The following is a 55,015-nucleotide window of genomic DNA, read 5'->3' as shown; positions in this document are numbered from 1 at the left end:
ACCCGACCTTCCAGGTGGAGCTGGACGAGGAGACCGGCCAGACCGTCATCAAGGGCATGGGCGAGCTGCACCTCGACATCCTCGTCGACCGTATGCGCCGCGAGTTCAAGGTCGAGGCGAACATCGGCAAGCCGCAGGTGGCGTACCGCGAGACCATCCGCCGCACGGTGGAGAAGTTCGACTACACGCACAAGAAGCAGACCGGTGGCTCCGGCCAGTTCGGCAAGGTGCAGATCACCTACGCCCCGCTGGAGGACGCCGAGGAGGGCGTGTTCTACGAGTTCGAGAACGCCGTCACCGGTGGTCGCATCCCGCGTGAGTACATCCCGAGCGTGGACGCCGGCATCCAGGACGCCCTGCAGTCCGGCGTGCTGGCCGGTTACCCGGTCGTGAACGTGAAGGCCACCCTGATCGACGGCGCCTACCACGACGTCGACTCCTCCGAGATGGCGTTCAAGATCGCCGGCTCCATGGCCACCAAGGAGGCCCTGAAGAAGGCGCAGCCGGTGCTCCTCGAGCCCGTCATGGACGTCGAGGTGCGCACGCCGGAGGAGTACATGGGAGATGTCATCGGCGACCTGAACTCGCGTCGCGGGCAGGTCCAGTCGATGGAGGACGTGAGCGGGGCAAAGGTCGTCCGTGCTCTCGTCCCGCTGTCGGAGATGTTCGGGTACGTCGGCGACCTGCGGTCCAAGACACAGGGTCGTGCGATGTACACGATGCAGTTCCACAGCTACGCGGAGGTCCCGAAGAACATCTCGGACGAGATCGTCGCGAAGACCCGGGGCGAGTGAGTCACGGGGAGGGCGGTACGATCAACCGTCGGCCGCCCTCCCGGTCACTGTCGGAGCGCGGCGGATCGTTCTGATCCGCGGCGGGCCGACCCCGAACCTGCAGTACCCGAAAGAGAAGAAGTCCTAGGAGGACACACAAAATGGCCAAGGCCAAGTTCGAGCGGACCAAGCCGCACGTCAACATCGGCACCATCGGTCACGTCGACCACGGCAAGACCACGCTGACCGCCGCCATCTCCAAGGTCCTGTACGACAAGTACCCGGACCTGAACGAGAAGCGGGACTTCGATCAGATCGATAACGCGCCGGAGGAGAAGCAGCGCGGTATCACGATCAACATCTCGCACATCGAGTACCAGACCGAGAAGCGTCACTACGCCCACGTGGACGCTCCGGGTCACGCCGACTACATCAAGAACATGATCACCGGCGCGGCGCAGATGGACGGCGCCATCCTCGTGGTGGCCGCCACCGACGGTCCGATGGCCCAGACCCGTGAGCACGTGCTGCTCGCCCGCCAGGTGGGCGTGCCCTACCTGCTGGTGGCCCTCAACAAGTCCGACATGGTCGACGACGAGGAGATCCTCGAGCTCGTCGAGATGGAGGTCCGTGAGCTGCTGGGCTCCCAGGAGTTCGACGAGGACGCCCCCGTCATCCGCGTGTCCGCGCTGAAGGCCCTCGAGGGCGACGCCCAGTGGGTCAAGTCCGTCGAGGACCTCATGGACGCCGTCGACGAGTCCATCCCGGACCCGGTCCGTGACATGGACAAGCCGTTCCTCATGCCGATCGAGGACGTCTTCACCATCACCGGCCGCGGCACCGTGGTGACCGGCAAGGTGGAGCGCGGCAAGCTCGCCATCAACTCCGAGGTCGAGATCGTGGGTATCCGCGAGGCTCAGAAGACCACCGTCACCGGTATCGAGATGTTCCACAAGCAGATGGACGAGGCGTGGGCCGGTGAGAACTGCGGTCTGCTGCTGCGTGGCACCAAGCGTGAGGACGTCGAGCGCGGTCAGGTCGTCGTGAAGCCGGGTTCGATCACCCCGCACACCAACTTCGAGGCGCAGGTCTACATCCTGTCCAAGGACGAGGGCGGCCGTCACAACCCGTTCTACTCGAACTACCGCCCGCAGTTCTACTTCCGCACCACGGACGTCACCGGCGTCATCACCCTGCCCGAGGGCACCGAGATGGTCATGCCGGGCGACTCCACCGAGATGTCGGTCGAGCTCATCCAGCCGATCGCCATGGAGGAGGGCCTCGGCTTCGCCATCCGTGAGGGTGGCCGCACCGTGGGCTCCGGCCGCGTCACCAAGATCACCAAGTGATCGCCGCGGGCCACGGCCCGCAGTGACGACGCCGGGGGAGAACCCCTGACGTGAGAAGGCCCCGGACCGCGAGGTCCGGGGCCTTCCGCATGCTCGTCCTCGGCGGGGGATGCCCCGCGCCCGGGGCGAGCCCCACCGGGGTGGCGCGCTCAGGGCAGGCGCGGGGGAGTGGTGTCGTCGCTGTATCCGTAGCCGTCCTCGCGGCGCCCAGGCTCCGCGGGACGCGGGGCCTCCTGCGCCGGCAGACCGTAGGACGGGCGGACGCGGCCGGAGCCGTCGGCGGTGTCCTCCGTGCCCGATGCGACGGGGTGGGGCGACGCGACCGGGGTGGCCGGCGTCGCCGGGGTGGGGATACCGCCCGCACCGCGCAGGATCTCCCGCGCCTGCTCGGCGTGGTTGTGCTCCACCATCAACTCGTACTGCAGCGGGATCGTGGCGGTCAGGGACGTGAAGTCACGGTGGCCGCGGGTGGCGGCATGGCCGAGCGCCCCGAAGATGCCGAAGAAGATCGCGCCCATCAGGGCCGTCCACAGCAGAGTCAGGATCGGGGCTGAGGACAGCAGCATGAACATCGCGCCCAGGAAGAGGCCCAGCAGGAGGCCCTGCACGAGCCCGTTGGTGAAGGCGCGGCCCACCGTCATCCGGCCGGTGACGCGCTCGACCAGCTTCAGGTCGGTGCCCACGATCATCGTGCTCTGCACGGGGAAGTCGTGGTCGGCCAGGGTGTCGACGACGGTCTGCACCTCCTCGTAGGTGGCGTACACGCCGAGGGAGCGGGGGTGGGCGAGGTCGAAGACCCGCGTGGTCAGCGGGGATGTCTGGTGTGGTGCACTCATGCGCACACCATAGACGGCGCCCGTGGACGCTCCCCGGATGCCGGCGTGCATGACGGTCACGGCGGATGACAGGACAGGTCGCTCTCGTGACGGCATGTCCCGGGACGGGAGGGCCGTCAGGGCCTACAGCTGTTCCCATCACGGACCGGGTCGGATGTCGTCTGTCGATGTCCACGTAGACCGGCCGTGCCTTTCACTGGAGAAAGAGGAACCGAGTCCACCACTCCCTCGCCGCTCGAACTCCTCGGGGCGTCCCGTCGTCGATTCCTGGCCCTCGCCAGTGGCAGTGCCGGAGTTTTGGCCCGGTCCGCCTGCGCGGGAGGTGGCGGTGGCGATGATGCCCAGCAGGGCGGCGGCTCCGTCGCGGGCGAGCAGAAGTCCGCCGACAACCCGCTGGGTGTCGACGGCACCAAGCCGGTCGATGCGGTGATCTTCAACGGCGGCTATGGCGACCAGTACGCCCAGGACGCCGGCACCAAGTACAAGGAGCTCTACCCGGACGCCGACGTCAAGGTGAGCTCCACCGTGAACATCCAGCCGGACCTGCAGCCGCGCTTCGCGGGTGGCAACCCGCCGGATGTGTTCGACAACTCCGGTGCCCAGAAGCTCGCCATCGACGGTCTGGTGCCGCAGCTCGCCGCCCTGGACGATCTGCTCGCCGCCCCGATGCTCGACGCCGAGGGCACGGTCGAGGAGAATCTGCTGCCGGGGGTCAAGACCCCGGGCATGTTCGGCGACAAGTTCCTCGGGATGAACTACGTCTACACCGTGTTCGCCCTGTGGCACTCCGCCAAGGAGTTCGAGGAGAAGGGCTGGCAGGTCCCGCAGACCTGGGAGGAGCTCATGGCCCTCGGCGAGACGGTCAAGGACGAGGGTCGGTGGCTGTTCTCCTCCGGCGGACAGAACGCGTCGAACTACTACCAGGAGATGACCCTCTCCACGGCCGCCCAGCTGGGAGGCAAGGAGGTCCTGCAGAAGATCGACCGCCTGGAGGAGGGCGCCTTCGATCAGGACGCCATCGTCAAGGCGTACGACGCCATGGGGCAGGCCGTGAAGGCCGGGTACTTCCAGCCCGGCGGGGAGGGCATCAAGCACACCGATGCCCAGACCGCCTGGGTGCAGGGCAAGTCGGTGTTCTACCCGTCCGGCTCCCGGATCGAGAACGAGCAGGCCGACGTGACCCCCGAGGGGTACCGGATGACAGCCGCGCCGTACCCGGCGGTCGAGGGCGACGGCGCGCTGCCCTACGGGGCACTCCACGGCACCGCTGCCGAGCAGTACTTCGTGCCGGCGAAGGGCCAGAACCCCGCCGGTGGCGCCGAGTTCCTGCGCGTCATGCTCTCCAAGGAGCAGGCCGCGAACTTCTCGAAGCTCACCAAGGCCCCGTCGGTCATCAAGGACACCGTGCCCGAGGACGGCTTCGGTTCCAGCGCCCTGGCCTCGGTGACCAAGCTGATCTCGGCGGCCGGTGAGAACACCTTCACCTACAACTTCGTCGACTGGTACGGCCTCGGCCCCGAGACCATCACCAACTGGACCAGCTTCCTCAAGGGCGACATCGATGCCGCGACGCTGCGGCAGCGCGAGCAGGCCATGATCGACAAGGTCCGTGACGACGACTCCATCACCAAGTTCGAGGTCTCTGCATGAGCCTTCCCCCACGCCGGTCACGCCGGCGGAGACGACGCCCCAGGCCGCCCCGGTCGCGGGGCGTCGTCGCCGTCGGCGCCCGACTCCTGAGCGTGCTCTGTTCTTCCTGGTCTTCCTGGGGATCCCGCTGGGCGTCTACCTGATGTTCGTGGTCTCCCCGTTCGTCCAGTCGTTCTACTACTCTTTCACGGACTGGTCGGGTCTGAGCCCGTCGATGCGGTTCATCGGGTTGGAGAACTACCAGCGGATCGCGGGCGACCCCGTGTTCTGGAAGGCGCTGCGCAACAACCTGGTGCTGTTGGCCGTGCTGCCGATCGTCACCATCGGACTGGCCTTCGCCCTGGCGGTGATGCTGACCTTCGGCGGCAGCACCCAGGGTGGTGTGCGGGGCGTGCGCGGCTCGCCGTTCTACCGGGTCGTGAGCTTCTTCCCGTACGCCGTGCCGGCGGTGATCACCGGCATCCTGTTCAACTTCGTGTACCACCCCAGTGCGGGCCTGCTGAACGGTCTGCTGAACCTGGTGCTGCGGCCCTTCGGGGCGGGCCCCGTGTCGATCGCCTGGCTGGGTGACCAGCGGGTGGCGCTCGGGGCGGTGGCCTTCGCGATCATCTGGACCTTCGTGGGCTTCTACATGGTGATGTTCGTGGCGGCCATCAAGTCGGTGGGCCAGGAGGTGCTGGAGGCGGCGCGGCTGGACGGTGCCGGGCGCTTCCGCACGGCCGTGCAGATCGTGGCGCCGATGATGCGCGACAGCGTCTCCACCGCCCTGGTGTACATGGGGATCTTCGCGCTGGACGCCTTCACCTTCATCGCGGTGATGACGCCCAACGGCGGCACCGACAACAGCACCAGGGTCGTCTCCCAGTACCTGTACCAGACGGCCTTCAGTCAGGGCCGTGTCGGTGAGGCCAGCGCGATGGGTGTGGTGATGGCGCTCGTGACGATGCTCGTCGCCCTGATCGTCATGGGTCTGGGCCGCAGCCGGAAGGAGGGCTCCCGATGAGCACCACCGTGACCCCGGCCCCCGCGCCGGCCACCCACCGACGAACCCCGCGGCGTCCCGCCTCGGACCGCGGCGTCAGCGCCGTCTCGCACCTGGTGCTCGCCCTGTGGGCGGTGCTGGTGCTGTTCCCGCTGCTGTGGACGGTGTACACCTCGTTCAAGACCTCCAACGAGATCCTCACCGACCCGTTCGGTCTGCCCGCCTCCCCGCAGTGGAACAACTACTCCCGGGCGTGGAATGCGGCGAACATCGGGAGTACTTCCTCAACACCGTGATCGTGGTGGGCTCCGCGCTGGCCATGGTGATGCTGCTGGGCGCCATGTGCGCCTACGTGCTGGCGCGGTTCTCCTTCCGCGGCAACCGCATCATCTACTACGGGATGATCGCGGGCCTCACCTTCCCGATCTTCCTGGCGGTCGTCCCGCTGTTCTTCATCCTGCAGAACATGGGGCTGATCGGCGGGCGCATCGGACTGCTGGGCGTGATCCTGTCGTACGTGGCGTTCGCCCTGCCGTTCACGGTGTTCTTCCTGCATTCGTTCTTCGTGGGCCTGCCGCAGGAGAGCTCCGAGGCCGCGGCGCTGGACGGGGCGGGCGACTTCCGCACCTTCTTCCAGATCATGCTGCCGATGGCGAAGCCGGGTCTGGTGTCGGTCGCGATCTTCAACTTCCTGGGCCTGTGGAACCAGTACCTGCTGCCGTTGGTGCTGAACACGGATCCGCGCAATGCGGTGCTGGCGCAGGGGCTGGTGAACCTGCAGGCACAGCAGGGCTACCGCACCGTCTGGGCAGGCATGTTCGCCTCCGTGGTGATCACTGTGCTGCCGGTGCTGGTGGTGTACGTGATCTTCCAGCGTCAGCTGCAGGGCGGGGTCGGGACCAGCACCGACAAGTGATTCCCTGATCGGGTGAGTCTGTGATCGGTGCGCGGGCAGCGCACCATCGGCGGGCGGTGGGCTGTGACACGGTCCACCGCCCGCGGCCTTGAGGGACCACCACCGGGGATGGCAGACTGGCGGGGTTGTCTGTGCGGGCCGACATCCCCGGTTCCGTTCTCCCCGTGGGCGCACTGCATCGCGCGGGGCGAATGATCACCGGACGTGGCCCGTCCCGGGGATGCGAACGGTGGGCACCCGCCCCCGAATGCGCATCGTCGAAGGGATCAGCACGGACACCGCAGCCGGACACGGCAGCCCCCACACGGGTCGATGCACCCCGAGGAGTCCGACACGCCCGTCCTCGGGGGCCGGAGCCGACTGCGGAAATGTCATCTGACGTTGAAGAGAGAGACGAAGGACGCCATGGCGGGACAGAAGATCCGCATCCGGCTCAAGTCGTACGACCACGAGGTCATCGACAGCTCGGCGCGCAAGATCGTCGACACGGTGACCCGTGCCGGTGCGACGGTCGTGGGCCCGGTGCCGCTGCCGACTGAAAAGAACGTGTTCGTGGTCATCCGGTCGCCCCACAAGTACAAGGACTCCCGTGAGCATTTCGAGATGCGCACGCACAAGCGACTGATCGACATCGTCGATCCCACGCCGAAGGCCGTGGATTCGCTCATGCGCCTCGACCTGCCGGCGGACGTCAACATCGAGATCAAGCTCTGAGGCAGGTCGACATGAGCAACAACCTCACCGGACAGGCCGCCCGCCCGGTCTCGGGCGTGCTCGGCACCAAGATCGGCATGACCCAGGTGTGGGACGAGAACGGCAAGCTCGTTCCCGTCACCGTCGTGCAGGCCGGACCGAACGTCGTCACCCAGGTCCGCTCCGTCGAGACCGACGGCTACGACGCCGTGCAGATCGCCTACGGGCAGATCGACCCGCGCAAGGTCTCCAAGCCGCTGAAGGGCCACTTCGAGAAGGCCGGCGTGACCCCGCGCCGTCACCTCGCCGAGCTGCGCACCTCCAACGCCTCGGAGTACACCGTCGGCCAGGAGATCGACGCGTCGATCTTCGAGGCCGGCCAGAAGGTCGACGTCGTCGGCACCACCAAGGGCAAGGGCACCGCCGGCGTCATGAAGCGCCACGGCTTCGCGGGTGTGGGCGCCTCCCACGGTGCGCACCGCAACCACCGCAAGCCGGGTTCCATCGGCGGCGCCTCGACCCCCGGGCGCGTGTTCAAGGGCCTGCGCATGGCGGGCCGCATGGGCAACGTCCGCACCAGTGTTCAGAACCTGACCGTTCACGCGGTCGACGTGGAGAAGGGCCTCGTGCTCGTCAAGGGCGCCGTCCCCGGCCCCAAGGGCGGCCTCGTGCTGGTCCGCTCCGCCGTCAAGAGCTCCGCGAAGGAGGCCTGAGACCGATGGCCAATCTGACCGTCGACGTGCTCGATCCGGCCGGCAAGAAGTCCGGGACCGCCGAGCTCCCCGCGTCGATCTTCGACGCGCAGACGAATGTTCCGCTGATCCACCAGGTGGTCGTCGCCCAGCTGGCGGCCGCTCGTCAGGGCACCCACAAGGCGAAGAACCGCGGTGAGGTGTCCGGTGGCGGCAAGAAGCCGTACAAGCAGAAGGGCACCGGCCGCGCCCGCCAGGGGTCGACCCGCGCTCCGCAGTTCGCCGGCGGTGGCGTCGTGCACGGGCCGGTCCCGCGCGACTACAGCCAGCGGACCCCGAAGAAGATGAAGGCCGCCGCCCTGCGCGGTGCCCTCTCCGATCGCGCCCGTCACGGCCGCGTGCACGTGGTCTCCGCTCTGCTGGAGGGCACCGCACCGTCCACCAAGGCCGCCGTGCGCACGCTGTCCGCCGTCTCCGATCGTCGCCACCTACTGGTGGTCGTCGACCGCGCCGACGAGCTGGGTGCGATGTCCGCGCGCAACCTGCGCAACGCGCATGTGCTGTTCGCCGATCAGCTGAACACCTACGACGTCATGCTGTCCGACGACGTCGTGTTCACCACCGGGGCGCTCGAGGCGTTCGTGGCCACGGCCACGCTCACCCTGCCCGCCTCCGCCGCGGGGGCCCGCCGGGTCACCGCGGACGAGTCCGCCACGCCGGTCTCCGCCGCGGCCGCCGCGCCGTACGGTGAGGGTTCGGCCGCCGCCCTGGCCGACGGCACCGCGCCGTCCGGCTACACCATCAAGGGCAATGCGGGCTCGATGAAGTACCACACCGAGGACTCCCCGTGGTACGGCCGCACCAAGGCCGAGGTCTGGTTCGCGACGGAGGAGGCCGCACAGGCCGCCGGCTTCGTGAACGCCGTCCGGGCGTCCGCTGAGGAGGAGTCGAAGTGACCTCGCTGAACAAGGACCCGCGCGACGTGCTGCTCGCGCCCGTCGTCTCCGAGAAGAGCTACGGCCTGATGAACGAGGGCAAGTACACCTTCGTGGTGGACTCCCGCGCCAACAAGACCGAGATCAAGAACGCCGTGGAGTCCGTCTTCGGCGTGAAGGTCCTCTCGGTGAACACCATCAACCGCCAGGGCAAGACCCGCCGCACCCGCTTCGGGATGGGCAAGCGCAAGGACACCAAGCGCGCGATCGTGACCCTGGTCGACGGAACCATCGACATCTTCGGAGGGTCGGTCGCCTGAGGCGGCCGCACCGAGAAGAGACGAAGAGACTGAGGGAAACCCACCATGGGAATTCGCAAGCACAAGCCGACCACGCCGGGCCGTCGCGGCTCCAGCGTCGCCGACTTCGTCGAGATCACCCGTTCCACGCCGGAGAAGTCGCTGGTCCGCCCGCTGACCAAGTCCGGCGGCCGCAACAACAACGGTCGTGTGACCTCCCGCCACCGCGGCGGCGGCCACAAGCGTGCGTACCGCGTCATCGACTTCCGTCGTCATGACAAGGACGGCGTGAACGCCAAGGTCGCGCACATCGAGTACGACCCCAACCGCACCGCCCGCATCGCGCTGCTCCACTACACGGACGGCGAGAAGCGCTACATCCTGGCCCCGGCCAAGCTGCGTCAGGGTGACTGGGTGGAGAACGGCCCGAACGCCGACATCAAGCCCGGCAACAACCTGCCCCTGCGGAACATCCCGCTGGGCACCGTGATCCACGCGATCGAGCTCCGTCCCGGCGGCGGCGCCAAGATCGCCCGCTCCGCGGGCGCCTCGGTGCAGCTGGTCGCGAAGGAGGGCCCCTACGCCCAGCTGCGCATGCCCTCCGGCGAGATCCGCAACGTGGACCTCCGCTGCCGCGCCACCATCGGCGAGGTCGGCAACGCCGAGCAGTCGAACATCAACTGGGGCAAGGCCGGCCGCATGCGCTGGAAGGGCAAGCGCCCGCACGTCCGCGGTGTCGTGATGAACCCGGTGGACCACCCGCACGGTGGTGGTGAGGGCCGCACCTCGGGTGGTCGTCACCCGGTGTCGCCCTGGGGCAAGCCCGAGGGCCGCACCCGCCGCCCGAACAAGGCGAGCGACAAGCTCATCGTCCGCCGTCGTCGCACCGGCAAGAAACGCTGATAGGGAGATCCGCACACCATGCCTCGCAGCATTTCCAAGGGCCCGTTCGTCGACGACCACCTGCAGAAGAAGGTGGATGCCGCGAACGAGAAGGGCTCCAAGAACGTCATCAAGACCTGGTCGCGTCGTTCGGTCATCACGCCGGACTTCCTCGGCCACACCTTCGCAGTGCACGACGGCCGCAAGCACGTCACGGTGTTCGTCACCGAGTCGATGGTCGGCCACAAGCTCGGCGAGTTCGCTCCGACGCGGACTTTCAAGGGCCACGAGAAGGACGACAAGAAGGGCCGCCGTCGCTGACCCCGGTCGGTGACGTGCAGCTCTGAGTCGAGAACTCGAAGAGAAGAAAGCAGGGAACGATGGAAGCCAAGGCGCAGGTGCGGTACCTCCGCATGTCGCCCACCAAGGCCCGTCGCGTTGTGGACCTGATCCGTGGCAAGAGCACGACGGAGGCCGAGAACGTGCTGCGGTTCGCCCCGCAGGCCGCCTCCGAGCCCGTCCTGAAGCTCGTGCAGTCCGCGATCGCCAACGCCCGGGTGAAGGCCGACCAGGCGGGGGAGCGCTTCGATGAGCGCGACCTCGTCGTGTCCGCCGCGTACGTCGACGAGGGCCCGACCATGAAGCGGTTCCAGCCGCGCGCTCAGGGTCGTGCCTTCCAGATCAAGAAGCGCACCAGCCACGTCACCGTGGTGGTCGCTCCCGCGAAGAAGTAAGGAGACCCGCCAAGTGGGCCAGAAGGTCAATCCGAACGGGTTCCGTCTCGGGATCACCACGGAGCACACCAGCCGCTGGTTCGCCGACTCCTCCAAGGAGGGTCAGCGCTACCGCGACTACGTGAAGGAAGACGTCGCGATCCGCAAGCTCATGTCCGACGGACTCGAGCGCGCCGGTATCGCGAAGGTCGAGATCGAGCGCACCCGCGACCGGGTGCGTGTGGATCTGCACACCGCTCGTCCGGGCATCGTCATCGGGCGCCGCGGCGCCGAGGCGGAGCGCCTGCGCGGTGAGCTGGAGAAGCTCACCGGCAAGCAGATCCAGCTGAACATCCTCGAGGTCAAGAACCCCGAGGCCGACGCTCAGCTGGTCGCGCAGGGCATCGCCGAGCAGCTCGCGGCCCGTGTGTCCTTCCGCCGTGCCATGCGCAAGGGCATCCAGTCCGCGCAGCGCGCCGGCGCCAAGGGCATCCGCGTGGCGGTCTCCGGCCGCCTCGGCGGCGCCGAGATGAGCCGCAGCGAGTTCTACCGCGAGGGCCGCGTGCCGCTGCACACCCTCCGCGCGAACATCGACTACGGCTTCCATGAGGCGCGCACGCCCTTCGGCCGGATCGGCGTGAAGGTCTGGATCTACAACGGCGACATCACCGCCAAGGAGCTGGCGGCCCAGACCGCGGCGCAGGCCCCCCGGGGCGGCCGCGATCGTCGGGCCGAACGCCCCCGCGGTCGTCGCAACGAGCGCAACGCCGCCGCCCGCCAGGGCGCCGAGCAGCAGGCCCCGGCCGCTGCCGAGGCGGCCACCGCGCCCGCCGAGAACGGAACGGAGGCCTGAGGGACATGCTGATCCCCCGCAGGACCAAGCACCGCAAGCAGCACCACCCGACCCGCAGCGGCATGGCCAAGGGCGGCACCGATCTCGCCTTCGGCGACTACGGCATCCAGGCGCTCGCGCCGGCGTACGTCACCAACCGGCAGATCGAGTCGGCCCGTATCGCCATGACCCGCTACATGAAGCGTGGCGGCAAGGTGTACATCAACATCTACCCCGACCGTCCGCTCACCAAGAAGCCCGCCGAGGTCCGCATGGGTTCCGGTAAGGGCTCCGTGGAGTGGTGGGTCGCCAACGTCAAGCCGGGCCGCGTCATGTTCGAGGTGGCCGGCGTCCCCGAGGACGTGGCGCGTGAGGCCCTCCGCCTCGCGATCCACAAGCTCCCCATGAAGTGCCGCATCCTGAGCCGAGAGGGTGGTGACATCTGATGGCAGCGACCAAGCTCACCGCCGCCGAGATCGACAAGCTGGACGACGCCCAGCTGGTCGAGGAGCTGGCCAAGGCGAAGGACGAGCTGTTCAAGCTCCGCTTCCAGTCCGCGACCGGGCAGCTGGAGAGCCACGCCCGCCTGCGCTCCGTGCGCAAGGACATCGCGCGGATCTACACGATCCTGCGCGAGCGCGAGCTCGGTATCCGTCAGGCCCCCGGCTCGGCCGAGTGATCGAATCGAGGAACTGAGAGATGAACGAGAACAGCACCGCTCCCGACAGCATCACCGACGCCACCGAGGCCGAGGTCGAGGAGCTGGCCAAGGAGGGCGGCCACGCGTCGTCCCACGAGCGCCCGTACCGCAAGACCCTTCGCGGGTACGTCGTCTCCGACAAGATGGACAAGACCATCGTCGTCGAGGTCGAGGACCGCATGAAGCATGCGCTGTACGGCAAGGTCATGAAGAAGACCCACCGCTTCAAGGCCCATGACGAGGAGAACGTCGCCGGCATCGGCGACCGCGTTCTGCTCATGGAGACCCGCCCGCTGAGCGCCTCCAAGCGCTGGCGTCTGGTGGCGATCCTCGAGAAGGCCAAGTGATCCGACGGCGATCCCGCTGATCGCCCCGGCACCAGGACGGGCCGGTCCTCCCACAGGGAGGGCCGGCCCGTTCGTCGCGCCGTGGCCGCGCTGGTAGAGGCCCTCGGCGTATCGCTGCCGGCGCGACGCCTCACGGGCCACTGACATGGGGCAGGTCGGCCGACGACCGCCCGAACCACGAGACCAAACGCACACACCAGGCCTGACGGGCGGGGTTCCGACACCGGTGGGCCCTGGCGTAAGCTGGACGGGTTGCTCCCGGGCCCCGCTGCATCCACCTTTCGGTGGAGGACTGTCAGCCCGGGGGAGCGCCCGGACCCGGTTCCGCCCTCGCGGTGGGGCCAGCCCAGTCGGAGACCTCGCGTCGACCTTGGTCGATGCCTGAGTCCGACTCGGGTTTCTTTTATGCCCGGGAGCAGACGCCCGATCCGCCTCGGCGGAGCGGACGTCACGTCCGATATCCGTTCCGCAAGGCTCGACCCGCCACGACGGGGAGAGAACCGGCGAGACGCAAGGAGAACTGAGTGATTCAGCAGGAGACGCGACTGAAGGTCGCCGACAACACGGGTGCGAAGGAGATTCTCTGCATCCGCGTTCTCGGTGGCTCCGGTCGCCGCTACGCCAGCATCGGCGACACCATCGTGGCGACCGTCAAGGACGCCATCCCCGGTGGTAACGTCAAGAAGGGCGACGTGGTCAAGGCCGTCGTCGTCCGCACCGTCAAGGAGCGTCGCCGCAGCGACGGCTCCTACATCCGCTTCGATGAGAACGCCGCGGTGATCCTCAAGAACGACGGCGAGCCGCGCGGCACCCGCATCTTCGGCCCGGTGGGTCGCGAGCTGCGCGACAAGCGCTTCATGAAGATCATCTCGCTGGCCCCGGAGGTGCTCTGACCATGGCGCGCATGAAGATCAAGAAGGGTGACCTGGTGCAGGTCATCACCGGTCGCACCAGCGACGAGGAGAAGGCCGCCAAGCGCGGTCTCGCCGCGGGCGACAAGGGGAAGCAGGGCCGCGTGCTCGAGGTCTTCCCGGAGACCCAGAAGGTGCTCGTGGAGGGCGTGAACCGTCGCACCCGCCACCTGCGTGCCTCCCAGGCCGGTGCCGGCGGCATCGAGCAGCGTGAGGCCCCGATCCACGTCTCGAACGTGGCGCTGGTGGACCCGGAGGACAACAAGCCCACCAAGGTCGGCTTCCGCGTCGAGACCGTCGAGCTGGAGAACGGCCGCACCAAGCAGGTGCGCGTGCGCTACTCCAAGCGCTCGGGGAAGGACATCTGATGACCGAGACCGCCACCAAGGTCCAGCCGCGCCTGAAGACTCGCTACCGCGAGGAGATCAAGGGCCAGCTCACCGAGCAGTTCGGCTACACCAACGTCATGCTGGTGCCCGGCCTGACCAAGATCGTCGTGAACATGGGTGTCGGCGACGCCGCCCGTGACTCCAAGGTGATCGACGGCGCCATCAAGGACCTCGCCGCCATCACCGGCCAGAAGCCGCAGGTCACCAAGGCCCGCAAGTCCATCGCGCAGTTCAAGCTGCGTGAGGGCATGCCGATCGGTGCGCACGTCACGCTGCGCGGCGACCGCATGTGGGAGTTCCTGGATCGTCTGCTCTCCACCGCTCTGCCGCGCATCCGCGACTTCCGCGGTCTGTCGCCGAAGCAGTTCGACGGGCACGGCAACTACACCTTCGGTCTGACGGAGCAGGTCATGTTCCATGAGATCGACCAGGACCGGATCGACCGGGTCCGCGGTATGGACATCACGGTCGTCACCACCGCCACCACCGACGACGAGGGACGCGCCCTGCTGAAGGCGCTCGGCTTCCCGTTCAAGGAGAACTGACATGGCCAAGACCGCCCTGATCAAGAAGCAGGAGCGCAAGCCCAAGTTCGCGGTGCGCGCCTACACCCGGTGCCAGCGCTGCGGTCGTCCGCACTCCGTGTACCGGAAGTTCGGGCTGTGCCGCGTGTGCCTGCGCGAGATGGCTCACCGCGGTGAGCTGCCCGGCGTCACGAAGAGCAGCTGGTAAGGACTATCGCCACAGGTCCGCGGCCGTGAGGCCCGCGGAAACCAGGTGAGGAAGAAGCAGACGACATGACCATGACCGACCCGATCGCGGACATGCTGACGCGGATCCGGAACGCCTCCGGGGCGTACCACGACACCGTGTCCATGCCGTATTCGAAGCTGAAGAGCCGCATCGCCGACATCCTCAAGGCCGAGGGGTACATCCTCGACTGGCATGAGGAGGAGGCCGAGGTCGGCAAGACGCTGGTGCTGGAGCTCAAGTACGGCCAGAGCCGTGAGCGTGCCATCTCCGGTGTCCGCCGCATCTCGAAGCCCGGCCTGCGTGTGTACGCGAAGTCCACCAACCTGCCCAAGGTCCTCGGCGGCCTGGGCGTGGCGATCCTGTCCACGTCCTCCGGCCTCCTGACCGACAAGCAGGCTGCCAAGAAGGGTGTGGGCGGGGAAGTCCTCGCCTACATCTGGTGAGCGGGGGAGGAGAACCACTATGTCCCGCATCGGACGCCTGCCGGTCGCTGTGCCGGCCGCTGTCAACGCCGTCGTCATCGAGGGCCAAAAGGTCACCGTGAACGGCCCCAAGGGCGAGCTCTCCCACGAGGTGCCCACGCCCCTGACCGTCGAGCGCGGCGAGGACGGCTCCATCGTCGTGAACCGTCCCGACGACGAGCGTGAGAACAAGGCCCTGCACGGCCTCACCCGCACGCTCATCAACAACATGGTCCTCGGTGTGACCGAGGGCTTCACCAAGAAGCTGGAGATCGTCGGCACGGGCTACCGTGTCCAGGCCAAGGGCACCGACCTCGAGTTCGCCCTCGGCTTCTCCCACCCCGTGCTGGTGAAGGCGCCCCAGGGCATCACCTTCGCTGTCGAGTCGCCCACCAAGTTCTCGGTGACCGGCATCGACAAGCAGCTGGTGGGCGAGGTCGCCGCCAACATCCGCAAGATCCGCAAGCCCGAGCCGTACAAGGGCAAGGGCGTGCGCTACGCGGACGAGGTCGTGCTGCGCAAGGCCGGAAAGGCTGGTAAGTGATCATGGGCTACGCACTGAAGCACACCAAGGGCAAGCCCGGTGGCCGCCTCCGCCTGCGCGGTCGTCGTCACCTGCGCGTGCGCCGTCGCGTGGTGGGCACCGAGCAGCGTCCGCGCCTCGTGGTCACCCGCTCGCAGCGCCACGTGTTCGTGCAGATCGTGGACGACTCCAAGGGTGTGACCCTGGCGTCTGCCTCGACCATGGAGGCCGACCTGCGCGGCTCCGAGGGCACGAAGACCGACAAGGCCCGCTCCGTCGGCGCGCTCGTGGCCGAGCGCGCCAAGGCTGCCGGCATCGAGTCCGTCGTGTTCGACCGCGGCGGGAACAAGTACCACGGCCGTGTGGCCGCCGTCGCCGACGGCGCCCGCGAGGCCGGCCTGGCGCTGTGACCGGCTCCCGGGACCAGGACGAGAAGAGGATCTGAACATGGCTGCACAGCAGCGGAACAGCGGTCCCTCGGCCACCGGCCGGCGGGGCGAGAACAGCAACGAGGACAGCCGCGGGCGCGGCCACCAGGACCGCGGCGGCCGTCGCGGTGAGCGCGGTGGGCGTGGCCACCAGGACGCCGAGAAGTCGGCGTTCCTGGAGCGCGTGGTGAGCATCAACCGCGTCTCCAAGGTCGTCAAGGGCGGCCGCCGCTTCTCCTTCACCGCCCTCGTGGTGGTGGGTGACGGCGACGGCACCGTCGGTGTCGGCTACGGCAAGGCCAAGGAGGTGCCGGCCGCGATCTCCAAGGGTGTCGAGGAGGCGAAGAAGAACTTCTTCCGCGTCCCGCGCATCCAGGGCACCGTGGTGCACCCGGTGCAGGGCGAGGACGCCGCGGGCGTCGTGCTCCTGCGTCCGGCGGCCCCCGGTACCGGTGTGATCGCTGGCGGTCCGGTGCGCGCGGTGCTCGAGTGCGCCGGCGTGCACGACGTGCTCAGCAAGTCGATGGGCTCCTCGAACGCCATCAACATCGTGCGGGCCACCGTGGACGCCCTCAAGCAGCTGGAGGAGCCGGAGGCCGTCGCGGCCCGCCGTGGTCTTCCCGTGGAGGACGTCGCCCCGGCGGCTCTGCTCCGGGCCCAGGCCGAGGGCCGCGCTGCGGCCCGTGCGGAGAAGGTGGGTGCGTGATGCAGCTCAAGGTGACCCAGGTGCGATCCGTCATCGGCGGCAACCAGACCCAGCGCGCCACCCTGCGCGGCCTCGGCCTCAAGCGCATCGGTGACGTGGTGGTGAAGGAGGACCGCCCCGAGATCCGCGGCATGATCCGCGCCGTCACCCACCTGGTGACGGTCGAAGAGGTGGACTGACATGACCGACAGCAACAACCCGCTCAAGCTGCACGACCTGCGCCCCGCGCCGGGTGCGAAGACCGCCCGGACCCGTGTGGGCCGTGGTGAGGGCAGCAAGGGCAAGACCGCGGGCCGCGGCACCAAGGGCACCAAGGCCCGCTACCAGGTGCCGGCCGGCTTCGAGGGCGGCCAGATGCCGCTGCACATGCGGCTCCCGAAGCTGCGTGGCTTCACCAACCCGTTCCGGGTGGAGTACCAGGTCGTGAACCTGTCCACCCTGCAGGAGCTGTTCCCCGAGGGCGGCACCGTGACGGTGGAGGACCTTGTGGCCAAGGGCGCCGTGCGCAAGAACCAGCCCGTGAAGGTGCTGGGTACCGGCGACGTCAGCGTCAAGCTGGACGTCACCGCCCAGAAGTTCTCCGCCTCGGCGGAGCAGAAGATCACCGCGGCGGGTGGGACCGTCACTCGCGCGTGAATCTCTTTTGACGGGGCACCGTGGCAGGCTTAGCCTGACCGCGGTGCCCCGTCGCCGTCCCCGGGGCAGAGCGCGCCCCGCCGTCCCGTCCCGTCCGGACCCCAGGAGGGAACCCCTGTGAACGCCTTTCTCCGTGCGTTCCGCACGCCGGAGCTGCGCGCGAAGATCTTCTTCACGCTGGCACTGCTGGCGATCTACCGCCTCGGCGTGTTCGTGCCGACCCCCGGTTTCGACTACACGAACCTGATGATCTGCTCTGATCAGGCGCTCAACGGCGCGGGGCAGTCCGGCAACGTGCTGGGGATGGTGAACCTGTTCTCCGGTGGGGCGCTGCTGCAGATGTCGATATTCGCCCTCGGCGTGATGCCGTACATCACCGCGTCGATCATCGTGCAGCTGCTGCGGGTCGTGATCCCCCGGTTCGAGGCCCTGCACAAGGAGGGCGCGTCCGGCACCGCGAAGCTCACCCAGTACACCCGGTACCTGACGATCGGCCTAGCGATCCTGCAGGCGACCACGATCATCACGATGGTGCGCTCCGGCAACTTCTTCATCGGCTGCGCCCTGGAGGTCATCCCCGACCAGTCGATCCCCGCGCTGCTGCTGATGATCCTCACGATGACCGTCGGCACCGTGCTGATCATGTGGATGGGGGAGATGATCACCGAGCGCGGCATCGGCAACGGCATGTCGCTGCTGATCTTCACCTCCATCGCGGCGTCGTTCCCGATGGCCCTGGGGCAGATCTTCCAGGCGCAGGGTTGGGTGACCTTCCTGCTGGTGATGCTGCTGGCGCTGGTGATCCTGGTGGGTGTGGTGTTCGTGGAGCAGTCGCAACGGCGCGTGCCCGTGCAGTACGCCAAGCGGATGGTGGGCCGACGCACCTACGGCGGCACCTCCACCTACATCCCGATCAAGGTGAACCAGGCGGGCGTGATCCCGGTGATCTTCGCCAGCTCGATCCTCACCATCCCGATGCTCGCCGCCTCCTTCGGGGACCCGACCTCCTCGTGGGTGCAGTGGATCAACGCGAACCTCGTCATGGGCATCTCGTTCTCCTGGATCTACGCCCTGGTGTACGTCGGGCTGATCATCTTCTTCGCGTTCTTTTACGTGTCGATCACCTTCAACGCGGAGGAGATCGCCGACAACATGAAGAAGTACGGCGGGTTCATCCCCGGCGTGCGCGCCGGAAAGCCCACCGAGCGGTACCTGCAGTACGTCATCAACCGCATCCAGGCCCCCGGTGCCGTGTACCTCGCGATCATCGCGCTGATCCCGCTGCTGGCCCTGGTGTACCTCTCGGCCTCCCAGAACTTCCCCCTCGGCGGCGCGTCGCTGCTGATCGTGATCGGCGTCGGTCTCGACACCGTGAAGCAGATCGATGCCAAGCTGCAGCAGCACCACTACGAGGGTCTGCTGCGCTGACCCCCGGCGCGTCCTGACGCGACCCGGCCGCCGTTCTCCCCACCCTGCCGTGCGCCCTGCGCCCGGCCCCACTCGAAGGGACATCGCGTGACCCACGCCCCCGCCTCCGCCCGTCGTCTGCTGATCGTCGGTCCCCCTGGGGCCGGCAAGGGCACCCAGGCCGCCCGCATCAGCGAGGCCCTGGGCATCCCCGCCATCTCCACCGGCGACATCTTCCGCGCGAACGTCTCCCAGGAGACCGAGCTGGGCGTCCTCGCGAAGTCGTACATGGACCGCGGCGAGTACGTGCCCGACGAGGTCACCAACGACATGGTCCGCTCCCGCCTGGCGGAGGACGACGCCCGCGAGGGCTTTTTGCTCGACGGCTACCCCCGCACCCTCGACCAGGTCTCCGCGCTCGACGGGATCCTCTCCGACGCCGGCCTCGCGCTCGACGCGGTGATCCTGCTCGAGGTCGACGTGGAGGAGGTCGTCGGACGCCTCGTGGCGCGCGGCGAGCAGTCCGGCCGCAGCGACGACAACGAGGAGACCATCCGCCGGCGCCTCGAGGTGTACGCGGAGCAGACCGAACCGCTGATCGCCGTGTACGACGAGCGCGGCCTGGTGCGGCGGATCGACGGCATGCGCTCCATCGACGAGGTCACCGCCGAGATCCTCGGCGCCCTCGGCGCCTGAGCGGGCGATGCTGGGCCTCGGCCGCTCCCGTGTGGAGCTGAAGACTCCGGAGCAGATCGCGCTCATGCGGCGCAGCGGCCTGCTGCTGTCGCAGGTGCATGACATGCTCGCCCGGGAGCTGCGGCCGGGCATCACCACCGCGCAGCTCGACGCCCTGGCCGAGGAGATGATCCGCGACCACGGCGCCACCCCCAACTTCCTGGGCTATCAGGGCTACCCGGCGACGCTGTGTATCAGTGTGAACGAGGTCGTGGTCCACGGCATCCCCGGCGCTCAGGAGCTGCGGGAGGGTGATGTGGTGTCCATCGACGGCGGCTGCATCGTGGAGGGTTGGCATTCCGACGCCGCCCGCACCCATATCGTCGGGCAGCCGCGCCGACCCGCCGACGTCGAGCTGGTGGAGCTGACTGAACGGGCCCTGTGGGAGGGCATTGCGGCCCTCGCCACCGCCCGGCGGGTGGGGGAGATCGGCGCCGCCGTGGAGGACTTCGTCGAGGCCGAGGCGGGGGAGACGCTCTCCCACCTGGAGGGTTTCGGCGGTCATGGCATCGGCACCGCCATGCACATGGAGCCGGATGTCATGAACTACCGCACTCGGGATCGCGGCCCGAAGGTGGTCCCCGGGATGTGCCTGGCGATCGAGCCGATGCTCATCCAGGGCCCCGGCGACTGGGAGCAGCTCGACGACGGGTGGACCATCGTGGCCACCGGCGGCGGGCGCGCGGCCCACTGGGAGCATTCCGTGGCCGTGACGGAGCAGGGCCTGCTCGTCCTCACCGAGCGGGACGGGGGAGCGGCCCGGCTGGCCGAGCGGGGAATTCGCACCGCTCCCGACCCCGTCGCGAGCTGAGGCCGATCGGGCAGGGGCCGACGGCGGGCCGCGACGTGACCCGCCCCACCTGAGATCACCCTGGGCAGACACGACCTGGCCGTGTAGGATGGACGGCTGGGTGTGCTCCCTGCGCGTTAGGAGCCGCCCGCGCGCGAGCTGGGACTCGAGCGCCCCGCTGACCTGCGGAAGCGGACGAGGCGCCCTTCGGGGACGCGAGGTCCGGATTCATGGTCCCGGGCGTTCCCCGGCTCGTGGACCGGTATCGACGCGACGACCCTGCGCCCGCCCTGCGGGCCGGAGGAGATTGGGGATCCATGGCCAAGAAGGACGGCGTCATCGAGGTCGAGGGCACGGTGACGGAGGCGCTCGCCAACGCGCGCTTCCGCGTGGAGCTCGACAACGGGCACAAGGTCCTCGCGCACATCTCCGGAAAGATGCGTCAGCACTACATCCGCATCCTGCCGGAGGACCGCGTGGTCGTGGAGCTCAGCCCCTACGACCTCGACAAGGGTCGCATCGTCTACCGCTACAAGTGATCCGCCCCGGCGGATCCCCTCGGGGCCGCCGTGCGGCGGCCCCGCGTCCGTGAGAAGGAAGAGATGAAGGTCAAGCCGAGCGTCAAGCCGATCTGTGACAAGTGCAAGGTGATCCGTCGCCACTCGCGCGTCATGGTCATCTGCGCCAACCCTCGTCACAAGCAGCGCCAGGGCTGAGCCCCGGCGTGTGACCCCCCGGTCGCCACGGCGACCGACGCCCCTGAGGGGCACCTGCCCGCCCCGCGGGCGCACAACAGAAGAGTCGGCACCACCCGCATCAGCGGGCCACCCGCAGGACGGAGGCTGCGGCGCACCGATCGACAGACGGTGCGGGGTGTCGGATCAGGCCTCCGGGAACAGTAGGAGAACTGCACCATGGCACGTCTTGTGGGAGTCGACCTGCCGCGCGAGAAGCGCACCGAGGTCGCCCTGACGTACATCTTCGGCGTGGGCCGCACCCGCGCTCTGGAGACCCTCGCCGCCACCGGCGTCGACGGCAACACGCGTGTGCGTGACCTGACCGACGACGACCTCGTGAAGCTGCGTGACCACATCGAGGCGAACTACCGGGTGGAGGGCGACCTGCGCCGCGAGGTCGCCGCCGATATCCGCCGCAAGGTCGAGATCGGCAGCTACCAGGGCCTGCGCCACCGCCGCGGCCTGCCCGTGCGCGGCCAGCGCACCAAGACCAACGCGCGCACCCGCAAGGGCCCCAAGCGCACCGTCGCCGGCAAGAAGAAGGCTCGCTGATCCGGCGCCCCGCGCCGCGATCCGCCGCAGTCACTCCGCGCTCCGCCCGGCCGTCGGCCCGCTGAGCCGAGCGCACCGATCATCTGGACCCACCCGAGGAGTTCCGCCGCATGGCAACCAAGACCCGCCAGGCCTCCGCCGCGCGCAAGCCGCGCCGCAAGGACAAGAAGAACGTCGTCAACGGCCAGGCCCACATCAAGAGCACCTTCAACAACACCATCGTGTCCATCACGGACCCGACGGGCGCCGTCATCTCCTGGGCCTCCGCCGGCCAGGTCGGCTTCAAGGGCTCGCGCAAGTCCACCCCGTACGCCGCGCAGATGGCCGCCGAGGCCGCCGCACGCCGCGCCCAGGAGCACGGCATGAAGAAGGTCGACGTGTTCGTCAAGGGCCCGGGCTCCGGCCGCGAGACCGCGATCCGCTCCCTCACCGCGACCGGCCTCGAGGTCGGCTCGATCCAGGACGTCACCCCCCAGGCGCACAACGGCACCCGTCCGCCGAAGCGCCGCCGCGGCTGACCGACACCCATCCGACTCCGGAAGTCCACCCCACCTGAGCGTCATATGGCGGACGCTCCCAGAAAGGACACACCGTGCTCATTGCACAGCGCCCCACGCTGACCGAAGAGGTCGTGTCGGAGTACCGCTCCCGGTTCGTCATCGAGCCGCTGGAGCCCGGGTTCGGCTACACGCTCGGCAATTCCCTGCGCCGCACCCTGCTGTCCTCCATCCCCGGTGCCGCGGTCACCTCGATCCGCATCGACGGTGTGCTGCACGAGTTCAGCACCGTCCCCGGGGTGAAGGAGGACGTCACCGAGATCATCCTCAACATCAAGGACCTGGTCGTCTCCTCGGAGAACGACGAGCCGGTCGTGATGTACCTCCGCAAGGAGGGCGAGGGTGAGGTCACCGCCGCGGACATCACCCCGCCGGCGGGTGTCGAGATCCACAACCCGGAGCTGCACATCGCGACCCTCAACTCCACCGGTCGGCTCGAGATCGAGCTGATCGTGGAGCGTGGCCGCGGGTACGTCTCCGCCGCGCAGAACAAGGGCGTCGACGGCGAGATCGGCCGTATCCCGGTCGACTCGATCTACTCGCCCGTGCTCAAGGTGACCTACAAGGTCGAGGCCACCCGCGTGGAGCAGCGCACCGACTTCGATCGTCTGATCGTGGACGTCGAGACCAAGCCGGCGATCTCCCCGCGTGACGCCGTGGCGTCCGCCGGCAAGACGCTGGTGGAGCTGTTCGGTCTGGCCCATGAGCTGAACCAGGAGGCGGAGGGCATCGACATCGGCCCCTCGCCGACGGATCAGGCCATGGCCGCGGACCTCGCGCTGCCGATCAACGATCTCAACCTCACTGTGCGCTCCTACAACTGCCTGATGCGCGAGGGTGTCCACACCGTGGGCGAGCTCGTGGCCCGCTCCGAGGCGGACCTCCTCGACATCCGCAACTTCGGGCAGAAGTCCATCGACGAGGTGAAGGCGAAGCTCGCCGACCTCGGCCTGTCCCTGAAGGACTCCCCGGCCGGTTTCGACCCCTCGGCCGCGCTGGATTCCTACTCGGACGACTTCGGTGACCAGTACTGACCCCTCAGACCAGATCCCAGGAGAACGACAATGCCTGCTCCCACCAAGGGTGCTCGCCTCGGTGGATCCCCCGCCCACGAGCGGATGATCCTCGCGAATCTCGCCACCGAGCTCTTCCGCCACAAGGCCATCACCACCACGGAGACCCGTGCCAAGCGGCTGCGTCCGGTGGCGGAGCGCCTCGTGACCGTCGCCCGCAAGGGTGACCTCGCCGCCCGCCGTCGCATCACCCGCGTGGTGCGGGACCGCGACGTCGTGAACGTGCTGATCCACGAGATCGCGCCGTCCTTCGCGGAGCGTCCCGGCGGCTACACCCGCATCACCAAGATCGGCCCCCGCAAGGGTGACAACGCCCCCATGGCCGTGATCGAGCTGGTGCAGGAGCCCTACTCCGCCAAGCAGTCCGTGGTGAAGGAGGCCGAGGGCGCCGCCAAGGTCGCCGCCCGCGCCGACGAGAAGCCCGCTGAGGACACGACCGTCGAGACTCCCGCGGAGGAGACGACCGTCGAGACCCCCGAGGCTCCCGAGGCTGAGGCCGCCGAGACCGTGGAGCGCAGCGAGGGCGAGGCCGACAAGGCCTGAGGCTCCCGAGCATTCCCCACTGCGGCCGCATCCGAACATTCCGGATGCGGCCGCAGTGGCATGCAGGTGACATCTCGGTGACGGGCAGGTCGGGACTTCGACGTGTGGGTTACCGTGTCACGGTCGAACAGCCGCCGGGCCTCCTCCCCGGTGGTTTCCCCCTGTCGATCCCGTTGGGAGCAGTACCCATGACCCCGCGTCACCATGTCCGCCGTCGGTCCCTCCTCACGGCCGCGGCCGCGGCGCCGGCCGGTACCCTCGCCCTGAGCCACGCTGCGGTGGCCGCGCCGCTGGCGCCCGCCACACCGACCGACACCACCCTGGAGGACCTCCCGCTCGCGGAGGCCGAGGCCCTCGTCGTCGACGGTCGACCCGTCCGTCGCCTCAGCGGCCGCCGCGCCACCATGGCGGCCGTCAGCTGGCCCGCCGACGGTCCGACCCCGCAGGTCCAGGTCCGCGGGCAATACCCGGCCGGGGCGTGGAGCCCCTGGCTGAGGTTGCAGCCGGAGACCGACCCCGTCACCGGGCGCCGCGCCGACGCCACCGAACTGGCCTGGCTGGGCGAGGTGGCCTCCCTGGATGTTCGCGCCACCGCCCGCGGGCGGGATGTCGCCGCGACGCTCACCGCCCACCTCGTCCGCACCGCACCCGAGACCACCGATGCCGACGTCGCCTCGGGGGAGGCGGCGCGCGCCACCGGCCGGGGAGAGAGGCCGGGCCAGCAGGCGGGTGCCGCCGGACAGGTCGGTGGCGGCGTGCGGGGCGGGGCCCCGGTCGAGGTGACCTCGACGGCTCTTCTGAACCCGCCGACCCCGCCGCTGGTCGGCGCACCGGGTTTCGTCACCCGCGGTCAGTGGGGCGCGGACGAAACCCTGGTGCGAGAGACCACCGGTGCGTATGAGCTGAAGTCGGTGATCGTGCACCACACCGCCGGGAGCAACTCCTACACCGCCGCGGAATCCGCCCAGGTGGTCCGGGGGATCCTCGCCTACCACACCCGCACACTCGGCTGGGCCGACCTCGGGTACAACGTGCTCGTCGACAAGTACGGGCAGATCTTCGAGGGTCGCTCCGGTGGGCTGCAGCGCAACATCGTCGGCGCCCACGCTCGGGGTTTCAACACCGGGACCTTCGGCATCTCGGTGATCGGGGATCACAGCTCCGTGGCGCCCTCCGCGGCCGCCCAGCAGGCCGTGGCCCAGATGATCGGCTGGAAGCTGCTGTCCACCTTCCGGCCGGACCTGTCAGCGCAGTATCCGTTCGAGGTGAAGGAGAGCAGCACCAGGTTCGCTCTCGGGGCCACAGTGCAGCTGCCGCGGCTCCTGGGGCACCGGGACGTGAACGACACCGACTGCCCGGGCGACGCCCTCTACACCCGGCTCGGCTCCCTCGAGGACCAGGCCCAGACGGCGATCGAGAGCGGCTTCCGGGCCCACTACGACGCGTTCCTCGCCGCAGGCGGGGAGGACGCGCTCGGCACCGTGTTCCGCAGCGCCCACACCTCCGGGGCATACACGGTCACCAAGCTGACCCGCGGGCTGGTACTGGGCAGCGGCACAGGGGCCGCCGTGGCCACCCGCTCCATGCAGCCGATCGTCGAGGCCTGGCAGCCGAGCTGGGGTCGGCCGCTGGCTCCACCGACCCCGGACGGCTCCCGCACACTGCAGGCCTTCGAACAGGGGGTCGCGGTGCTCGAGGGGACGAGGGTGCGTTTCGTGGCGCGCCGTTTCCGGGACGTCCCTCCGACCCTGCAGTTCTTCACCGAGATCCACGACCTCGCCGCCCGCGGCATCACCACCGGTTGGCCCGACGGCACCTATCGGCCGTTCCTGCCGATCCAGCGCGACGCCATGGTGGTGTTCGTGTACCGGGCGCTGGGGTCGCCGGCGTTCACCGGCACCTCCCCGTTCCGAGACGTGTCCGCGTCGACCATGTACTCCCGGGAGATCGCCTGGGCGGCGGCCCAGGGGATCGTCACCGGCTGGCCCGACGGCACCTTCCGCCCCACAGCCCCGGTGCAGCGCGCAGCCGTCGCCGCCTTCCTGTACCGCGCCGCCGGTGCGAAGGCGACCGATCAGGGGCTGGAGTCCGGGTTCCGCGATGTCCCGCCGACCCACCAGTTCGCCCGGGAGATCACCTGGCTGGCCTCCACCGGCATCAGCACCGGCTGGCCGGATGGCACCTTCCGACCGTGGGATCCGATCACCCGCGATGCGATGGCGGCGTTCATGCTGCGTTGGTTGGCGTTCCTCGGGCGCTGACGATGCGGAATCATCTGCGAGGATGAGGGGCGGAGCGATCATGCCCCGCCCCTCACCTCTCGCGACCCCAGGAGGACACCGTGCGCGTTGCACTGCTGTGCGATGTGGACCAGCGGATCTACCACGTGGGGGATGAGGCCATCGCCACTGCCACCACCCTCGAGTTGCGCCGCCGAGGGCACCAGGTGCTGAGGATCTCGCGGGAGGAGGGATACGGGCCCGCCGGTCCCGCGCCCGAGCCCCGCGCCCGCACCCTGGTGTTCCCCTGGCCGATCCCGGAGCGTGCCGCGTTCCTGCGCGGGGTGCGGGCGGCCCTGGACCCCGCCGGCGCGGCCCGCGGCTCCGCCGACACCCCGGCGGGCCGGCAGACGCTCGCCCTGCGTGAGGCGCTGCGGGATGTGGATGCCCTGGTGATCGGCGGGGGCGGGTCCCTGAACTCCCGGTACGGCTGGCTGCTCGACGAGCGTCTGGCCACGGCCCTGGTGGCGCGGTCCGTCGGTGTCCCGGTGATCCTCAGCGGTCAGAGCCTCGGGCCGTGGCTGACGCTGGAGGATCGGGAGCGGGTGCGGGAGCTGCTGCAGCTGTCGAGCCTGGTGGGGCTGCGCGACGAGCTGAGCACTGCCATCGCCCGGGAACTGGTGCCGGACCATCCTGCGGTGCGCACCATCGTTGATGACGCCTTCGGTCTGCAGCTGCCCGCCGCGACCCGTGACCGCGTCAGCATCACCCTGGCGGCGGATGCGGACCCCCTGGAGCCGGAGACCGCCGATCGCGTGCTCGCCGCGCTGCTCGACGCGATCGCCGCCGCGACCGGGCTGCCGCTGGAGATGGTGCCGCATATGGCCGAGCCCGACGGCACCGGCATCGATGTCGACCGGCACGCACGTGTGGCGGCGCTGATGCGGACCCCGGTGAGCCTGCGCCCGCTCCAGAGTGACGTCGAGGCGGCAACCCATGCCGCGTCCTCGCGGGTCGTGGTCACCACCCGCTTCCATCCAGCGGTGTTCGGCCTCGCCGGTGGAGCGGCGGTGCTGGCGCTGCCGACGAACCGGTACGGGCTCACCCGCCTGGGCGGGGTCCTGGACAGCGCGGGCCTGGACGACGCCGTCGTGCCGCTTGCGGACCTGTGGAATCCGGTACGCGATGCCGCCGACGTCGACCGCATCGCGCAGGTGGCGGAGCGCCTGGCCGCCGAGGAGCGCGACCCCGCCGCCCGTGAGGATCGGCGTGCCCGCGCCGAAGCCCAGAGGGTTGCCCACCGGTCCTGGTGGGACCACGTGGAGACGGTCCTGCAGACCGGCGGGGACGAGGCCTCGCAGCCTCCGCAGGTGCTCCCGCTGGCACGGCCTCGCCGCACCGTCGAGCACGCTCCGGTGCTGTCGGCGCCCGCCGACGCACCGGCGGTCTCGATCATCACCCGCACGAAGGACCGCCCGGAGTTCCTGGACCGGGCCGTGCAGGACGTGTTGTCCCAGACACGTCGGGACTGGGAACTGATCGTGGTGGACGATGCCGGCCGTCCGGGCGCCGCCCAGACGGTGCTGGACCGGCATGCGCGTGAGCTCGCCGGACGGGCGCGGGTGCTGCGGCGTGAGGAGTCCACCGGGATGGAGGCCGCCTCCAACGCCGGAGTGCGTCAGGCACGCGCCGGATTGATCGTCATCCACGATGATGACGACACCTGGCATCCGACGTTCCTGCAGGAGACCCTCGCGCACCTGGAGGCGCACCCCGAGGCCGACGCCGTCATCACCCAGGTCCTCGCCGTCACCGAACGGGCGGCGGACGGCGGGATGGTGGAGGACGAGCACCACGTCCTGTGGCCGCACCTGCAGGGTGCCCACCTGGTCGACTACGTGCGGATCAACCGTCATGTGCCGATCTGCATGGTGTACCGGCGCGCGGTCCACGAGCGCATCGGGCCGTTCCGGGAGGATCTCCCGGTGGTCGGTGACTACGCCTTCCACCTGCAGCTGCTGCAGCACGGCCGCATCGACACCATCCCCAAGGCCCTCGCGCAGTGGCGACTTCGGCCCAGTGCCGAGGGAGACGCCAGCAACTCGATGTTCGCCGGGGCCGCCACCCATCGCGAGTATGACGCCCGGTTGCGTGAAGCTGAGCTGCAACGGTGGGTCGCCGAGAACGGCCTCGGCCTGCCGATGTTCATCACCCACGCGCTGCGGGAGGAGAACGAGGAACTGCGACGCGAACTGGCCGGGTTGCGGGAGCAGATGCAGCGGATCGACGAGCGTTCCGCTCGGCTTGAGCACCGTACCGAGGTCGCTCTCGGAGTCGTCCGGCGGGTGCGCGGCCGGGCGGAGGGTCTGTCGCGGATCGCCCGGCGGATCGTGCCTGACCTGCGTCGGGGGTGACGGGCGGCACATCCCCTCGGATGATCCCGGACGTTCCGAACGGGTCTGAGGGCGCCGGCCCGCCCCTAGCTTCGGGGCATGCCGAACACTCGCCCTTCGTCCGACACCTCGTCGCCCCTCGGCCGCCGCGGACTGCTGATGGCCGGTGGCGGGGTCCTCGCCTGGTCCCTCGCCCCCGCCGCGCACGCCGCCAGCTTCCGGGACGTCCCCTCCACGCACCTCTTCGCGAAGGAGACCAGTTGGCTCGCCGACCGGGGGATCACCACCGGGTGGCCGGACGGGACCTTCCGGCCGGATGCCCCGGTGCACCGGGACGCGATGGCGGCGTTCGTGTACCGCCTGCAGGGCTCCCCGGCGTTCACTCCTCCGACGACCAGCCCGTTTCGGGACGTGCCGGTCTCCAGCCAGTTCTACCGAGAGATCAGCTGGTGTGTGGCCAATGGCATCCTGCGCGGCTGGCCCGATGGCACCTTCCGTCCGCTGGCGGACATCGCCCGTGACGCTGCGGTCGTGATGTTCCACCGGCTGGCCGGCTCCCCGTCCGTCGCCGACGCCGTCCCGTTCCGGGACGTGCCGACTACCCATCCCTTCGCGGCCGCCCTGGGCTGGGCCCGCACCATCGGCCTCATGACCGGTTACCAGGACGGCACCTACCGGCCGCTGCAGTCGATCGAGCGGGGAGCCGTCGCCGCGCTCTTCTACCGCTACGTCAACGGTGGTGTCTTCGGGAAGGGCGTGACCGTCCGTGGGGCGATCGCCCGGACCTACTGGGCCGGTGGAGCCATGTGGGGCAGCTACGGTCTGCCCACCGGCAACGCCACGACCGTCCCCTCCGGTCGATCCGGGAAGCGGGGGGCCCAGCAGGCCTTCGCCGGGGGAGCCGTGGTCATCGCCGGACCCGACGGCGGGGCCGCCCACGCCTCCACCGGAGGTCTGTGCACCGAGTGGCGCAGTGCCGGGCTGGTGCCCGGGTCCCTCGGTTTCCCCACCGGCCCGGTGCGTACCTACGGCGCCGGGTGGCGGCAGGATTTCGAGGGCGGTTACCGCACCTACTACTCCGGATGGAACCCGCCGGAGAGCCTTCACGGGCCGGTGACCGCGATCGCCCCCGTGGCCGGAGGGGTCCCGCTGCGGCGCGGGTGGAACGGCACGCGTGTGCGGATCATCCACAAGAAGCTGGGGATCTCGCGCACGGGAAGCGCCCAGACGTACGACGCGACCACCGAGTCGGCCGTGATCGCCTTCCAGAAGCGCAACGGCCTGACGGCCGACGGCGTGGTCGGGGCGGCGACCTGGGCGAAGCTCGCCCCCGAGTACCCCTTCACCATGGACGCCTGGACCACGCCCGTGCGCGTCGCGAAGAACGCCTCCCGCACCACCCGCATCGAGGAGATGATCCGCTTCGCCCAGTCGTGCAAGGGCTCCCCGTACACCTGGGGCGGTGCCGGCTGGAAGGACGACAGCGTGGCGGGATACGACTGCTCCGGTCTGCTGCTGCAGGCGCTGTACTCTGCCGGTCTGGAACTGCCTCCGATCACGGTGGTGCGGCATGCCGAGCCGACCTACCGCACCAGCCAGATGATGTACGCCGACACGAAGCTCAAGAGCGTGCCACTGGTGGAACGCCAGCGCGGTGACTTCATCTTCTACGGGGACAGCAACGGCATCGTCCGTCACGTCACCCTGTACCTGGGGAACGGGCGGATGATCCAGGCCGCCAACCCGGACACCCACGAACTGGCGTACTCGGGATCCCTGTGGGGCACCCGGTTCGTGAAGCCGACCGTGAAGCGTCCCTTCGCCTGATCCGCCAGCCGTCGACCCGTACCAGCACCAGGAGCTCCCGTGACCGTTCCGTTCCCCACCGAGGCCCCGCCCACCACCGACGACCCGGTCGTCGTCGGGCCGCCCACCCCCGGCCGTCGCATCGGCCGCGCCAGTGTCGCCCGGCCCATCCGTCGCACCGACGACCAGCTCGACGGCACTGAGGGCCGCACCCGCTCCGACGCCCTGGAGGAGGACTCCCAGCTGGTCCTCGCCGACGGCCCGCGGGCCCTCACCGTGATGGCGTACCTGAGCCAGACCACCGCCGAGGCCGCCATCGTCCACCTCATGCTGACCAGTGGCACACTGGAGCCGGTCGACCTCCGTGAGGTGACCGTGCGTCTGCACCACGGCGGCACGGTCATCGACGGCCCTGCCCTGCCCGAGCAGCAGCTCGACCTGGGGGAGTCGTTCGAAGCCGATCTCGCCCTGCCGCTGCCCTCCGGTGGGCTCCTGGCCGGGGAGTCGCAGCTCGGAATCCGCCTGGGCGCCGCGGACGAGATCTACCTCACCGTCTGAGAGGACGCGCCCCGGCTCCGCAGGCAGGGCCGGGGTCCGCGCCCCGACGCTCAGACCACCTGGTCCGACGTCGGGGCGTTGCCGAATGCGGAGCGCAGCGTGCCCTCACGCAGCTCCCGCAGCTGGGCCACCGGGAAACTGCCCACTCCCTGGATGTCCAGGTCGGTGCCGGTGGTGACGCCGAGGCGCAGCAGCGGGAACGAGCGGGCGGTGCACATGTCGGTGAAGCGCACCTCCTCGCTGCGCGGCACCGCCACCAGGGCGCGGGCCTGCGACTCGGAGAACAGCGCCACGAAGGGGTCGATGCCGTCGCGGGTGCAGAGGTCGTCCAGCACCACGCGGGCGCCGACGCCGAAGCGGCTGCAGGCCTCCACGAGCGCCTGCGCCAGGCCGCCCTCGGAGAGGTCATGCGCGGCATCGGCCATGCCGTCACGGGAGGCGGCCACCAGGATCTCCGCGAGCTCCTTCTCCGCGGCGAGGTCCACGCGCGGCGGCAGACCGCCGAGATGGTCATGCTCCACCTGCGCCCAGGCCGATCCGGACAGCTCCTCCCGGGTGGTGCCCAGCAGGAACAGGGCCAGGCCCTCCTCGTGCCACGCGGAGGGGGTGCGGCGGGCGACGTCGTCGAACACCCCGAGCACACCCACGACGGGGGTGGGGTGGATGGCGGAATCGATCCGCCCCGGCTCTCCGGTGGAGTTGTACAGCGACACGTTGCCCCCGGTGACGGGCACCGCCAGGGTCTCGCAGGCCTCGGCGAGGCCCTCGATCGCCTCGACCAGCTGCCACATGGGGCCGCTGTCCTCGGGCGAACCGAAGTTCAGGCAGTCGGTCACCGCCAGGGGCACCGCGCCGCTGGTGGCGACGTTGCGGTAGGCCTCGGCGAGCGCCAGCTGCGCCCCGGCACGGGGATCGAGCTTCGCGTAGCGGCCGTTGCAGTCCGTGGCGAGGGCGACGCCGCGGCCGGTGGTCTCATCCACCCGCACCACCCCGGCGTCGTCGGGCATCGCCAGGGCGGTGTTGCCGCCGACGTAGCGGTCGTACTGGTCGGTGATCCACCCGGCGGAGGCGAGGTTGGGGCTCGCGATCACGCGGCGCAGCGTCGCCGCGATCTCCTCCGCGGTGGAGGGGCGGGGGAGGTCCTCGGCCCGGTCGGCCTGCAGGGCGTCCTGCCAGTCGGGGCGGGCATAGGGGCGGTGGTAGGTGGGGCCCTCATGCGCGACGGTGCGGGGGTCGACGTCGACGATCCGTCGTCCGTGGTGGTCGATGGTGAGGCGGCCATCGCCGGTGACGGTGCCGATCACGGCGGCCTCCACCTCCCACTTCGCGGTGATGCGCTCGAAGTCGGCGAGGCGCTCGGGGGAGACCACCGCCATCATCCGCTCCTGCGATTCGCTCATGAGGATCTCGCCGGCGGTGAGGGTGGGGTCGCGCAGCAGGACCTTCTCGAGGTCCACGTGCATGCCGGAGCCGCCGTTGGAGGCGAGCTCACTGGTGGCGCAGGAGATGCCGGCGGCGCCGAGGTCCTGGATGCCCTCCACGACCCCCTCGGCGAACAGCTCGAGGCAGCACTCGATGAGCACCTTCTCCATGAAGGGGTCACCCACCTGCACGCTGGGGCGCTTGGTGGGGCCCTCGTCCTCGAAGGTCTCCGAGGCGAGGATCGAGGCGCCGCCGATGCCGTCACCACCGGTGCGCGCACCGAACAGCACCACGTGGTTGCCGGGGCCGGTGGCGGAGGCCAGGTGGATGTCCTCATGCCGCAGCACCCCCAGGCACAGGGCGTTCACCAGAGGGTTCGTCTGGTAGGCGGCGTCGAACACCGTCTCCCCGCCGATGTTCGGCAGGCCCAGGCTGTTGCCGTAGCCGCCGATGCCGGCGACCACGCCGTGCACCACGCGGGCGGTGTCGGGGTGGTCGATCGCCCCGAAGCGCAGCTGGTCCATCACCGCGACCGGGCGGGCGCCCATGGAGATGATGTCGCGGACGATGCCGCCGACGCCGGTGGCGGCGCCCTGGTACGGCTCGACGTAGCTCGGGTGGTTGTGCGATTCGACCTTGAAGGTCACGGCCCAGCCGTCGCCGATGTCGACCACACCGGCGTTCTCCCCCATGCCCACCAGCAGGTGCTCGCGCATCGCCTCGGTGGTGCGCTCGCCGAAGCGGCGCAGATGCACCTTGGAGGACTTGTACGAGCAGTGCTCGGACCACATGACGGAGTACATGGCGAGCTCGGCGTTGGTGGGGCGGCGGCCGAGCAGTTCGCGGATCCGGGCGTACTCGTCCTCCTTCAGCCCGAGGTCCGCCCACGGCTGCTCCTGGTCGGGCGTGGCGAGCGCGTGATCGACGGTGTCGGCGTCACCGACGGGGCTGTGGGAGGAGTCGCTCATGAGGGATCCGGTCTTCTCTCTCGCACGGGATCGGGGGTGCGTGCGCGCGCGACGCAGGCCGACAGCATTCTACGGGCGCGGGTGTGCTGGGATGGGCGCATGGCCTTCTTCGATATGCCCCTGGACCAGCTGCGCACCCGCCGCACCACCGCCGTAGCGCCGGACGACCTCGAGGAGTTCTGGGACCGGACCTTCGCCGACGCCCGCGCCGCCGCCCGGCCCACCCGAGTGGAGCCCGTCCCGACGCCTCTGCGGCTGCTGGAGGTCTCCGACGTCCGCTTTACCGGTTTCGGGGGTGACGAGATCCGCGCCTGGCTGCAGCGTCCGACGGACGGGCCGGTGCGCAGCATCGTCGTCGAGTACATCGGGTACGGCGGCGGGCGCGGCGAACCCCACGAGGTCAGCGCCTACGCCGTGGCCGGGCACGCCCGGCTTCTGGTCGACACCCGCGGTCAGGGCTGGGGACTGGTGCGTGGCGGGGACACCCCCGACCCGCAGGCTCTGGGGGTGTCCGGGCTGAACCCGCTGACCCGCGGCATCGAGGATCCGGAGACCTACTACTACCGCCGTGCCTACACCGACGCCGCGCGGGCGGTCGAGGTGGCCCGGGAACTGGTGCCCGGGGTGCTGGTGGTCGCGGCGGGCGGTTCGCAGGGCGGGGCGCTCGCCATCGCGGCAGCGGCGCTGGGTGCCCGGGAAGGTCAGCCGGGGGTGGACCTCGCCCTCGTCGATGTGCCGTTCCTGCAGGACCTGCCGCGGGCCGTCGGGCTGGTCGATGCGGAACCGTACGCGGAGATCTCACCCGGTACCTGGCCACGCACCGTGAGGCCGCGGCGGCGGTGCGCCGCACGCTGTCGTTCATCGACGGCACCCTGCTGGCGCCGTGGGCCACCTGCCCGGTGCTTTACTCGGTGGCGCTGATGGACACGGTGTGCCCGCCGTCGACGGTGTTCGCGAGCTTCACCGCCTGGGGCGGCAGCGACAAGGAGATCGCGGTGTACGAGTTCAACGGGCACGAGGGCGGCGGCGCCCTGCACGAGCGCCGCCGCCTCGAGTGGTTGGATCAGCAGGTGGGGTGAGGCCGGGGGCCACCCCGGCCTTCCGGGTGATCACTGGTCCCGGGGTGTCCCCTGTGCCCGCTCCCGGGCCTTCTTCTGGGCCTTCTCGCTGATCGGAGCCTCACCGGAGGCCCGCTGGGCACGGAACCAGGCGGCCGCGTCGGCCTGCCGCTCGGCCTCCTCGCCCAGGGCGATGGGGGCGCGCACATGCTCCGGTCGCAGGTCGAAGGCGGCGACCAGGTCGAGCGCGTGGGGCCGCAAGCGCCACAGCAGGCGCTTCACGTCGGCCTGCAGTGCGCGCGCCCGCTGCGCCGAGAGGTGACCCTCCAGCAGGAACCACGCGAGGTCGTCCTGGATCAGGGTGAGGCCGTACAGGTCGCGCACGTCGGTGAGGACGGCGACGGTGCCGGGGTCGGTGATCTGCGCGATCCCCTGGGAGAAGGAGCGCCACAGCACCAGCTCCGCGTGGGCCCGCGCTGCGGCGAGCATCTCCACCTGGTGCTTGTTGACCAGGGCGGCGGCCTCGGCGGGGTCGGCCTTCGCCGCGCCGCGCAGAGTCAGGGCGAGCTCCTCGGCCTTCACCCGCGCACGGTCCGACAGCAGCCGCTCCTGGAACTCGGCCTGGCGGAGCGTCTCGGCGGAGCGGCGCACCTGGCCGCGATCGGCGATATCCTGCGCGAGACGGTTCCAGGGGGTGTGCCGCTTGGTGAGGGTCTCCGCGCGAGAGGCGATGAACCGACCGATGCCCGCCCGGTCGATGCTGCGCAGCTCTCGGGAGACATCCGCCAGCAGGCGCTTGGCCACCAGTTGGTGCAGCACCGTGTTGTCGCCCTCGAAGGTGCAGTACACGTCGAGGTCCTGGTGCAGGCCGACGAGGCGGTTCTCCGCCAGGTACCCCTGACCGCCGCAGGCCTCGCGGCACTCCTGGATGGTGTCCATCGCCAGGCGGGTCGACATCGGCTTCAGCGCCGCCGCGAGGGTCTCGAGGTCCTCGCGGGCCTCCGGGGTGTCGCCGCGGCCGGAGAAGACGTCATCGAAGGCGATCAGCAGCTGCTCATGGGCGAACGCGCCCGCATAGGTGGCGGCGAGCTTGGGCAGCAGCCGCGCCAGGTGGCTCTGATAGTCCAGAAGCACCGTCTCCTCGGTGGGGGAGGGGCCGGCGAACTGGCGGCGCTGGGAGGCGTAGGTGATGGCGATGTGCAGCGCCAGCTGGCTCGCCCGGTTCGCGGCACCGTCCAGGGAGACACGACCCTGCACCAGCGTGCCGAGCATGGTGAAGAAGCGGCGGCCGGGGGAGTCGATGGGGGAGGAGTAGGTCCCGTCGGGCGCGACGTCCCCGTAGCGGTTCAGCAGATGGGTGCGGGGCACCCGCACGTGGTCGAAGGCCAGGCGGCCGTTGTCGATGCCGTTCAGGCCGCCCTTGGGGCCGTCGTCCTCGGCCTGGATGCCGGGCAGCAGATTCCCCTGTTCGTCGCGGATCGGCACGTAGAAGCAGTGGACCCCGTGGTCGACACCGCGGGTGATGAGCCGGGCGAAGACGGTGGCCGCGCGGGCGTGCAGCGCGGCGTTGCCCAGGTAGTCCTTCCAGGCGGCGCGGAACGGGGTGGTGATCACCCATTCCTCGGTGTCCGGGTCGTAGGTGGCGGTGGTCGCCAGGGACTGCACGTCGGACCCGTGGCCGATCTCCGTCATCGCGAAGGCCCCGGGGGTCTCCAGGCTCATCGCACCCGGCACCCAGGCCTCATGGTGCGGCTGGGTGCCCAGCTGCAGGATCGCGGAGGTGAACAGGCCCCACTGCACCCCCGACTTGATCTGCAGTGACGGATCGGCGACCACGAGCTCCTCGAAGGCGGCGAGGTTCGCTCCGTTGTCGTTGGGGCCGCCGAGGGACTCCGGCAGCATCGGTCGCGAGACGTCCTCGGCGGCCAGCAGATGCATCTGCTCCAGCACCCGCTCGCGGTGATCGGCCACCGTCATGTCGAGGGGGCGGTGGAGCTCGGGGCGCGCGGCACGTTCCCGCCCCGCCAGGCGGGCCTCGCGCCAGCGGCCCAGCAGGGTCTCGGTGACGAGGGCGACGTCGAGGTGCGGCGCCCCGTCGGGGATCACCGGCAGGGGGCCGGTGGGGGTGGGACCGGGGTGGTCGCCGAGGGTGGTGTCGGGTGCGGGAGAGGTGGTCATGGGGTCCATCCCTTCAGAAGCCACTGGACGAGGCGGTCGGTGAGCTGATCGGCGCTGAGCGCGTCGGGGTGGGGGTCGGTGTCGACGTCGGAGTCGGCGTGGGACATCCAGCGGTCCACGGCATCGCGCACGAAGCCGATGGCGCCGGTGGACCACAGGTCGACGTCGGGGGTGTCGGGAGGCAGCGCCTCGACCACGAGGCGGGCGGAGTCCTCGAGGAAACGGCCCAGGCCCTGGCTGGGGCGGGTCACGAAGCGGTAGACGTTGGGGGAGCGTCGGGCGGTGCGCACGTAGGCGCTGATCATGGCCCGCAGTCGTTCCTCGGGTGTCGGCGCGCGACCCGCATCAGCCTCCAGCAGGCGCTGGTCCTCGACCAGGCGGCGGTGCATGCCCTCCAGGATGTGTGCGCCGAGGGACTCCTGCAGCTGGGCCTTGTCGGTGAAGTACCGGTACACGATGCTCTTGGAGGTTCCGGAGGCCGCGGCGATGTCCTCCATGGTCACGTCGGGACCCTGCTCGTGGATGCAGTGCCGGGCCACATCCAGCAGGGCCCCGCGGCGCTCGGCGCGGTGCTGCGCCCAGCGGGCCGAGCGGCCGTCGATCGTGGCGGGACGGACCTCTTGCGCGGAAGCCTTCACGGGACGTACGGTATCAAGTACCGAGCGTCCTAGTAAACCCCGACGCGATGGACCCCGACCCGCAGAGGTGCGCGATGCCCGAGACCCTCACCGTTCGAGACGCCTACGTGCTGGGCGGCAACCGGATCCCCTTCGCCCGGCTGGGCGGCCCCTACGCCGGGATCTCCAACCAGGACATGCTGACCGCCGCGCTCGAGGGCCTCGTCGCCCGGTTCGGGCTCCAAGGGGAGCGCCTGGGGGAGGTCGCCGGTGGGGCCGTGCTGAAACTCGCCGGGGACCTCAACCTCACCCGGGAGAGCGCGCTGGGCACCCCGCTGGACCCGCGCACCCCCGCCATCGACCTCTCCAAGGCCTGCACCACCGGCCTCGAGACCGTGCTGCACGTGAGCAACCGGATCCGCCTGGGCCAGATCGACTCCGCGATCGCCTGCGGCGTGGACTCCGCCTCCGACTCCCCGATCGAGGTGACCCCGCGACTGCGCCGGATCCTGCACCGCGTGAGCGCCGCCAAGCGCCCCGCCGACAGGTTGCGGGCGCTCGCTGCCCTGCGCCCCGGCGATCTCGCCCCGGTGCCGCCGCGCAACGCCGAGCCCCGCACCGGCATGTCCATGGGTGAGCATCAGGCCGTCACCACCGCCCAGTGGGGGATCACCCGCCAGGCGCAGGACGAGCTCGCTCTCGCCTCCCACCGGAACCTCGCCGCCAGCTACGCCTCCGGTTTCCAGGACGATCTCGTCACCGGGTACCGCGGCCTGGGCCGCGACCAGAACCTGCGGGCCGACTCCTCCCTGGAGAAACTCGCCGGGCTCAAGCCCGTCTTCGGCACCTCCAACCCTGCGGTGGCGGAACCGACCATGACCGCCGGCAACTCCACCCCGCTGTCTGACGGCGCCAGCGCCGTGCTGCTCGGCACCCGCGAGTGGGCCGCCGAGCGTGGCCTCACCCCGCTGGCCCGAGTGGTCGACGCCCGCACCGCCGCAGTCGACTTCGCCCATGGCGAGGAGGGACTGCTCATGGCCCCCGCCTACGCGGTGCCGGAGCTGCTCGACGCCCACGGACTCGGCCTGCAGGACCTCGACCTGCTGGAGATCCACGAGGCCTTCGCCTCCACCGTGCTCGCGACCCTCGCCGCCTGGGAGTCGGAGGAGTTCTGCCGCACCCGCCTGGGCCGTGACCGCGCCCTCGGGGCCATCGACCGCGACCGGTTGAACGTCCACGGCTCCTCCCTCGCGGCCGGGCACCCCTTCGCCGCGACCGGGGGACGGATCGTCGCCGCGCTCGCCAAGGAACTGCACCGGCGGGCCCGGGAGACCGGCCGCACCCAGCGCGGTCTCGTGTCCGTCTGCGCGGCGGGCGGTCAGGGCACCGTGGCGCTGCTCGAATCCGACGGGAAGTGAGGTCAGCGATGAGCACCGACACCTACAGCCGTCTGGTCCGCACCGCCCCCGGGGCGATGATCGCGCGGCGTCTGGGACTGCCGCGGCCCGAGCGCCTGCTGCGCCGGGAGGACCGCCCCCAGCCCGTGCTCGACCCCGTCGTCGTGCTGGGCCGCTCCTCCGGCGCCGGGACCATCGCGCGCCTGCTCCTGGACTGGGGTGCCGACGTGCACCGTCGCCCCGACGACCTGCAGAAGATCGGCACCGTCGTGGCGGTGCTCGACGAGGTCACCCACCCCGGTGAGCTGGGCGAGATCCTGCTGCCGCTCGCCGGGGCCATGCGCTCCCTGCGGCCCGGCGCCCGCGTGGTGACGATCTCCCGGCCCGCCGGCACCCAGGACGCCGCCCGGGACGCCGCCCGCGGCGGGGTCGAGGGCTTCGTGCGGTCGCTGGCCCACGAGATGCGCCGCGGCGGCACCGCCAACGGCATCCTCGTCGCCGATGAGGTCCCGCTGGATGCACCGGCCGTCGTCGGCGCCCTGCGGTTCCTGCTCTCGGCTCGCAGTGCCTTCGTCGACGGGCAGTTCCTCCACGTCGATGCCGCCGGGACCGAGTCCGCGCACGACCGGCCCCTGTCCGGGCGCACCGCCCTGGTGACCGGCGCCGCGCGAGGGATCGGCGCCGCGATCGCCCGCACGCTGCACGCCGACGGCGCCCGGCTGGTGCTCCTCGATGTGCCCGCTGCCGGCACCGAGCTGGCACGCCTGGCGAACGATCTGCGCGCCGTGCCGCTGCAGCTCGACGTCACCGCCGCCGACGCCGGCGACCGTCTCGTGACCGCCCTGCGGCAGCGGGGCCTGCAGCTGGACGTGGTCGTGCACAACGCCGGCATCACCCGCGACAAGCTGTTCGCCAACATGACCCCGGAGCGGTGGGACCCCGTGATCGGTGTGAACATCGCCGCCCCGCTGGCCCTGCACCGCGCCCTGCTGGAGGCCGGTGCACCCGGCACGGCGGAGGCGGTGCTCGGCGAGCGCCCGCGCGTGGTGTGCCTCGCCTCGACCAGCGGCATCGCCGGCAACCGCGGGCAGACCAACTACGCCGCCTCGAAGGCCGGGATGGTCGCGGTGGTGCGGTCCATGGCCCAGGACCTCGCGCCGTTCGGCGGTACCGCCAACGCCGTCGCGCCCGGGTTCATCGAGACCGACATGACCGCGCGCATCCCCGCGGTGCAGCGGGAGATCGCCCGCCGGGTGAACTCCCTGCAGCAGGGCGGGCTGCCGGTGGACGTCGCCGAGACCGTCGCGTTCCTCGCGTCGGACCCCGCTGGGGGCCTGCGTGGCGATACGGTGCGCGTATGCGGTCAGAACATCGTCGGGAAGTGAGCGGCATGCCCCAGCAGCAGGAGCGGATCCGCGACCTGAGTGATGTGCCGAGCTTCCCCGCGGTGTACGCCGCTGCCCTGGCGCCGCGCCGCGGTCGTCGCCCCTCGACGCTCCCGGACGTCGCCTACCGGGTGCGCCGGGTGCGGATCGACCCGCAGCGCGCCGCCGCCTTCGACCATCTGATGGGCGGTCCGGCCACCGACCGGGTGCATCCGGGAGTGTTGCATGTGCTGGCCTTCCCGGTGGCGTTGGCGCTCATGGCCCGCGGTGACTTCCCGTTGCCGCTGCTGGGGCTGGTCCACCTGCGCAACGACCTGCTGCAGCATCGGCCGGTGTCGGTCGGGGAGCTTGTGGATGTCGAGGTGCGCACCCGGAACCTCACCGCGCATCCGAAGGGCCGCACCCTCGAGGCGGTCGCCACGATCCACGACCAGGACGGCCGCATCATCGCGACCGACGTCTCGACGTACCTGGCCAAGGATCCGTCGGCCCCCCGCGGTCCCCGTCGCGAGTTCGAGCCGCCGATGCCGACGGGACGCTGGAGTCTGCCGGCCGACACCGGCCGCCGCTACGCGGAGGTCTCCGGTGATGCGAACCCGATCCACCTGTCGGCGCTGACCGCCCGCGCCTTCGGGTTCCCCCGGGCCATCGCCCACGGGATGTACACCGCCTCGCGGGCGTTCACCGAATCCCGTGCGGACCTGTCACGACCGCTGCAGTGGACCGTCGACTTCGACGCCCCCGTGACACTGCCGTCGACGGTGCTGGTGCGGCACGAGGATGACCGGGTCACCGACTCCACGCACGTCGTGGGCTGGGTGCCCGGGCGCGGGGAGAAGGGGCCGCGACGGGCGTTCGTCGTCGACGTCACCGCCCTGGTGTGAGGGGACCCGGCCCCGAGGCGCGGGTCGTACACTCCGGGCCATGAGCACCATCGACCGCATCACCGTCCTCACCCCGCGGGAAGTGCCGCTCGGGGGTCCGCGCGCCATGCCCGTGTGGCGGACGCTTCCGGCGCGCGAGACCTCGCTGGTCGGTGCCTGGTGCTTCGCCGACCATTTCGGGCCCGACGACGTCGCCGAGACCGGCGGGATGGCGGTAGCGCGCCACCCCCACACCGGGCTCGCCACCGTATCGTGGCTGTTCGAGGGGGCGATCACCCACCGTGATTCCCTCGGCAGCCATGCCCTGGTGAACCCCGGTGACGTGGACCTGATGGTCGCGGGGAGAGGGATCACCCACTCCGAGTTCTCCACCAACGACACCACTGTGCTGCACGGGCTGCAGCTGTGGTACGCGCTGCCCGACCGCACCCGCTTCCGGGACCGCGAATTCCTGGTGCACACCGCGGCGGTGCATCGCACGGAGCGGATGGAGGTGCGCGTCGGCCTCGGCAGTGCCCGCGTGAGCGACGACGCCGGGGGACGCGTCGAGGACGACGGCCCGGTGGAGACCGACCTGCCCCTGCACCTGGTGCAGGTGGAGCTGGACGCCGGGGCCGCGGCGACCCTGGACCTGGTCACCACCCACGAATACGCCCTCATCGTCGACCGGGGCCGGGCCCGTCTGGAGGTCGCCGGTGGCACCGCCGAGATCGCCGAGCGTGACAATGCCGTGCTGCCGGACGGCGCCGAGCAGGTGCGGGTCGAGGCGCTCGGGGAGGAACCGCTGCGGGTGGTGCTCATCGGCGGGGAGCCGCTGGGCGAGGACATCGTCATGTGGTGGAACTTCATCGGCCGGGACCACGACGAGATCGCACGCTTCCGCGACGCTTACCAGGCCGCCATCGGCGACCCCGAGGCCGAGACGCCGTGGGCGGAGGGGGACACCCAGTTCGGCCCGTGGCCAAAGCACACACCCGCCGCGCTGCCGGCGCCGAGGATGCCGGGGCTGCGCCTGAAGCCGCGCGGCCGGGCGGGGCGCCGCGCGTGATGCCGGGTGCCGACCAGACCGACCGGGCCGCCCTGACCGCCCTGCCCGACCGGGCCGACCAGACCGACCGGGCCGCCCTCGAACACCTCGACCGGTTGCCTGCCGTGCGCGAGTGCGGGGAGATCCTGGTGATCGACGACGTCACCGGAGCGCTGACCGCGACCGGACTGGAGACGGGCCGGGTGGTGGCCTGGCAGACCTCCCGCCGCGCCGCCGAGGCGCTCGCCGAACGGTTCCCGCAGGCGATCGAGGCCGGTCGGCTGGTGGTGGCGGGCCTGGATCCGGTCGGTCCCGTTCCCTTGGAGGAGGTCGCCTGGGCGTCGACGGCCGAGACGGCCCTGGTGCGTCTGCCGAAGGCCCTGCTCGCCCTCGACCATCGGGCCCGCGCCCTGGCCCGCGCCGCCGCGGCCCGCGACATCGGCTTCAGCCTGCTCGCGAGCGGGCGCGTGAAGCACATGACCCGCCGTCAGAACGAGGTGCTGGCCGCCGCCTTTACGCAGGTGGAGGCGCAGCGCGGCGTGGGGAAATCGCGGGCGCTGCTCGCCACCGGGCCGCGAAAGGATCTCGAGCAGCCGCCGGTGATGGCGGGACAGGCTCAGGTCACCGTGCGCGGGGCCGCCGAGACGATCCCCCTGTGCGGTGTCGGGGGCGTGTTCGGCGGTGCCGCGGCCGACGCCGGCAGCCTGCTGCTGCTGGCCTCCCTGGACGAGGTGGTGCGCGGTGGGGAGCTCGACGCGGTGGAGACCGCGGGCGACCTCGGCTGCGGCAACGGCCTGCTCACCGCGTACCTGCTGCGGGCGCTGCCGCAGGCACGCGTCGTCGCGGCGGACGATGACGCCGACGCCATCGACTCCACCGGGCGGACGCTCGAGTCCGTGTGGAGGCCGGAGTTCCGGGACCGCGTCGAGCTGCGGTGGGAGCCCTCATTCCGCGGCGTGCCGGACCAGTCGCTGGACCTGGTGCTGCTGAATCCGCCGTTCCATGACGGCCCGGGGGTCGATCCGACCCTGGTGCAGGGGCTGCTCGACGCCGCGGCCCGGGTGCTGCGCCCCGGAGGCCGGCTGTGGATGGTCCACAACTCCCACCTGCGCTACCGGCCCGAGGTCGAACGGCGCGTCGGGCCGGTGCGTCAGCGGGTGCGTGACCGCCGCTTCACTGTGCTGGAGGCGGTCAGTCGACCAGGGCCCGCAGCACAGAGGTGAACACGCCGAGACCGTCGGTGCCGGTGCGGGTGCCCTCCCCGGGCATGTCGGGGCCGAAGCCCGCCTCGATCGCATGCTCCGGATGCGGCATCAGGCCGACGACGTTGCCGTACTCGTTGGTGATGCCGGCGATGTCGTGACGCGACCCGTTCGGATTGACCTCGAACCCGGCGGGGCCGTGGGTGGCACCGGCGACGTACCGGAACACCACGCGGCCCTCCGCTTCGAGCTCGTCGAGGGTGCGGGCATCGGCTACGTACTGGCCGTCCTGGTTCTTCAGCGGCACGCGGATGACCTGGTCCTGCTCATACGCGGTGGTCCAGGCGGTGCGGGGGTTCTCCACCCGCAGCGGCTGGTCGCGGCAGATGAAGGACAGGTGGGCGTTCTTGATCATCGACCCCGGCAGCAGATGGGTCTCGCACAGGATCTGGAAACCGTTGCAGATGCCCAGCACCGGCATCCCGCCGCGGGCGGCGTCGACGACCTTGTCCATCACCGGTGCGAAACGGGAGATCGCCCCGGCGCGCAGGTAGTCGCCGTAGCTGAAACCCCCGGGCAGCACCACGGCGTCGACATCGGCGAGGTCATCCTCACCGTGCCACAGCATGACCGGCTCCCCGCCCGCGAGGCGGACGGCGCGCAGCGCGTCCCGGTCATCGAGGGTCCCGGGGAAGGTGACGACTCCGATCCGCATCAGGCGCGCCCCTCGGTGGTGGCGTCCTCGACCTCGATCGCCACGACGTCCTCGATCACCGGGTTCGACAGCAGGGTCTGCGCGGCCTCACGCACCATCGCCAGACGCTCCTCGGTGGCCTCACCCTCGAGCTCCAGCTCGAACCGCTTGCCCTGGCGGACCGAGGCGATGCCCTCGAAACCGAGGCGCGGCAGCGCCCCCGCGACGGCCTTGCCCTGCGGATCGAGGATCTCGGGCTTGGGCATGACGTGGACCACGATGCGCGGCATGGGCTCTCCTGGTGCGGGGCATGGGGGTGGGCGCGGGGGGGGCGCGCCGACTTGTCGGCGCCCAGTCTACGGTCGTGGGGCATCCAGGCGACGCTCCTAGGGTCGAGTCGACCCACGTTCGAGAAGGAGCACGAGATGAAGATCCGTCACCTGCGTCATTCCTGCCTGCTGGTCGAGGCCGGCGGCCTGCGCGTCCTCATTGACCCGGGGACCTTCAGTCCGCAGGCCGCGTCCCAGACCGACCTCGATGCCGTCCTCCTCACCCATCAGCATCCCGACCACGCCGACCCGGACACCCTGCGTTCCCTCCTGGAGGCGAACCCGAAGGCGCGCGTGATCGCGGAGCCGGAGACCGCCCAGGAGCTCGCGCAGCTCGTGGAGCAGGCCCCGGGTCAGAGGATCATCGAACCGCTGCGGGCGGGGGAGGCCCTGGAGCTGTCCGGGGAGAACAGCGCCACGCTGCGGGTCGAGGCCCACGGCGGCCGCCACGCGGTGATCCACCCCGACATCCCCGGCGTGGGGAACGTCGGCTATGTGTTCGAGGCGCGGCGGGCGCCGGCCGACGGGGCGACCCAGGGGGAGACCCGCCGGCTGGGTGTCACCGGGGATTCCCTCGAACCGGTCGAGGCGTTCCGCGGCATCGATGCGCTCGCCTTCGCGGTGGTGGCTCCGTGGTCGAAGATGCAGGAGACCATCGACTTCCTGCGCGAGGTCCGTCCGGTCCTCGCCCTGCCGGTGCATGACGCGGTCGTGAGCACCGAGGGCCGGGAGATCTACCTCCGGCAGTCGACGGACCTCGCCCCGGAGGGCACCGAGGTGCGTGACTGGCCCGAGGATCCGGTCGTCGAGATCTGATCGCTCAGATCCGAGCATCGCGGGCCGGCCGTGTCTGTCCGATGCGGCCGGTGGCCGGGGCGCCGATATCTCGGGCAGGTCGTGCCCGAGCCGCCGCGCGCCCCGGTCAGAACCGCGTACCGGTCAGCCGCTCGTACGCCTCGACGTACCGCTCCCGGGTCTGCTCCACCACCTGCGCGGGCAGCTGCGGCGGCGGGGTGGCCGAGCCGCGATCCCATCCGGAGTCCGGCGAGGTCAGCCAGTCCCGCACGAACTGCTTGTCCAGGCTCGGTTGCACCCGGCCGTCCTGGTACGTGTCCGCGAACCAGAACCGCGAGGAATCGGGGGTGAGCACCTCATCCCCGAGGGTCAGGGCGCCGTCGGTGCGGGAATGCCCGAATTCGAGCTTGGTGTCGGCCAGCACGATGCCCCGTTCGGCGGCGATCTGCAGCGCCCGCCGGTACACCTGCAGCGTGAGGTCCTCCAGCTGGTCGACGAGGTCCGCGCCCAGCCGCTCCCGCGCCTCCTCCACGGTGATGTTCTCGTCGTGCGCGCCCTGCTCGGCCTTCGTCGCGGGCGTGAAGATCGGCCGCGGCAGGCGGGACGCCTCGATCAGCCCTGCGGGCAGGTCATGGCCGCCCACCGTCCCGCTGCGCTGATAGTCCGCGAGCCCCGAGCCCGTCAGGTAGCCCCGGGCGACGCATTCCAGCGGCACCATGTCCAGGCCGCGGCAGCGCAGCGCCCGGCCCGCGACCTCGGCGGGCACGTCCGTCGACGACAGCACATGGTGCGGCACCACATCCGCCAAATGCTCGAACCAGAACAGGCTCATGCCGGTGAGGATCCGTCCCTTGTCGGGGATCCCCGGCTCCAGGGCGTGGTCGTAGGCGCTGATCCGGTCGGTCGCCACCACCAGCACCTCGGTGGCCTGCATGATCGGGGTCCCGGCGGGCACGTACAGCTCCCGCACCTTCCCGCTGACGGCGAGGTCCCAGCCCTCGAGCGTCGGCGCGCTGATCATCGGCTCGGTCATGCTCCCACCGTCCCCTCGGCTGCGGCGCGGGCGATGTCACGCCGGTGATGTGACCCTTCCAGCTGCACCGCGTCGACCCCGTCCAGGGCCCGCTGCCGCGCGGTCGCGAGGTCCGCGCCGGTGGCGACCACGCACAGCACGCGGCCCCCGGCGCTCACCAGTCGACCCTGCGCGTCCTGCGCGGTGCCGGCGTGGATCACGTGCGTCGCCTCGCCCGCCTCCGCGGCCTCGATCCCGCCGATCTCGTCGCCGGTGCGGCTGCTCGCCGGGTACCCCTCGGAAGCGATCACCACCGTCGCTGCGGCGTCCTCGGACCAGACCGGGGCCGGCACCGCCGACAGGTCACCCTGCGCGGCCGCCAGCAGCAGCGGCGCGAGATCCGAGGCCAGCCGCTCCAGCACCACCTGCGTCTCGGGGTCGCCGAAGCGGACGTTGAACTCCACCACCCGCACCCCCCGGGCGGTCAGCGCGAGCCCGCAGAACAGGGTGCCGACGAACGGGGTGCCGCGGCGGGCCAGCTCGGTGAGCGTCGGCTGGGCGACGGTCCGCACGACCTCGTCGACCAGCCCCTCCGGAGCCCACGGCAGCGGCGAGTACGCCCCCATGCCGCCGGTGTTTGGTCCCTCGTCCCCCTCCATGGCGCGTTTGAAGTCCTGCGCGGGCTGCAGCGGCACGGCCCGCTGGCCGTCGCACAGGCAGAACAGGGACACCTCGGGGCCGTCCAGGTACTCCTCCAGCACCAGCGACCCTCCGGCGTCGAGCACGGCGCGGCCGTGGGCGAGGGCCTCGAGACGATCATCCGTCACCACCACGCCCTTGCCGGCGGCGAGGCCGTCGGCCTTCACCACGTACGGCACCGCACCATCGGGGTTGACCTGATCCAGGCCCGCCTCCAGCGCGGAGGTGTCGTGCACCGTCACGGACGCCGCGGTCGGCACCCCTGCGGCGGCCATGATCTCCTTCGCCCAGGACTTCGAGCCCTCCAGGCGGGCGGCCTCGGCGCCCGGCCCGAACACGGTGATGCCCTGCGACCGCAACCGGTCGGCCAGCCCCGCCACCAGCGGCGCCTCGGGACCGACGACGACGAGGTCCGGCCGCAGCTGCCGGCTCAACGCCACCAGCGCATCGAGGTCCCCGACGGGCACCGGATGAAGGGTTGCGAGCTGCCCGATCCCCGGGTTGCCGGGGGCGGCGTGGAGCTCGTGGGGGATGCTGTCGCGGGACAGGCGCCGCACGATCGCGTGTTCGCGCCCACCGGAGCCGATGACGAGGATCTTCACGCGCCCGAGCCTACCGATCCGACCCGACAGTCGAGCGTCCACCGGCTCCGCCCGGCTAGCATCCCGGGCCATGACCGCCGTTCCCGACAGCCCCGCCCGCCTGCGCCTGGATCTGGCGTACGACGGCACCGACTTCCACGGGTGGGCGGCGCAGCCGGGGCGGCGCACGGTCGAGGGGGAGCTGCGGGCGGCACTCGCGCGCGTCACCCGTCGGGAGGTGCCGGTGACGGTCGCCGGGCGCACCGATGCCGGGGTGCACGCCAGCGGCCAGGTGGTCCACCTCGACCTCGACGCCGAGGCGCTCGCCGCCCTCCCCGGTCGCTCGGACCGCGCCCCCGCCGACGCCCTCGTGCAGCGGCTCGGCGGGGTGCTGCCCGCCGACATCGTGGTGCGCCGCGCCCGGCCGGTGCCCCCCGCCTTCGACGCGCGGTTCGGTGCCCTGTGGCGCCGATACCGCTACCGGCTCAGCGACTCCCCGCAGGTGCACGACCCGCTGCGCCGCGACGTGCTGCGGCACCGCCGGGTGCTCGATCCGGCACCGATGCATGAGGCCGCGCAGCTGCTGGTCGGGGAGCACGATTTCCTCTCCTACTGCCGCCCCCGCCCCGGCGCCACCACGGTGCGGACCCTGCAGCACCTCTCGGTGGAGCGGCCCGCTACAGGGCGGGCCGATGCGGGGCTCGTGGTGGTCACCGTGCAGGCCGACGCCTTCTGCCACCACATGGTCCGATCCCTGGTGGGGGCGCTGCTGGCCGTGGGGGAGGGGCGGCGGGACGTGGACTGGCCGGCGCGGGTGCTCGCCGCCCGCACCCGGGACGCCGCCGGACGCGACGGCGTCGGCGCCGCACCGATGTGCCCGCCGCAGGGCCTCACCCTGGAGCATGTGGAGTACCCGCCCGACGAGATGCTGGCGGAGCGGGCGGCCCTGTCCCGCGCCGTACGCGCATTGACGGACGACACCCCCGCCGTCACGTGGAATGCGCCACACGCCGCCGGCTCCGGCGACGCGCCGCCGCAGTTCGCAGCCCCGCCGCAGGCCCGGCGGGCGGAGTGAGACCCGCATCGCCCCTGGTCGCGCGTTGACCGGGGTGATTCCCGGCCACTATCCTGGGACGTCGTTGTGCCATGACGTGCGCCCGACGCCGCTGCCGACTCTCACACCGGCGCGAAGCGGGCTCCTCACACACGTCGCGGGGCGAGCCGTCCATCGTCAGGTCGGACGCGCCAGCACAGCGGAGCGGCCATGCCCCGACCGAGCGAGGCGTGTCCACGGACCATCGAACCGGGCCCTGCACCCGAGGTGCGCGTTCGCGCGCCCGCAGGGCACCACATACGAGAGAAGAAGGCACGAGTGCGTACGTTCACCCCGAAGGCCGACGACATCCAGCGGTCCTGGTACGTCATCGACGCGACGGATGTCGTCCTCGGCCGGCTCGCTTCCCACGCCGCCCAGCTGCTGCGCGGCAAGCACAAGCCGGTCTTCGCGCCCCACGTGGACGCGGGCGATTACGTCATCATCATCAACGCCGACAAGGTGGCCCTGACCGGCAACAAGCGGGAGACCAAGCTGGCCTACCGCCACTCCGGTTACCCGGGCGGTCTGCGCGGCGTCAAGTACTCCGAGCTGCTCGAGACCAAGCCCGAGCGCGCCGTCGAGAAGGCGATCAAGGGCATGCTCCCGAAGAACAAGCTGGCCACCCAGCAGCTGAAGAAGCTGAAGGTGTACGCCGGCCCCGAGCATCCCCACGCGGCGCAGCAGCCCGTCGCCTACACCCTCGACCAGGTGGCGCAGTAAGCGCGGGCGCCCCGCGCTCACGCCCTGCAGCACGGAAAGACCTGAGGAGAACCGTGACCGATACCAGCATCCCGGAGATCGACGAGACCACTCCGTCGAACTACACCACCGAGTCCACCGCCGAGGAGGGCACCGTCGGCCGCGGCCAGTCCGCGTCCGCGCCCGGCGCCGGCACCGGCCGTCGTAAGGAGGCCGTGGCCCGCGTGCGCCTCGTGCCCGGCACCGGCACCTGGACCATCAACGGCCGCACCCTGGAGAACTACTTCCCCAACAAGGTGCATCAGCAGGAGGTCAACGAGCCGTTCAAGGTGCTCGACCTCCAGGGCCGTTTCGACGTGATCGCCCGCATCCACGGCGGCGGCGCCTCCGGCCAGGCCGGTGCGCTGCGCCTGGGCATCGCCCGTGCGCTCAACGAGATCGACCGTGAGAACAACCGTCCGGCCCTGAAGAAGGCCGGGTTCCTCACGCGCGACGCCCGCATCATCGAGCGCAAGAAGGCCGGCCTCAAGAAGGCCCGCAAGGCCCCGCAGTACTCCAAGCGCTGATCCGCGCGGCCCTGCGCCGCACGCCCAGCCCGCACGACACCCCCGGCCCTCACGGTCGGGGGTGTCGTCGTCTGCGGGTACCGTCCGGGCCTCGACGGGGACCGGCCCGGGGCTGATCCCGGGTCTCAGCCGAGCAGGTCGCGGATGTCGTCGGCCGTCATGGCCTTCTGGAATGCCGTCCCGTCGTCGGTGAGGGCGTCGAACAGCGCGGCCTTGCGCTGCTGCAGTGCGAGCACCTTCTCCTCGATGGTGTCCTCCGCGACGAGCTTCACCACCATCACCCGGCGGTCCTGGCCGATGCGGTGGGCGCGGTCGATCGCCTGGTTCTCCGCAGCGGGGTTCCACCACGGATCCAGCAGCACCACGTAGTCGGCCTCAGTGAGGGTGAGACCGAAACCTCCGGCCTTCAGGGAGATGAGGAACACCGGCAGTTCGCCCTGCCGGAACGCCTCCACCGCCCCGTCGCGGTCCCGGGTGGAGCCGTCGAGGTAGGCGAAGGACACCCCGCGGTCGCTCAGTTCCTGCGCGACCCGCTGCAGGAACGAGGTGAACTGGCTGAACAGCAGCACCCGGTGGCCGTCGGCGAGGACCTCATCCAAGCGGTCCATGAGGGCGGCCAGTTTGGAGCTCGGCACATCGTCGTAGGCCTCGCCGTCGACGATCCCCGGGTCCAGCGCGAGCATCCGCAGCAGCGTCAGGGAGCGGAAGACGATGAACCGCGACCGTTCCGCATCCGACTCGATTAGTCCCAGCACCTTCGTCCGCTCCCGCTGCAGCACCCGGTCGTACAGCGCCCGATGGTCGGGGCTGAGCGGCACCCGCACCACGAGCTCCGTCTTCTCCGGCAGGTCGCGGACCACGAGGTCCTTGGTGCGGCGCAGCAGGAACGGTCGGATGCGGGAGCGCAGTTCCTCCATCCGCTCCGGGTGCTCCCCGGCGGCCAGCGGGATCGCATAGCGCCGGCGGAACCCGATGTGCGTGCCGAGCAGTCCGGGGGTGACCAGGGATGACACCGCCCACAGGTCGTCGAGGGAGTTCTCCATCGGGGTGCCGGTGATCGCCAGGCGGAACGGTGCGCTCACCTGCCGCACCGCCTGGTGGGTGCGGGAGCGCGGGTTCTTCACGAACTGGGCCTCATCCAGCACCAGCCCGCTCCACGGCCGGGAGATCAGCTGCTCCTGGTCGATCCGCAGCACCGCGTAACTGGTCACCACCACGTCGGCCCGCTCGATCTCTGCGGTGACGTCGCTGCCGCGGGCGCGGGTGGTGCGGTCCAGCACCGCCACCCGCAGCGAGGGGATGTGCCGCGCGGCCTCCTCCCGCCACACCGGCAGCACCGACGTGGGTGCCACCACCAGGAAGGGGGCGGCTCCCGCGTCGGCGCTCTCGCGGGCGTGGGCGATCAGGGCGAGGGTCTGCAGGGTCTTCCCCAGGCCCATGTCGTCGGCGAGGATCCCCCCGAGGCCCAGGTCGTACAGGGTCCGCAGCCAGCGGTACCCGTCCAGCTGGTAGGGGCGTAAGGCGGTGGTGAGGGTGGCGGGCGGGATGGCGGACGCCTCCGTCGTCCCGGCCGCGGTCCCCGCGCCGGTGTCGGTCCCTGCGCCGGCCCCGGCCCCGGCGTCGGTGGCGCGCAGCGCCCGCAGGGTCGCCTCGAACTCCGCCGCGGTCTCCAGCTCCACGGCGATCTGGCCCAGGTCGTCCCACAGATCCAGTTGGTAACGGCTGAGGGACTGGTGGTCGGGTTCCCACTCGGCCATCTCCTGGCCCTCGGAGATGAGACGTCGCAGCACGTCGAAGGCCGGGTGGTCCAGCGAGAAGAACGTGCGGTCCTCGAGCATGAGGCGGGACCTGCCGGAGGCGAGCGCCCGGAACAGGGAGGGGAAGGGGATCTCGCGTCCGTCGACGGTGATGCGGAAGGCGAGGTCGAACCAGTCGGTGCGACCCTCCGACGGCACCTGCGTCACCCGCACCTGCGGGGCGGCGTCCAGTTCACGGTAGGCGTGGCGGGTGCCGGTGATCCGCACGTCCACGTGGTCCTCGGCCCGCAGGGCGTCGAGCACATGGGTGGTGAACTGCGCCGTGTCGACACCGGAGAGGCGCTCGGGGTCCTCACCGCCGGCGGTCGGCCAGACGGTCCGCACCCGCGCCAGGACCTCCTCCTCGTGGGCGCGGTCGCGACGGCCGCCGACCCCGGGGGCCATCGGCACCACCCGATCGGGGTCGTGGTAGTGCCAGGCCCAGGTGAGCGTCAGCCGGTCACCCTCGGTGTACGCGGCGGTGGCCTCGAGCGTCGCCGGGGGGATGCGCGGCAGCTCCACACTGGCGTCGCTGCTGCCGACGGTCAGCACATCGCGCAGCTTCGGATAGGCGACGGCCAGGAAGTCCGCCTCCTCCTCCGGCGCGATCCGCAGCCCGTCCGCGTCGGCGGCGAGGCGCCGCAGGCTCGACGGCAGCGGGGACAGCAGCGGCGCCATCACCAGCGTCCCGTCGGCGTCGAGACCCGCCGCACCGGTCACCCCCAGCGGCCGCGGATCCGCCACTGCCTCCTGCAGTCCCGCGATCAGCAGCCGCACACGCAGCAGCAGCCCCGCATCGTCCCGTGTGAGGTCCAGGTCGGCGTCGGCCTGCGCCGCCAGTGCCACCGCGGGGAAATCGGCGGGCGGCAGCAGCGTCACCCCGGCGTCGCGGGCACCGCGCAGCGCCTCCCACACCGGTCCCGCCCCGGCGGCCGACAGCCAGATCAGGTCGGGGGAGCCGGAGGCGTAGCTGCGTTCCGTGCCGGCGGCGGCGAACACGCGGGTGAGGGCATCGGCCTGCGCGGGCACGAACTCGGTGCGGGGCATGCGGAATTCGAAGGTGCGCCAGCTCAGGCCCGCCCGCACCCAGCCACCGTGGGCCCCGCGTCGCAGCGGTTGCAGACCGGCATGCAGCTCCGACCCGGAGGTGAGGTCCTCCGGTCGCGCAGCGTGGCGGGCGGAGCGTCCCGCGGGCGCGCCTCCCGGCTGCGGCGTGGCGGCCTCCAGCACCACCCGCAGCGCCAGCGGCACCGGGGCCTCGCGAGGTCCCTCCTCCCGCAGCAGGCCGTGCAGCACCGTCCGCCACTGCGGGGTGGGGCGCTCCCGCTGTTCGGCCTCACGACGGGCATCCGCGGCATACAGCAGCGCCGCCGCGTGCACGCAGTGGGTCTCCTCCGGGCAGGTGCAGCGGGAGGTCAGCGGCCGCCACACACCCCCCGCCTCCTGCGGCCAGAAACGCCGGGAGACGGAGTCCTCGTCCAGCTCCTCGCAGTGGACCTCGACCTCGTCGATGGGTGCCTCGGGGTCCACGGCCTCCCGCACCGCCGCCCGTAGCAGCCCGCGCTCCACCTCCCACTGCAGATGCTCCACCCGGCCCTCCCGGGCCGCAGCGAAACCCTGCGAGGCCGTGCGATCCCCCACGAAGGAGGTGATCATCGTCGCGGGGATCCGGGGGAGCGGAGCGGCATCGGGCATACCCTCCAGACTACGGAGTGCGGCCGCCGCGCGTCGGCGGGGAGCCGTGATCCGCGAGGGCTACCCTCGACCCATCGACCCCGACCTGGGAGGACAACCCGTGGCCCGACTCTTCGGCACCGACGGCGTGCGCGGACGCGCCAACGACGACATCACCGCCGAGCTCGCGGTGGAGCTGGCAGTGGGCGCGGCCCACGTTCTCGCCGACTTCGGCGCCTTCCGTGACACCGCCACCCGCCCCCGCGCGATCGTCGCCCGCGACACCCGGCCCTCCGGCCCGTTCCTGGTCGCCGCGGTGAGCGCAGGCCTGGCCTCCGCCGGGGTGGATGTGCTCGACGCCGGGGTGCTGCCGACCCCCGGTCTCGCCCACCTGGTGGAGAAGACCGGAGCGGATCTCGGCGTCATGATCTCCGCCTCGCACAATCATCACGCCGACAACGGCATCAAGTTCTTCGCCCGCGGCGGCACGAAGCTGCCCGACGAGGTGGAGGACGCGATCGAGGCCCGTCTGGGGGAGAGCTGGGACCGCCCGCAGGGCACCGACGTCGGTGAGATCCGGCCGTATGAGAACGCCGTCGAGGAGTACGTCGAGCATCTGCGCTCCACCCTCACCACCGACCTCACCGGCCTGACCGTCGTGGCGGACTGCGCCAACGGCGCCTCCTACCTCACCGCCCCGGCCGTGCTGCGCGCCGCCGGCGCCACCGTCCACGTGATCGGTGACCGCAGCGACGGCGGCCAGATCAACGAGGGCGTCGGCTCCACCCATCTGGAGAAGCTGCAGGCTGCGGTGCGGGAGCACGGCGCCGACGCCGGTGTGGCCTTCGACGGTGACGCCGACCGCTGCCTCGCCGTGGACGCCGACGGCACCGTCATCGACGGCGACCAGATCATGGCGATCCTGGCGCTGGACCTGCACGAGCGCGGGGAACTCGCCGACGACACCCTGGTGGTGACCGTCATGAGCAACCTGGGGCTGAAGCTCGCCATGCGCGAGCACGGCATCAACCTCGCCCAGACCGCCGTCGGCGACCGCTACGTGCTGGAGGAGATGACCCTCGGCGGGTACGTGCTCGGCGGGGAGCAGTCCGGCCACGTGGTGATGTCCCGCTACGCCACCACCGGTGACGGGGAGCTCACCGCGCTGCATTTGCTGCAGCGCATGGCCACCAGTGGTCGCTCCCTGCGGGAGCTCGGCGCGGTGATGACCCGCATGCCGCAGTCTCTGATCAACGTCAAGGGTGTCGACAAGCAGCGCGCCGGGATCGACCACGGTGTGCAGGAGGCGGTGCGGGCCGCCGAGGCCGAGCTGGGCGACAACGGCCGCGTGCTGCTGCGCCCCTCCGGCACCGAGCCGCTGGTGCGCGTGATGGTCGAGGCCGCCACGCAGGAGCACGCCGACGAGATCGCCGAGCGTCTCGCCGGGGTGGTGCGGGAGCGCCTGGCCCTCTGACCCCGGCCTCTGTCCCCGGCCCTCCGGTGCCGCTCAGACCCGCCGCAGAAGCACCGAGTGGACCTGGTGGTCCGCGCCCTTGCGCAGCACCAGGTCCGCTCGGCCGCGGGTGGGCAGCACGTTCTGGGCGAGGTTCGGGCCATTGATGCTGTGCCAGATCTGCAGTGCGGTGTCGCGGGCCTCCTCGTCGGACAGCTCCGCATAGCGGCGGAAGTAGCTCTGCGGATCGGTGAAGGCGGTGCGCCGCAGCGTGAGGAACCGCTCCACGTACCAGCGCTGCACATCCTCCACCCGGGCGTCGACGTACACCGAGAAGTCGAAGTAGTCCGACACCGCGAGGCCCAGCAGACCGTCGCGTCGCGGCCGCGCCGGCTGGAGCACGTTCAGTCCCTCCAGGATCAGCACGTCGGGGCGCTCCACCCGCACCCGGTCGTCCTCGACGATGTCGTACACCAGGTGCGAGTACACCGGTGCCTCCACCACGTCGCGGCCGGATTTCACCTCCGCCACGAACCGCAGCAGGGCGCGACGGTCATAGCTCTCCGGGAAGCCCTTGCGGTGCATGATGCCTCGACGTTCCAGCTCCGCATTGGGGTAGAGGAACCCGTCGGTGGTCACCAGCTGCACCCTCGGGGTCTCCGGCCAGCGCGCCATCAGCTCCCGCAGCAGACGCGCCGTGGTCGATT

Annotated in this window: 62 protein-coding genes (2 of these 62 cut by a window edge); 52 read left to right on the top strand and 10 right to left on the bottom strand. The window is 70.8% G+C overall.

Going from position 1 to position 55,015, the window contains the following annotated elements:
• Together fusA and tuf are read left to right on the top strand one after the other, a co-directional pair.
• A protein-coding gene (gene fusA, locus JSY14_RS04205) for an elongation factor G (RefSeq protein WP_259557512.1) crosses the window boundary here: on the top strand, positions 1–794 show its 3' end. 1,354 nt of this gene lie to the left of the window's left edge; only the last 794 of its 2,148 coding nucleotides appear in the window; the start codon falls outside the window, past its left edge; its stop codon occupies positions 792–794.
• Between the two features lie 140 nt (positions 795–934).
• Positions 935–2,122 (top strand): elongation factor Tu, encoded by a 1,188-nt coding sequence (gene tuf, locus JSY14_RS04200; protein WP_259557511.1) that lies wholly within the window; start codon positions 935–937, stop codon positions 2,120–2,122.
• Between the two features lie 149 nt (positions 2,123–2,271).
• Here tuf and JSY14_RS04195 read toward each other — a convergent pair whose 3' ends face one another.
• A complete protein-coding gene (locus tag JSY14_RS04195; protein ID WP_259557510.1) occupies positions 2,272–2,958 on the bottom strand; it encodes a YflT domain-containing protein in 687 nt (228 codons plus the stop codon).
• A gap of 186 nt (positions 2,959–3,144) precedes the next feature.
• On the opposite strand from JSY14_RS04195, the gene ngcE reads away from it, so the two are divergent.
• The 38 genes from ngcE (at position 3,145) to JSY14_RS04010 (ending at position 30,776) form a co-directional block, all read left to right on the top strand.
• The gene (ngcE, locus tag JSY14_RS04190) at positions 3,145–4,608 is read left to right on the top strand and encodes an N-acetylglucosamine/diacetylchitobiose ABC transporter substrate-binding protein (RefSeq protein WP_259557509.1); all 1,464 of its coding nucleotides are present in this window, start codon (positions 3,145–3,147) and stop codon (positions 4,606–4,608) included.
• A complete protein-coding gene (locus JSY14_RS04185; RefSeq protein WP_259557508.1) occupies positions 4,568–5,611 on the top strand; it encodes a carbohydrate ABC transporter permease in 1,044 nt (347 codons plus the stop codon). The genes ngcE and JSY14_RS04185 overlap by 41 nt, the downstream gene beginning before the upstream one ends.
• Positions 5,608–5,886 (top strand): ABC transporter permease family protein, encoded by a 279-nt coding sequence (locus JSY14_RS12455; protein WP_349773587.1) that lies wholly within the window; start codon positions 5,608–5,610, stop codon positions 5,884–5,886. Before JSY14_RS04185 ends, JSY14_RS12455 begins: the two co-directional genes overlap by 4 nt.
• The gene (locus tag JSY14_RS04180; RefSeq protein ID WP_349773586.1) at positions 5,844–6,506 is read left to right on the top strand and encodes a carbohydrate ABC transporter permease; all 663 of its coding nucleotides are present in this window, start codon (positions 5,844–5,846) and stop codon (positions 6,504–6,506) included. Before JSY14_RS12455 ends, JSY14_RS04180 begins: the two co-directional genes overlap by 43 nt.
• 405 nt (positions 6,507–6,911) lie before the next feature.
• Positions 6,912–7,220 (top strand): 30S ribosomal protein S10, encoded by a 309-nt coding sequence (gene rpsJ / locus JSY14_RS04175; protein ID WP_006502853.1) that lies wholly within the window; start codon positions 6,912–6,914, stop codon positions 7,218–7,220.
• An 11-nt stretch (positions 7,221–7,231) separates the two neighbouring features.
• Entirely contained in the window at positions 7,232–7,912 is a 681-nt protein-coding gene (gene rplC / locus JSY14_RS04170; protein ID WP_259557507.1) for a 50S ribosomal protein L3, read from the top strand.
• Between the two features lie 5 nt (positions 7,913–7,917).
• Positions 7,918–8,847: a 50S ribosomal protein L4, sunset domain variant gene (rplD, locus tag JSY14_RS04165; protein WP_259557506.1), complete on the top strand. Its 930-nt coding sequence runs from the start codon at positions 7,918–7,920 to the stop codon at positions 8,845–8,847.
• A complete protein-coding gene (gene rplW, locus JSY14_RS04160; protein ID WP_259557504.1) occupies positions 8,844–9,146 on the top strand; it encodes a 50S ribosomal protein L23 in 303 nt (100 codons plus the stop codon). Before rplD ends, rplW begins: the two co-directional genes overlap by 4 nt.
• Before the next feature lie 45 nt (positions 9,147–9,191).
• Positions 9,192–10,028 (top strand): 50S ribosomal protein L2, encoded by an 837-nt coding sequence (gene rplB / locus JSY14_RS04155; protein WP_259557503.1) that lies wholly within the window; start codon positions 9,192–9,194, stop codon positions 10,026–10,028.
• Between the two features lie 18 nt (positions 10,029–10,046).
• Positions 10,047–10,328 (top strand): 30S ribosomal protein S19, encoded by a 282-nt coding sequence (gene rpsS, locus JSY14_RS04150; RefSeq protein WP_259557501.1) that lies wholly within the window; start codon positions 10,047–10,049, stop codon positions 10,326–10,328.
• A gap of 59 nt (positions 10,329–10,387) precedes the next feature.
• Positions 10,388–10,741 carry a 50S ribosomal protein L22 gene (gene rplV / locus JSY14_RS04145; RefSeq protein ID WP_259557500.1) on the top strand — a complete coding sequence of 118 codons (354 nt, stop codon included), beginning with the start codon at positions 10,388–10,390 and terminating at the stop codon, positions 10,739–10,741.
• A gap of 13 nt (positions 10,742–10,754) precedes the next feature.
• On the top strand, positions 10,755–11,573 hold the full coding sequence (rpsC, locus tag JSY14_RS04140; RefSeq protein WP_259557499.1) for a 30S ribosomal protein S3: 819 nt from the start codon (positions 10,755–10,757) through the stop codon (positions 11,571–11,573).
• Positions 11,574–11,578: 5 nt separating this feature from the next.
• Complete coding sequence (gene rplP / locus JSY14_RS04135; protein ID WP_259557497.1) at positions 11,579–11,998, top strand: 50S ribosomal protein L16; 420 nt, start codon at positions 11,579–11,581, stop codon at positions 11,996–11,998.
• A complete protein-coding gene (gene rpmC / locus JSY14_RS04130; protein WP_259557496.1) occupies positions 11,998–12,231 on the top strand; it encodes a 50S ribosomal protein L29 in 234 nt (77 codons plus the stop codon). Before rplP ends, rpmC begins: the two co-directional genes overlap by 1 nt.
• Before the next feature lie 20 nt (positions 12,232–12,251).
• Positions 12,252–12,599: a 30S ribosomal protein S17 gene (gene rpsQ / locus JSY14_RS04125; RefSeq protein WP_285892246.1), complete on the top strand. Its 348-nt coding sequence runs from the start codon at positions 12,252–12,254 to the stop codon at positions 12,597–12,599.
• Positions 12,600–13,123: 524 nt separating this feature from the next.
• Positions 13,124–13,492, top strand: a complete 369-nt coding sequence (rplN, locus tag JSY14_RS04120; RefSeq protein WP_259557495.1) for a 50S ribosomal protein L14 — start codon at positions 13,124–13,126, stop codon at positions 13,490–13,492.
• A gap of 2 nt (positions 13,493–13,494) precedes the next feature.
• Entirely contained in the window at positions 13,495–13,878 is a 384-nt protein-coding gene (gene rplX / locus JSY14_RS04115; protein ID WP_259557494.1) for a 50S ribosomal protein L24, read from the top strand.
• A complete protein-coding gene (gene rplE, locus JSY14_RS04110) occupies positions 13,878–14,444 on the top strand; it encodes a 50S ribosomal protein L5 (protein ID WP_259557493.1) in 567 nt (188 codons plus the stop codon). Before rplX ends, rplE begins: the two co-directional genes overlap by 1 nt.
• Before the next feature lies 1 nt (position 14,445).
• On the top strand, positions 14,446–14,631 hold the full coding sequence (locus JSY14_RS04105) for a type Z 30S ribosomal protein S14 (protein WP_038371350.1): 186 nt from the start codon (positions 14,446–14,448) through the stop codon (positions 14,629–14,631).
• Between the two features lie 65 nt (positions 14,632–14,696).
• The gene (gene rpsH, locus JSY14_RS04100) at positions 14,697–15,095 is read left to right on the top strand and encodes a 30S ribosomal protein S8 (protein WP_259557491.1); all 399 of its coding nucleotides are present in this window, start codon (positions 14,697–14,699) and stop codon (positions 15,093–15,095) included.
• A 19-nt stretch (positions 15,096–15,114) separates the two neighbouring features.
• Complete coding sequence (gene rplF / locus JSY14_RS04095) at positions 15,115–15,657, top strand: 50S ribosomal protein L6 (protein WP_259557490.1); 543 nt, start codon at positions 15,115–15,117, stop codon at positions 15,655–15,657.
• Between the two features lie 2 nt (positions 15,658–15,659).
• Positions 15,660–16,046, top strand: coding sequence for a 50S ribosomal protein L18 (gene rplR, locus JSY14_RS04090; protein WP_259557489.1), 387 nt, complete (start codon positions 15,660–15,662; stop codon positions 16,044–16,046).
• A 37-nt stretch (positions 16,047–16,083) separates the two neighbouring features.
• Positions 16,084–16,770 (top strand): 30S ribosomal protein S5, encoded by a 687-nt coding sequence (rpsE, locus tag JSY14_RS04085; protein WP_259557488.1) that lies wholly within the window; start codon positions 16,084–16,086, stop codon positions 16,768–16,770.
• Complete coding sequence (rpmD, locus tag JSY14_RS04080) at positions 16,767–16,949, top strand: 50S ribosomal protein L30 (protein ID WP_285892245.1); 183 nt, start codon at positions 16,767–16,769, stop codon at positions 16,947–16,949. Before rpsE ends, rpmD begins: the two co-directional genes overlap by 4 nt.
• Position 16,950: 1 nt before the next feature.
• Positions 16,951–17,406 (top strand): 50S ribosomal protein L15, encoded by a 456-nt coding sequence (rplO, locus tag JSY14_RS04075; RefSeq protein ID WP_259557486.1) that lies wholly within the window; start codon positions 16,951–16,953, stop codon positions 17,404–17,406.
• A 117-nt stretch (positions 17,407–17,523) separates the two neighbouring features.
• A complete protein-coding gene (secY, locus tag JSY14_RS04070; RefSeq protein ID WP_259557485.1) occupies positions 17,524–18,834 on the top strand; it encodes a preprotein translocase subunit SecY in 1,311 nt (436 codons plus the stop codon).
• Between the two features lie 87 nt (positions 18,835–18,921).
• Entirely contained in the window at positions 18,922–19,509 is a 588-nt protein-coding gene (locus tag JSY14_RS04065; RefSeq protein ID WP_259557484.1) for an adenylate kinase, read from the top strand.
• A 7-nt stretch (positions 19,510–19,516) separates the two neighbouring features.
• Positions 19,517–20,359 carry a type I methionyl aminopeptidase gene (map, locus tag JSY14_RS04060; protein WP_259557483.1) on the top strand — a complete coding sequence of 281 codons (843 nt, stop codon included), beginning with the start codon at positions 19,517–19,519 and terminating at the stop codon, positions 20,357–20,359.
• Between the two features lie 296 nt (positions 20,360–20,655).
• Entirely contained in the window at positions 20,656–20,877 is a 222-nt protein-coding gene (infA, locus tag JSY14_RS04055) for a translation initiation factor IF-1 (protein WP_038371360.1), read from the top strand.
• A 63-nt stretch (positions 20,878–20,940) separates the two neighbouring features.
• On the top strand, positions 20,941–21,054 hold the full coding sequence (rpmJ, locus tag JSY14_RS04050) for a 50S ribosomal protein L36 (RefSeq protein WP_259557481.1): 114 nt from the start codon (positions 20,941–20,943) through the stop codon (positions 21,052–21,054).
• Positions 21,055–21,252: 198 nt separating this feature from the next.
• Positions 21,253–21,627, top strand: coding sequence for a 30S ribosomal protein S13 (rpsM, locus tag JSY14_RS04045; protein ID WP_259557480.1), 375 nt, complete (start codon positions 21,253–21,255; stop codon positions 21,625–21,627).
• Between the two features lie 110 nt (positions 21,628–21,737).
• Complete coding sequence (rpsK, locus tag JSY14_RS04040) at positions 21,738–22,145, top strand: 30S ribosomal protein S11 (RefSeq protein ID WP_259557479.1); 408 nt, start codon at positions 21,738–21,740, stop codon at positions 22,143–22,145.
• 74 nt (positions 22,146–22,219) lie between these two features.
• The gene (locus JSY14_RS04035; protein WP_259557478.1) at positions 22,220–23,218 is read left to right on the top strand and encodes a DNA-directed RNA polymerase subunit alpha; all 999 of its coding nucleotides are present in this window, start codon (positions 22,220–22,222) and stop codon (positions 23,216–23,218) included.
• Between the two features lie 30 nt (positions 23,219–23,248).
• Positions 23,249–23,800: a 50S ribosomal protein L17 gene (gene rplQ / locus JSY14_RS04030; protein ID WP_259557477.1), complete on the top strand. Its 552-nt coding sequence runs from the start codon at positions 23,249–23,251 to the stop codon at positions 23,798–23,800.
• A 188-nt stretch (positions 23,801–23,988) separates the two neighbouring features.
• Positions 23,989–26,061, top strand: coding sequence for an S-layer homology domain-containing protein (locus JSY14_RS04025; RefSeq protein ID WP_259557476.1), 2,073 nt, complete (start codon positions 23,989–23,991; stop codon positions 26,059–26,061).
• An 80-nt stretch (positions 26,062–26,141) separates the two neighbouring features.
• Positions 26,142–28,433, top strand: a complete 2,292-nt coding sequence (locus JSY14_RS04020; protein ID WP_259557474.1) for a polysaccharide pyruvyl transferase family protein — start codon at positions 26,142–26,144, stop codon at positions 28,431–28,433.
• 78 nt (positions 28,434–28,511) lie between these two features.
• Positions 28,512–30,239 carry an S-layer homology domain-containing protein gene (locus tag JSY14_RS04015; protein ID WP_259557473.1) on the top strand — a complete coding sequence of 576 codons (1,728 nt, stop codon included), beginning with the start codon at positions 28,512–28,514 and terminating at the stop codon, positions 30,237–30,239.
• A gap of 39 nt (positions 30,240–30,278) precedes the next feature.
• Positions 30,279–30,776 carry a hypothetical protein gene (locus tag JSY14_RS04010; protein WP_259557472.1) on the top strand — a complete coding sequence of 166 codons (498 nt, stop codon included), beginning with the start codon at positions 30,279–30,281 and terminating at the stop codon, positions 30,774–30,776.
• A 50-nt stretch (positions 30,777–30,826) separates the two neighbouring features.
• Here the strand turns inward: JSY14_RS04010 and purL are convergent, their stop codons facing one another.
• On the bottom strand, positions 30,827–33,166 hold the full coding sequence (purL, locus tag JSY14_RS04005; protein ID WP_259557471.1) for a phosphoribosylformylglycinamidine synthase subunit PurL: 2,340 nt from the start codon (positions 33,164–33,166) through the stop codon (positions 30,827–30,829).
• Between the two features lie 99 nt (positions 33,167–33,265).
• On the opposite strand from purL, the gene JSY14_RS04000 reads away from it, so the two are divergent.
• Both JSY14_RS04000 and JSY14_RS12450 read left to right on the top strand, forming a co-directional pair.
• Complete coding sequence (locus tag JSY14_RS04000) at positions 33,266–34,087, top strand: acetylxylan esterase (protein ID WP_349773585.1); 822 nt, start codon at positions 33,266–33,268, stop codon at positions 34,085–34,087.
• Complete coding sequence (locus JSY14_RS12450; protein WP_349773584.1) at positions 34,006–34,245, top strand: acetylxylan esterase; 240 nt, start codon at positions 34,006–34,008, stop codon at positions 34,243–34,245. Before JSY14_RS04000 ends, JSY14_RS12450 begins: the two co-directional genes overlap by 82 nt.
• A gap of 30 nt (positions 34,246–34,275) precedes the next feature.
• Here JSY14_RS12450 and JSY14_RS03995 read toward each other — a convergent pair whose 3' ends face one another.
• Both JSY14_RS03995 and JSY14_RS03990 read right to left on the bottom strand, forming a co-directional pair.
• A complete protein-coding gene (locus JSY14_RS03995; RefSeq protein WP_259557469.1) occupies positions 34,276–36,402 on the bottom strand; it encodes an acyl-CoA dehydrogenase family protein in 2,127 nt (708 codons plus the stop codon).
• Positions 36,399–37,040 (bottom strand): TetR/AcrR family transcriptional regulator, encoded by a 642-nt coding sequence (locus tag JSY14_RS03990; RefSeq protein ID WP_259557468.1) that lies wholly within the window; start codon positions 37,038–37,040, stop codon positions 36,399–36,401. The genes JSY14_RS03995 and JSY14_RS03990 overlap by 4 nt, the downstream gene beginning before the upstream one ends.
• Before the next feature lie 74 nt (positions 37,041–37,114).
• Between JSY14_RS03990 and JSY14_RS03985 the strand changes: the two genes are divergently transcribed.
• Genes JSY14_RS03985 through JSY14_RS03965 form a run of 5 tightly spaced genes read left to right on the top strand, consistent with a single transcriptional unit; the run spans position 37,115 to position 42,935 of the window.
• Positions 37,115–38,437: an acetyl-CoA C-acetyltransferase gene (locus JSY14_RS03985; protein ID WP_259557467.1), complete on the top strand. Its 1,323-nt coding sequence runs from the start codon at positions 37,115–37,117 to the stop codon at positions 38,435–38,437.
• A gap of 8 nt (positions 38,438–38,445) precedes the next feature.
• Entirely contained in the window at positions 38,446–39,801 is a 1,356-nt protein-coding gene (locus JSY14_RS03980) for a 3-oxoacyl-ACP reductase (RefSeq protein WP_259557466.1), read from the top strand.
• Positions 39,802–39,806: 5 nt separating this feature from the next.
• Positions 39,807–40,685, top strand: coding sequence for a MaoC family dehydratase (locus JSY14_RS03975; protein ID WP_259559546.1), 879 nt, complete (start codon positions 39,807–39,809; stop codon positions 40,683–40,685).
• 40 nt (positions 40,686–40,725) lie between these two features.
• Positions 40,726–41,733, top strand: a complete 1,008-nt coding sequence (locus JSY14_RS03970; RefSeq protein ID WP_259557463.1) for a pirin family protein — start codon at positions 40,726–40,728, stop codon at positions 41,731–41,733.
• A complete protein-coding gene (locus JSY14_RS03965) occupies positions 41,643–42,935 on the top strand; it encodes a class I SAM-dependent methyltransferase (protein WP_259557462.1) in 1,293 nt (430 codons plus the stop codon). The genes JSY14_RS03970 and JSY14_RS03965 overlap by 91 nt, the downstream gene beginning before the upstream one ends.
• On the opposite strand, the gene purQ is transcribed toward JSY14_RS03965, so the two are convergent.
• Positions 42,904–43,629: a phosphoribosylformylglycinamidine synthase subunit PurQ gene (purQ, locus tag JSY14_RS03960; RefSeq protein ID WP_259557461.1), complete on the bottom strand. Its 726-nt coding sequence runs from the start codon at positions 43,627–43,629 to the stop codon at positions 42,904–42,906. The two genes, JSY14_RS03965 and purQ, sit on opposite strands and share 32 nt — an antisense overlap.
• On the bottom strand, positions 43,629–43,898 hold the full coding sequence (gene purS, locus JSY14_RS03955; RefSeq protein WP_259557460.1) for a phosphoribosylformylglycinamidine synthase subunit PurS: 270 nt from the start codon (positions 43,896–43,898) through the stop codon (positions 43,629–43,631). Before purS ends, purQ begins: the two co-directional genes overlap by 1 nt.
• Positions 43,899–44,033: 135 nt before the next feature.
• On the opposite strand from purS, the gene JSY14_RS03950 reads away from it, so the two are divergent.
• The gene (locus tag JSY14_RS03950) at positions 44,034–44,753 is read left to right on the top strand and encodes an MBL fold metallo-hydrolase (RefSeq protein WP_259557459.1); all 720 of its coding nucleotides are present in this window, start codon (positions 44,034–44,036) and stop codon (positions 44,751–44,753) included.
• A gap of 106 nt (positions 44,754–44,859) precedes the next feature.
• On the opposite strand, the gene JSY14_RS03945 is transcribed toward JSY14_RS03950, so the two are convergent.
• Both JSY14_RS03945 and purD read right to left on the bottom strand, forming a co-directional pair.
• On the bottom strand, positions 44,860–45,765 hold the full coding sequence (locus JSY14_RS03945; protein WP_259557458.1) for a phosphoribosylaminoimidazolesuccinocarboxamide synthase: 906 nt from the start codon (positions 45,763–45,765) through the stop codon (positions 44,860–44,862).
• The gene (gene purD, locus JSY14_RS03940) at positions 45,762–47,045 is read right to left on the bottom strand and encodes a phosphoribosylamine--glycine ligase (RefSeq protein ID WP_259557457.1); all 1,284 of its coding nucleotides are present in this window, start codon (positions 47,043–47,045) and stop codon (positions 45,762–45,764) included. The genes JSY14_RS03945 and purD overlap by 4 nt, the downstream gene beginning before the upstream one ends.
• Positions 47,046–47,115: 70 nt before the next feature.
• Between purD and truA the strand changes: the two genes are divergently transcribed.
• From truA to rpsI, 3 genes are all read left to right on the top strand, one after another.
• Positions 47,116–48,099 (top strand): tRNA pseudouridine(38-40) synthase TruA, encoded by a 984-nt coding sequence (truA, locus tag JSY14_RS03935; protein WP_259557456.1) that lies wholly within the window; start codon positions 47,116–47,118, stop codon positions 48,097–48,099.
• A 297-nt stretch (positions 48,100–48,396) separates the two neighbouring features.
• Positions 48,397–48,840 carry a 50S ribosomal protein L13 gene (rplM, locus tag JSY14_RS03930; protein WP_259557455.1) on the top strand — a complete coding sequence of 148 codons (444 nt, stop codon included), beginning with the start codon at positions 48,397–48,399 and terminating at the stop codon, positions 48,838–48,840.
• A 53-nt stretch (positions 48,841–48,893) separates the two neighbouring features.
• The gene (gene rpsI, locus JSY14_RS03925; protein WP_259557454.1) at positions 48,894–49,385 is read left to right on the top strand and encodes a 30S ribosomal protein S9; all 492 of its coding nucleotides are present in this window, start codon (positions 48,894–48,896) and stop codon (positions 49,383–49,385) included.
• A 125-nt stretch (positions 49,386–49,510) separates the two neighbouring features.
• Here the strand turns inward: rpsI and JSY14_RS12390 are convergent, their stop codons facing one another.
• The gene (locus tag JSY14_RS12390; RefSeq protein ID WP_285892244.1) at positions 49,511–52,876 is read right to left on the bottom strand and encodes a DEAD/DEAH box helicase; all 3,366 of its coding nucleotides are present in this window, start codon (positions 52,874–52,876) and stop codon (positions 49,511–49,513) included.
• Positions 52,877–52,976: 100 nt separating this feature from the next.
• On the opposite strand from JSY14_RS12390, the gene glmM reads away from it, so the two are divergent.
• Entirely contained in the window at positions 52,977–54,329 is a 1,353-nt protein-coding gene (gene glmM, locus JSY14_RS03915) for a phosphoglucosamine mutase (RefSeq protein WP_259557453.1), read from the top strand.
• Between the two features lie 33 nt (positions 54,330–54,362).
• Here glmM and coaA read toward each other — a convergent pair whose 3' ends face one another.
• Positions 54,363–55,015, bottom strand: the 3' portion of a protein-coding gene (gene coaA / locus JSY14_RS03910) for a type I pantothenate kinase (RefSeq protein ID WP_259557451.1). 307 nt of this gene lie beyond the right edge of the window; the window shows 653 of its 960 coding nt (coding positions 308–960); its start codon lies off the right edge, out of view — the gene reads right to left on this strand; its stop codon occupies positions 54,363–54,365.

It is taken from the genome of Brachybacterium sillae, from assembly GCF_025028335.1.
Classification (GTDB): domain Bacteria; phylum Actinomycetota; class Actinomycetes; order Actinomycetales; family Dermabacteraceae; genus Brachybacterium; species Brachybacterium sillae.
Note: the sequence above shows the minus strand (reverse complement) of the source record. Positions and strands in the feature narration are given on the sequence as shown.

What these genes read in the sequence shown, in the direction of transcription:
- tuf (WP_259557511.1), top strand. Translation starts at nt 935, where the DNA reads ATGGCCAAGGCCAAGTTCGAGCGGACCAAGCCGCACGTCAACATCGGC.
- JSY14_RS04195 (WP_259557510.1), bottom strand. Translation starts at nt 2,958, where the DNA reads ATGAGTGCACCACACCAGACATCCCCGCTGACCACGCGGGTCTTCGAC.
- JSY14_RS12455 (WP_349773587.1), top strand. Translation starts at nt 5,608, where the DNA reads ATGAGCACCACCGTGACCCCGGCCCCCGCGCCGGCCACCCACCGACGA.
- rpsJ (WP_006502853.1), top strand. Translation starts at nt 6,912, where the DNA reads ATGGCGGGACAGAAGATCCGCATCCGGCTCAAGTCGTACGACCACGAG.
- rplC (WP_259557507.1), top strand. Translation starts at nt 7,232, where the DNA reads ATGAGCAACAACCTCACCGGACAGGCCGCCCGCCCGGTCTCGGGCGTG.
- rplD (WP_259557506.1), top strand. Translation starts at nt 7,918, where the DNA reads ATGGCCAATCTGACCGTCGACGTGCTCGATCCGGCCGGCAAGAAGTCC.
- rplB (WP_259557503.1), top strand. Translation starts at nt 9,192, where the DNA reads ATGGGAATTCGCAAGCACAAGCCGACCACGCCGGGCCGTCGCGGCTCC.
- rpsS (WP_259557501.1), top strand. Translation starts at nt 10,047, where the DNA reads ATGCCTCGCAGCATTTCCAAGGGCCCGTTCGTCGACGACCACCTGCAG.
- rplV (WP_259557500.1), top strand. Translation starts at nt 10,388, where the DNA reads ATGGAAGCCAAGGCGCAGGTGCGGTACCTCCGCATGTCGCCCACCAAG.
- rplP (WP_259557497.1), top strand. Translation starts at nt 11,579, where the DNA reads ATGCTGATCCCCCGCAGGACCAAGCACCGCAAGCAGCACCACCCGACC.
- rpmC (WP_259557496.1), top strand. Translation starts at nt 11,998, where the DNA reads ATGGCAGCGACCAAGCTCACCGCCGCCGAGATCGACAAGCTGGACGAC.
- rpsQ (WP_285892246.1), top strand. Translation starts at nt 12,252, where the DNA reads ATGAACGAGAACAGCACCGCTCCCGACAGCATCACCGACGCCACCGAG.
- rplX (WP_259557494.1), top strand. Translation starts at nt 13,495, where the DNA reads ATGGCGCGCATGAAGATCAAGAAGGGTGACCTGGTGCAGGTCATCACC.
- rplE (WP_259557493.1), top strand. Translation starts at nt 13,878, where the DNA reads ATGACCGAGACCGCCACCAAGGTCCAGCCGCGCCTGAAGACTCGCTAC.
- JSY14_RS04105 (WP_038371350.1), top strand. Translation starts at nt 14,446, where the DNA reads ATGGCCAAGACCGCCCTGATCAAGAAGCAGGAGCGCAAGCCCAAGTTC.
- rpsH (WP_259557491.1), top strand. Translation starts at nt 14,697, where the DNA reads ATGACCATGACCGACCCGATCGCGGACATGCTGACGCGGATCCGGAAC.
- rplF (WP_259557490.1), top strand. Translation starts at nt 15,115, where the DNA reads ATGTCCCGCATCGGACGCCTGCCGGTCGCTGTGCCGGCCGCTGTCAAC.
- rplR (WP_259557489.1), top strand. Translation starts at nt 15,660, where the DNA reads ATGGGCTACGCACTGAAGCACACCAAGGGCAAGCCCGGTGGCCGCCTC.
- rpsE (WP_259557488.1), top strand. Translation starts at nt 16,084, where the DNA reads ATGGCTGCACAGCAGCGGAACAGCGGTCCCTCGGCCACCGGCCGGCGG.
- rplO (WP_259557486.1), top strand. Translation starts at nt 16,951, where the DNA reads ATGACCGACAGCAACAACCCGCTCAAGCTGCACGACCTGCGCCCCGCG.
- map (WP_259557483.1), top strand. Translation starts at nt 19,517, where the DNA reads ATGCTGGGCCTCGGCCGCTCCCGTGTGGAGCTGAAGACTCCGGAGCAG.
- infA (WP_038371360.1), top strand. Translation starts at nt 20,656, where the DNA reads ATGGCCAAGAAGGACGGCGTCATCGAGGTCGAGGGCACGGTGACGGAG.
- rpmJ (WP_259557481.1), top strand. Translation starts at nt 20,941, where the DNA reads ATGAAGGTCAAGCCGAGCGTCAAGCCGATCTGTGACAAGTGCAAGGTG.
- rpsM (WP_259557480.1), top strand. Translation starts at nt 21,253, where the DNA reads ATGGCACGTCTTGTGGGAGTCGACCTGCCGCGCGAGAAGCGCACCGAG.
- rpsK (WP_259557479.1), top strand. Translation starts at nt 21,738, where the DNA reads ATGGCAACCAAGACCCGCCAGGCCTCCGCCGCGCGCAAGCCGCGCCGC.
- rplQ (WP_259557477.1), top strand. Translation starts at nt 23,249, where the DNA reads ATGCCTGCTCCCACCAAGGGTGCTCGCCTCGGTGGATCCCCCGCCCAC.
- JSY14_RS04025 (WP_259557476.1), top strand. Translation starts at nt 23,989, where the DNA reads ATGACCCCGCGTCACCATGTCCGCCGTCGGTCCCTCCTCACGGCCGCG.
- JSY14_RS04015 (WP_259557473.1), top strand. Translation starts at nt 28,512, where the DNA reads ATGCCGAACACTCGCCCTTCGTCCGACACCTCGTCGCCCCTCGGCCGC.
- purL (WP_259557471.1), bottom strand. Translation starts at nt 33,166, where the DNA reads ATGAGCGACTCCTCCCACAGCCCCGTCGGTGACGCCGACACCGTCGAT.
- JSY14_RS04000 (WP_349773585.1), top strand. Translation starts at nt 33,266, where the DNA reads ATGGCCTTCTTCGATATGCCCCTGGACCAGCTGCGCACCCGCCGCACC.
- JSY14_RS03995 (WP_259557469.1), bottom strand. Translation starts at nt 36,402, where the DNA reads ATGACCACCTCTCCCGCACCCGACACCACCCTCGGCGACCACCCCGGT.
- JSY14_RS03985 (WP_259557467.1), top strand. Translation starts at nt 37,115, where the DNA reads ATGCCCGAGACCCTCACCGTTCGAGACGCCTACGTGCTGGGCGGCAAC.
- JSY14_RS03980 (WP_259557466.1), top strand. Translation starts at nt 38,446, where the DNA reads ATGAGCACCGACACCTACAGCCGTCTGGTCCGCACCGCCCCCGGGGCG.
- JSY14_RS03975 (WP_259559546.1), top strand. Translation starts at nt 39,807, where the DNA reads ATGCCCCAGCAGCAGGAGCGGATCCGCGACCTGAGTGATGTGCCGAGC.
- JSY14_RS03970 (WP_259557463.1), top strand. Translation starts at nt 40,726, where the DNA reads ATGAGCACCATCGACCGCATCACCGTCCTCACCCCGCGGGAAGTGCCG.
- purQ (WP_259557461.1), bottom strand. Translation starts at nt 43,629, where the DNA reads ATGCGGATCGGAGTCGTCACCTTCCCCGGGACCCTCGATGACCGGGAC.
- purS (WP_259557460.1), bottom strand. Translation starts at nt 43,898, where the DNA reads ATGCCGCGCATCGTGGTCCACGTCATGCCCAAGCCCGAGATCCTCGAT.
- JSY14_RS03950 (WP_259557459.1), top strand. Translation starts at nt 44,034, where the DNA reads ATGAAGATCCGTCACCTGCGTCATTCCTGCCTGCTGGTCGAGGCCGGC.
- JSY14_RS03945 (WP_259557458.1), bottom strand. Translation starts at nt 45,765, where the DNA reads ATGACCGAGCCGATGATCAGCGCGCCGACGCTCGAGGGCTGGGACCTC.
- truA (WP_259557456.1), top strand. Translation starts at nt 47,116, where the DNA reads ATGACCGCCGTTCCCGACAGCCCCGCCCGCCTGCGCCTGGATCTGGCG.
- JSY14_RS12390 (WP_285892244.1), bottom strand. Translation starts at nt 52,876, where the DNA reads ATGCCCGATGCCGCTCCGCTCCCCCGGATCCCCGCGACGATGATCACC.